The organism is Streptomyces sp. NBC_00341, assembly GCF_041435055.1.
GTDB lineage: Bacteria > Actinomycetota > Actinomycetes > Streptomycetales > Streptomycetaceae > Streptomyces.
Map to the genome: position 1 here is coordinate 2,344,968 of NZ_CP108002.1, position 55,313 is coordinate 2,400,280.

Genomic DNA, 55,313 nt, shown 5'->3' on the forward strand with positions numbered 1-55,313 from the left:
ACGGCGGGAGCGCCGGACGGTATGGACATGGCCGAAAGCCTAACCTCATTTCGATACGAGACCGTCTCGTATTGGAAAGTCTTTACCGGGCGATATGGCACCCGGTGCCAGGCCGATGCGCGGGCCCACTTCCCGTGACCGGCTCCGGGATGCCACCATGGAAGGGATCCGGGGACGCCGTCAGGGCGCCTCGAGATGACGAAGGAGCCGTTGGCAATGTCGCTTCAGGCTGCGCACAACCAGTCCGCCACACCCCCCGCGGGAGCCCCCGCCGACAGCAGCAAGGCGCTGTACGGAGGAAAGAGCAACCGCCGCGTCACCGTCCACGACATCGCCGCCGCCACCGAGCGCGGCGAGAAGTGGCCCATGCTCACCGCCTACGACGCGATGACCGCGTCCGTCTTCGACGAGGCCGGCATCCCGGTCATGCTCGTCGGTGACTCGATGGGCAACTGTCACCTCGGCTACGAGACCACCGTGCCCGTCACGATGGACGAGATCGCCATTCTGTCCGCCGCCGTCGTACGGGGCACCAAGCGCGCCCTGATCGTCGCCGACCTGCCCTTCGGGGCCTACCAGGAGAGCCCGGTCCAGGCCCTGCGCAACGCCACCCGGCTCATCAAGGAGTCCGGGGTCGGCGCGGTCAAGCTGGAGGGCGGCGAGCGCAGCCACGAGCAGATCAAGCTCCTGGTCGACGCCGGCATCCCGGTGATGGCCCACATCGGCCTGACCCCGCAGTCCGTCAACGCGATGGGCTACCGGGTGCAGGGCCGCGGCGAGGAGGCCGCCCAGCAGATGCTGCGCGACGCCAAGGCCGTGCAGGACGCGGGCGCGTTCGCCGTCGTCCTGGAGCTCGTACCGGCCGAACTGGCCGCCGAGGTCACCCGCACCCTGCACATCCCGACCGTCGGCATCGGCGCCGGTCCGGACACCGACGCCCAGGTGCTGGTCTACACCGACATGGTCGGGCTGACCGGCGGCAAGGTGCCGCGCTTCACCAAGCAGTACGCCGACCTGCGCCAGATCCTCGGTGACGCCGCCAAGGCGTACGCGGACGAGGTCGTCGGCGGCACCTTCCCGGCGCCGGAGCACACCTTCCACTGACCGGACCCCACCGGCCGGACGACCACTTCCGGTACCACCGACAGCCCGCCGACTTCCCCCCGTCGGCGGGCTGTCGGCCGCTTGTCGGTGGGCTGTCGGTGGCCGCTGTTCTGATAGTGGACATGACGCGAATCGACAAGAACCCCAGGAACGGCGGAAACGCCGTCGAGGTACGGGGACTGGTCAAGCACTACGGCTCGACCAAGGCTCTGGACGGCGTGGACCTCGACGTACGCGAGGGCACCGTCCTCGGCGTGCTCGGCCCCAACGGCGCCGGCAAGACCACTCTCGTACGCTGCCTGTCCACCCTGATCCTGCCCGACGCCGGACACGCTGTCGTGGCCGGCTACGACGTGGTGAAGCAGCCCCGCGCGCTGCGCCGCACCATCGGCCTGACCGGGCAGTACGCCTCGGTCGACGAGAAGCTCTCCGGCTGGGAGAACCTCTACATGATCGGGCGGCTGCTCGATCTGCCGCGCAAGAAGGCCCGCTCGCGCGCCGACGAGCTGCTGGAGCGCTTCTCGCTCACCGACGCGGCGAAGAAGGCCGCCATGGACTACTCCGGCGGCATGCGGCGCCGGCTGGACCTGGCCGCGTCCATGATCGGCAGCCCGGCCGTGCTGTACCTGGACGAGCCGACGACCGGGCTCGACCCCCGTACCCGTAACGAGGTCTGGGACGAGGTGCAGAGGATGGTCGCGGAGGGGGCGACCGTGCTGCTCACCACCCAGTACATGGAAGAGGCCGAGCAGCTCGCCAGCGAGCTGACCGTCATCGACCAGGGGAAGATCATCGCCCGCGGCGGTGTCGACGAGCTGAAGGCCAAGGTCGGCGGCCGCACCCTGCAGATCCGCCCCTCCGACCCCGCCGAACTGGCCGCGATGGCGCAGGCCCTGCGCGAGACCGGTCTCGACGGCGTCGCGGGCGCGCAGGCCGTCCCGGACGAGGGACTGCTGTATGTACCGATCCTCAGCGACGAGCAGCTCACCGCCGTCATAGGCCTGCTCGGCACCCGGGGCTTCTCGCTGGCGCACGTCGCCACCGCGCTGCCCAGCCTGGACGAGGTGTTCCTCGCCATCACCGGCGGCAAGGCCACCGTCACCGAGACCGAGACGATCCCCCAGGAGGTCGCGGCATGAGCACGACGACTCTGACGCCCACCCCCACCCACACCGGCACGACGTCCGCCGACCCGGCCGCGAAGGTGCACGACGAGGGCGGGATAGGACTGCGGAACAACCTGCGGCACATCGGTGCGCTGGTGCGGCGCAATCTGCTCCAGATCAAGAAGGATCCGGAGTCGATGTTCGACGCGCTCCTGATGCCGGTGATCTTCGTGCTGCTGTTCGTGTACGTCTTCGGCGGTTCCGTCGGCGGCAGCATGGGCGGCGGCCGGCAGGAGTACCTGAACTACCTGATCCCCGGCCTGATGGCGATGATGGGCATGAACATCGCCATGGCCGTCGGCAGCGGTGTCAACGACGACTTCCGCAAGGGGGTCATGGACCGGTTCCGCACCATGCCGATCGCCCGCTCCTCCGTGCTCATCGCCAAGATCGTGGTCGAGCTCGGCCGGATGATGGTCGCCACGCTGATCCTGCTGGGCATGGGCTTCGCGCTCGGCATGCAGCTGCACGGCTCGGTACTGGGGCTGATCGGCGCGATCGGCCTGGCGGCCGCGTTCGGCGCCGCCATCATGTGGATCTTCATCCTGCTCGGTCTGAGCCTGAAGACGACCCAGGCCGTCCAGGGAATGGGGATGCTCGTCATGATGCCGCTCCAGTTCGGCTCCTCCATCTTCGCCCCGCCGCAGACGATGCCCGGCTGGCTCCAGGCGTTCACCGACTACAACCCGCTGTCCAACCTGGCCGACTCGGCCCGCGGCCTGATGATGGGCGGCCCGCTCGGCCACTCGGTCTGGCTGACGCTCGGCTGGACCGTGGCCATCACCGCGGTGATGGCCCCGATCGCGGTGTCCAAGTTCCGCAAGAAGTCCTGACCCCGGAAGTCCTGACCCCGACGGCCGGGGTTCAGTTCCGGTACGCCTCGACGAGAGCGGCGGCCTCCTTCACGGAGAGGCCGCCGCTCTCGGCGTACGCGGCCTCGAAGGCGGTGTCCCCGAGGACGGCCCGCGCCAGCGCCTCTGCCGCCTCGTGGTTCTCCCGCTCCATCGCCGTCGGCACGTGCCCGCTCGGCAGCATGTCCCGGCAGGCGGCCAGCAGTTGTACCGCCAGGGCCGCTGCGCGCTCCCCGCCGAGGCCGCCCAGCGCCCGCGCGGCGGTGACCAGGTGGGTCGCGGCCATGTGCGGCGCCACCATCTGCGTCAGCGGGTCGTCGGACCGCTCCAGCGCCTCCCGGCTCCGGCCCAGGGCCTCCGCGTACAGCCCGTCGATGGTGTCCAGCCAGGCCACCGCGCCCACCACGAAACCGTGGAAGACCGCCTCGGTCTCCGCCGTGAACTCCTCGCACAGCGCGGCGAGATGCACGCGGGCCTCGCCGGTACGGCCGGAGCGCCCCAGCCACATGGCCAGGAAGAGCCGGGCGAAGGACCTCGCCCCGTGCCCCACGTGCCACGTCTCATCGAGCACCTCCCGCAGGATGGCCTCGCCCTCCGGACCGCGGCCCAGCTCGGTCAGGGCGGAGGCGTACCGGGTGCGGAGCACCGACACCTGGGCCCGTGCGCCGATCTTCTCCGCGTAGCCGATCGCGGCCAGGTAGTCCTCGGCCGCCCGGCCGTAGTCGCCCCGCTTCTCGTTGGCCTCGCCCCGCGAGGAGAGCGCCTCCGCGACACCCCAGTCGTCCCCGAGCCTGGCGAAGATCTCCAGGCTCTCGTCGGCGTCCCCACGGGCCTCGCCCGCCCAGTCGAGCCGGTTGGCCAGCACGTTGGCGCGCATCTGGAGCGCCGAGGCCAGCTCCCACTCGTAGCCGAAGCCCCGTGCGGCCCGGACCGTCTCCTCCAGCAGTTCACGCAGTGCGCTCATGTCACCGGTGACCAGCACCGCGAAGAACCAGAGCGAGGCCGGGAAGCGGCAGGTCTGCGGCTGGCCCGCCCGGTAGGTGTTCGCGATGGCGCGCAGCCGCGCCATGCTGTCGATGCTCGTCCACTCGTCCATGCCGTGGTCCGAGCTGACCATCCGGACCAGCGCCACCTGGCGCCGCGCCTCCTGGAGCAGCTCGGGGCTCATCGGCGGGGGCGCGTCGGTACAGGTCTCGCGCAGGGAGGGCGCGGGGCTGCCGGGCGGGGCGAACGGATCGGGGCCGAGGGCCGAGGCGGCCTCGGCCCAGTGCAGGGCGTCGGTGCTCAGATCGCGTATGTGCCAGTACCAGGAGAGCGAGAGCACCATGCAGAGCGCCTCCTGCTCGTCCCGTGCGGCGACGGCGTGCCGCAGGGCGGAGCGCAGGTTCTCGTACTCGCGTCGGAACTGCTCGATCGCGGCGAGCTGCCCGGCGCCCCGGAGCCCGGGGTCGGTGGTACGGGCCAGCTCCCGGAAGAACACCAGGTGCCGGCGCTCCACGGTGTCCCGCTCCGCCGCCTCGTCGAGCCGTTCGGCGGCGTACTCGCCGACGGTCTCCAGGAGGCGGTAGCGCATCCGGCCGTCCTCGGCGGGTGCGGCGACGACGAGCGACTTGTCGACGAGTGAGCCGAGCACCGCGGCGACATCGTGCGCGTCGTCCGGCCGGTCGGCGCAGACGGCCTCTGCGGCGGCCAGGGTCCAGCCGCCGGAGAAGACCGACAGCCGGCGCAGGGCGGTGCGCTCGTGTCCGTCCAGGAGGTCCCAGGACCAGTCGACGACGGCCCGCAGGGTCTGCTGGCGGGGCAGTACGGTGCGGCTGCCGCCGGTGAGCAGCCGGAAGCGGTCGTCCAGCCGGTCGGCGAGCTGGCGCGGGGTGAGCATCCGGAGCCGGGCGGCGGCCAACTCGATGGCGAGCGGCAGCCCGTCGAGGCGGTGGCAGATCTCGGCGCAGGCGGCCGCCGTCCGCTCGTCCGCGTCGACCCGGAAGCCGGACAGCGCGGCGGCGCCCCTGTCCGCGAACAGGCGCAGCGCCATCGGGTCGGGCAGCGGGTCGACGTGCCGGACGAACTCGCCCGGCACGCCGAGGGGTTCACGGCTGGTCGCGAGCACGGTGAGCCCGGGGCAGCGGGCCAGCAGGTGGTCGGTGAGGGCGGCGGCGGCCTCGATGACGTGCTCGCAGTTGTCCAGAAGGAGCAGCACACGGCGCCCGGTGAGGTGTTCGGTGAGCCGGGCGAGCGGTTCGGCTCCGCCGCGTTCGACGGCCCTGAGCTCCTCCGCGCCCGCACCGCGCAGCACGGTCTCCCGGCCGCCGAGCGCGGTGAGGACGGCCTCCGGCACCGCCTCCGGATCATCGACCGGTGCCAGCTCGGCCAGCCAGACCCCGTCCGGCCAGGTGGCGGGATCGACGGATTCGGCGGCCTCCTGGGAGAGCCGGGTCTTGCCCGCGCCGCCGGGGCCGAGCAGGGTGACGAGACGGGCGTCCGCGAGGTCGTCGCGCAGGGTCTCGATATCGCTCTCCCGGCCGACGAAGCTGGTGAGCCTGGCCCGGAGGTTGCCTGGCGGGGCGACGGCGACAACACCGGGGACGGGGCCGGGGCGGCCGGGGGCAGGGCTGGGGCGGCCGGGGGCAGGGCTGGGGCGGCCAGAGACAGGACGGCCTGCGGCCGTGTTGCGGGCAGCGGCTGCGGCGCACTCCGCCGCAGCCCCGGGTATGACCGGCAGCACCGGCTCCTGGTGGAGCAACTCCGCGTGCAGGGACCTCAGTTCGGCGCCCGGATCGGCGCCGAGCCGGTCGGCGAGCACGGTGCGCACCTCCTCGTAGGCGGCCAGCGCCTGGGCGGCCCGTCCGGCGTCGCGCAGGGCGCGCAGCCGCAGCGCCTGGAGCGGTTCGTCCAGGGGGTGCTCGCCGCAGAGCGCGGCCAGTTCCGGCAGCACCTGCTCGGCCCGGCCGAGGGCGAGCGAGGCGGTGATCCGGGTGCGTCGGGCGTCGAGCCGGCGGGCGGTCCAGCGGGCCGCTTCGGCGTGCCGGTCGGGCAGGTCGGCGAGGACCTGTCCGCGCCACAGGCCCAGCGCGTCGTCGAGGACGCTCACGGCCTTGGCGGGATCGCCCTCCTTCAGGGCCCGCGCCCCCTCCCCCGCGAGGCGCTCGAAGCGGTACAGGTCGACGGTGTCCGGCTCCGCGGCCAGCCGGTAGCCGTTCTCCGCGGAGGCGACCGCCGCGTGCCCGAGCGCCCGCCGGAGCCGGCCCACGAGTGCCTGGAGGGCGCCCGGCGCGTCGGCGGGCGGATCCCCGTCCCACACCTCGTCGACGAGCACGGCTGCGGGCACCGTCCGGCCGGCCCGCAGCGCGAGGACGGTGAGCAGGGCGCGCAGCCGCGCCCCGCCGACGGCGACGGCCGTGCCGTCGTCGCGGAGTGCCTGGGTGGTACCGAGGATGCTGTAGCGCACGCGCCCATTCTCCGTGACCGGGGCCGGAAGCGGGACCACGGCCCGGCCGGATGCGCGCGGGCCGTCCGCCGTAGTGCCTGTCATGCCCCCACCCTTTACGGAACCACCGGCAGGATGCCAGACGTTCTGGCCGTGTCGCCTGTACGGTCGGGGCTCGCCCGCCCGCTCCCGTTCCTCCCCGCAGCCACCAGGAGCCGCCGATGACCACCGCACCAGCGCGCAGCGACCGGCGGATCAGCCCGGTCTTCCTCGGGATCGCCGCCGTCGCGGCGGTGTCCGGGTGGGCGGTGTGGACGGACTTCGCGGATCAGCCGGGGTTCGCCACGTTCCTCTTCGTCACGGCCGCCTGGGTGGTGTCGCTCTGCCTCCATGAGTACGCCCACGCCAGAACCGCGCTGCACAGCGGCGACATCTCCATCGGCGCCAAGGGATACCTCACTCTTAATCCCCTTCGCTACACCCATGCGCTGCTGAGCATCGTGCTTCCGGTGCTGTTCGTGATCATGGGCGGGATCGGTCTGCCGGGCGGTGCGGTCTTCATCGAGCGCGGCCGGATCCGGGGCCGCTGGCGGCACAGCCTGATCTCGGCGGCGGGCCCGCTGACCAATGTGCTGTTCGCGGTCGTGTGCACGGCGCCGTTCTGGCTGGACGCGCTGAGCGGCGTACCGGACGCCTTCCGGTACGCGCTGGGTTTCCTGGCGCTGCTCCAGGTGACGGCGGCGATCCTGAACTCCGTACCGGTGCCGGGTCTGGACGGATACGGGGTGATCGAACCCTGGCTCTCCCACTCGGTGCGCCGCCAGGTGGAGCCGTTCGCCCCGTTCGGACTGATCGCCGTCTTCGCCCTGCTGTGGGTCCCGGGGGTGAACACGGCGTTCTTCGACGCGGTCGACGCGCTCCTGCGGTCGCTCGGCGTCAGTGACTTCGACACGTACTGCGGCCTCGACGCCTACCGGTTCTGGCAGACGCCGAACGAGATCTGCTCGCTGAACGGCTAGGAGACCGTGCGGGAGGTGCGCTGCCGGCGCAGGTAGTACCAGGCCATGTTGGACGAGAGGCCGACCAGGAGCACCCAGAGGACCCCGAGGAGCCAGCTGCCCTGCACGAAGGAGATCACGGCCGCGACGACGGCGAGGACGCAGACGGCTACGGCGTAGAGAGCGAGGCGGGGCATGGGGAGGGCTCCTGTCGGGGGGTGGTGCGCGGTCCCCTCCAGTGTCCCCCATGCCCCGGAACGCTCCGAGCGGGGTACGGCCCCGGCGGTGCGGCTCACACGTCGGTGGTGCGCAGCCCCGCGTGTGCCTTGTAGCGGCGGTTGACCGAGATCAGGTTGGCGACCAGCGACTCGACCTGGTGGGCGTTGCGCAGCCGTCCGGCGAAGATGCCGCGCATTCCGGGGATCCGGCCGGCCAGCGCCTGGACGAGGTCGGTGTCGGCGCGGGCCTCGCCCAGCACCAGCACATCGGTGTCGATCTCCTCGACCGTCTCGTCCTGGAGCAGCACGGCCGAGAGGTGGTGGAAGGCGGCGGTGACCCGGGACTCCGGCAGCAGGGCGGCGGCCTGCTCGGCGGCGCTGCCCTCCTCCGGCTTCAGGGCGAAGGCGCCCTTCTTGTCGAAGCCGAGCGGGTTGACGCAGTCGATGACGAGCTTCCCGGCGAGTTCCTCGCGCAGCGACTCCAGGGTCTTGGCGTGCCCGTCCCACGGCACGGCGACGATCACGACGTCGCTGTCGCGGGCGCATCCTGCGTTGTCCGCGCCCCGGACGCCGTGGCCGATCTCCTCCGCCGCCGTCTGCGCGCGGTCGGCCGCGCGGGAGCCGATGACGACCTGCTGTCCGGCGCGGGCGAACCGGTAGGCGAGCCCGCGCCCCTGCGGGCCGGTGCCGCCGAGTACGCCGATGGTCAGGCCGGACACGTCGGGGAGGTCCCAGGGGTCCTTGGCCGGGGGCTTGGGCGCGCTGCCGCTGTCATTCGTAGTCATGGCCCCGACAGTACTTCCAGGTGGCGAGGGCCCGCCCTGTCGCCGGACCGCGATCAGGATCACGTTCCCGGCCCCGTTCGGGTGGTCTGCGGCCGTTCCCCCGCACGGGTCCCGGAATGTGCTGCAGGATGCCGGGCCATGGATGCCGTACGTGTGGCGCTGCTGCGTGAGGTGCTCGCCGGGACACAGTGGCCGGCCGCCACCCGGCGGTTCGCCGGGACGCTGCGCTCGTCCGTCGTCCCGCACGGCGGCGGGCTGCTGCTGGTGGGGAGCGAGGAGTACGAGCCGTGGCATCTGGCGGCGCACCTGGTCGACGAGTCCACCTGGTCGGGGCTGCCCGAGCTGGCGCCCACGCTGGTACGGCACCGGGTGGCGCCAGGGGACCCGGCCCACCTGGCGGTGGGCCTGGGCAGGATCGAGGCGGCCGGGCGGGGCGAGACGCTGCTCGTGGTGGCGCCCCGGTCGCCGGGCGAGGGCCTGCTGGAGCGGGTGCACGACGCGCGCCGGGCAGGGGCGACGGTGCTCTCGCTGGACAACGGCGATCCGGAGGTCCGGGGCCTGGCCCACGAGGCGCTGTCCGTGGCGGGCGGCGACGAGGTGGACCTGGACACGGTCCAGCACCTGGTGAGCGCGGCGGCCGGGGAGAACAGCGCGCCCGTGCCGCGTGGCCGGCGACGGTTCCGCGACCGGCTGTCCCGGCTCGCCGACCAGCTGACGGCTCCCCCGCCGCCGCGCTGGTGAGGGGGCGCCGGGGTCCGGCCCCGGCGGTTTCAAAAACGCGTTTGCCCCGGCCACGTATCTCGACGGACCATGTGTCCTCGTGACCTCTCGCTCCTCCCTGGCCGCCAGGCTCTCCGCGCTCCTTCCCGATCTCTCGCCCTGGCGGTCCTCCGCCGACTTCCGGCTGCTGTGGGTGCAGGGGCTCGTCACCTTCTTCGGCAGTTCCATGGCGCTGATCGCGCTGCCGCTCCAGATCAAGCACCTCACCGGCTCGCCCCTCGCGGTCGGCGCGATGGGCGCGGTCGAGCTGGTGCCGCTGGTCGTGTTCGGCCTCTACGGCGGTGCGCTCGCCGACGCCGTGGACCGCCGCAAGGTCATCCTGGGCACCGAGGCGGGGCTCGGACTGCTCGCGCTCGTCCTGCTCGTCAACGCCGCCCTGCCGGACCCGCTGCTCTGGCCGCTCTACGTCGTCGCCGGCGGGGTCTCCGCGCTCTCCGGGCTCCAGCGGCCCGCGCTGGACTCGCTGATGGCCCGGATCGTGCCGCACGACCAGCTGGCCGCGGCCGCCGCCCTGAACTCGCTGCGCTGGCAGTTCGGGGCGATCCTGGGCCCGTCGCTGGCCGGTGTGGTGGTGGCGTACGCCGGTCACGCCACGGCCTACACGGTCACGGTCGTCACGTTCACCGTCTCGGTGTTCCTGTGCCGCCGGCTGGCGCCCGCACCGCCCGTGGAGAAGGGGCAGAAGCCGTCGCTGCGCGGCATCGCGGAGGGTGCGCGGTACGCCTGGAGCCGGCCGGTGCTGCTGGGGACGTACGCGATCGACATGGCGGCGATGTTCTTCGCGTTCCCCAACGCGATCTTCCCGTTCCTCAGCGACGAGCTGGACGCCGAGTGGTCGCTGGGTCTGATGTACGCGGCGGGCTCGGTGGGCTCGCTGGTGCTGGGGCTGACCAGCGGCTGGACCAGGGGGGTGCGCAGACACGGGCTGTTCGTGGTGTTCGGCGCCGCCGTCTGGGGGCTGGCCATCGCGGCGGCGGGCTGGTTCGGCAACGTGTGGCTGGTGCTGGTCTGCCTGGCGGTGGCGGGCGCGGGCGACATGCTCAGCGGCCTGGGCCGATCCACCATCTGGAACCAGACCATCCCGGAGGAGCTCCGGGGCCGCCTCGCGGGCATCGAGGTGCTCTCGTACAGCGTCGGCCCGCAGCTGGGCCAGGTCCGGGCCGGCGGGATGGCCGGCTGGACGGGGACCCGTACCGCCGTCTGGAGCGGCGGGGTGGCCTGCATCGCCTCGGTGGCGCTGCTGGCGGCGGCTCTGCCGAAGCTCCTCACCTACGACTCGGAGACCGACGCGGACGCGCTGCGCAGGCGCGCACAGCGCGAGGGGGGCCTGGAGGCGGCGCCCGCGGGCTGAGCCCGGGGCGCGGGCCCCTCAGCCCGTGGGTGCCGCGCTCAGCCGCCCGCGTTCTCGTCCGGCCCCTGGCGGTCGTGCCACCTGGGGTCGGTCTCCCACTCGAGGTTGCGCTCCCGCGCGGTGTCCATCGCGTGCTGGGCCTCCTGGCGGGAGGCGTACGGGCCGAAGCGGTCCTTGGCCGGGCACTCGGGGCCCTCCTCGACCTTCTTGTGCTCCAGGCAGTAGTACCACTCGCCCGGTTTGCCGACCGTGCGCTTCTTGAACAGGGCCATTACCGGCTCCTTTCCTCTGTGCCATGGTGCCCCGGGAACGCTCGTTAGACTCGCTGGCATGTCTGGCCAGTCGCTGCTTGTACCAGGGGAGATCACTCCCGTCCGTTCCGTGCCCGGAAACATCCGGCGCCCCGAGTATGTCGGCAAGCCCGCCCCGACGCCGTACACCGGCCCGGAGGTGCAGGACGCCGAGACCGTGGAGCGCATGCGCGTCGCGGGGCGGATCGCCGCTCAGGCGATGGGTGAGGCCGCGAAGCTCATCGCCCCGGGCGTCACGACGGACGAACTCGACCGGGTCGCCCACGAGTTCATGTGCGACCACGGCGCCTATCCGTCCACGCTCGGCTACCGGGGCTTCCCCAAGTCGCTCTGCACCTCGCTCAACGAGGTCATCTGCCACGGCATCCCGGACTCGACGGTGCTGCGCGACGGCGACATCGTGAACCTCGACGTGACGGCGTACATCAACGGGGTGCACGGCGACAACAACGCCACCTACCTCTGCGGTGACGTGGACGAGGAGTCACGGCTGCTCGTGGAGCGCACGGAGGAGTCGCTGAAGCGGGCGATCAAGGCCGTCCGGCCGGGCCGCCAGGTGAACGTGATCGGACGGGTCATCGAGTCGTACGCGAAGCGCTTCGGGTACGGGGTGGTGCGGGACTTCACCGGGCACGGGATCAACTCCTCGTTCCACTCCGGCCTGATCATTCCGCACTACGACAGCGAGCACGCCACCACGGTGATGACGCCCGGCATGACGTTCACCATCGAGCCGATGCTGACGCTCGGGACCCACACCTACGACATGTGGGACGACGGCTGGACCGTGGTGACCAAGGACCGCAAGCGCACCGCGCAGTTCGAGCACACGCTGGTGGTGACGGAGACGGGCGCCGAGATCCTCACGCTCCCGTAGGGCCTTTCGCTCTCCGGACCCCGACTGCCGACGGCCGCCCCTTCCGGGCGGCCGTTTCCGTCTCTCCGGCCGTTTTTACCGACAGGACGTCGGGAAACAGTTGACTTAGGTAAACCTAAGTAGGAAGATCGGGACATCGGCCGGCACCGCGGCACAGCGGCGGCGGGCCGATATTTCCGTCTCTTTCTGGACTTCCCGTCCCCCTTGGTCCCCGGAGGCCCGCCTTGGACGCAACCGTCACCGCCACCCCCTTCTCGACGCTGATCCGCACGGCGTCGCACGAGCAGCACGTCGAGGCGGAGACCTCGACGTTCATGAGCGACCTGCTCGGCGGGCGCCTCGGCGTGGACGCGTACACGCGCTACACGGAGCAGCTGTGGTTCGTGTACCGCGCCATGGAGGACGACGCCGGGGCGCTGCGCGAGGACGCGGTCGCCGGTCCGTTCATCCAGCCCGAGCTGATGCGCACCGCGGAGCTGGAGCGCGATCTGGCCCATCTGCGGGGTGCGGACTGGCGCGAGGGCCTGGAGCCGCTGCCGGCCACGGCCGCGTACGCAGAGCGGGTGGCCGAGTGCGCCCGGAGCTGGCCCGCGGGTTACATCGCGCACCACTACACCCGCTACCTGGGCGACCTGTCGGGCGGCCAGATCATCCGCGACAAGGCGGAGCGCACCTGGGGCTTCGAGCGCAAGGGCGACGGGGTGCGGTTCTACGTCTTCGAGGGGATCTCCAACCCCGCCTCGTTCAAGCGGGGTTACCGCGAGCTGCTGGACGCGGTGGACGCGGACGACCTGGAGAAGCAGCGGATCGTGGACGAGTGCAAGCGGGCGTTCGCGCTGAACACGGCGGTGTTCCGGGAGCTGGGAGAGGCGTTCCCGCTCAGTGCGTAGGCCTTGGCGGCCGGCGGTGGGGTTACTCGGGCTCGGGTGACCCCACCGCCTTGTTTTGTCCTCAATCGCCGGACGGGCTTGATTTTCCGCCCGACTGCTTGGTTTTCCGCCCGACGGCTTGGTTTTCCGGCGGGCGGGCTTGGTTTCAGCCCTGGGCTGCCAGGACGACTCGGCCGCCGATCTCCACCGTGCCGTCCGGTGCAGGGGCCGTGAGGATCTGGGAGCCGCGGCCCTGCCTGATGTTCAGCGCGCGGTTCAGCCGGTCGCTGAGCAGCAGCGCGGCAGCTCCCGTCGCCTCGTCCTCGACGATGCCATCGCCCCGCCGGGGGAACGCCCGCGCCCTGATCCGGCCGGCCGCCTCGTCCTCCCACGCCCATACGTAGAGCCGGCCCTCGCCGGGCGGCGGGCCGGTCAGCGCCTCGACCTCGGCCGCAGAGCCGTACTGCTCCAGCGTGCGTGGCGGGGCCCACTCGGGGCGGGCGGTGATCCAGCTGAACTCGCCGTCCTGACGGGCGAAGACCTCCCCCACCTCCAGCTCCAGGATCTCCAGGTCGAGCAGCCAGGCGGCGCCGACCAGCGGGTGCCCGGCGAACGGCAGCCGCAGGCCGGGGGTGTAGATCTCCAGGTGCCCGCGTTCCGGGTCGTCCACGAACACGGTCTCGCTGAAGCCGAGTCGCCGGGCCAGCTCCTGGCGCGAGGCCCGCTCCGGGTGGTCCCGACCGTCGCGTACGACGCCGAGCGCGTTGCCGTGCCGGCCGTCGGGGCCGCAGAACACGCGCAGTACGTCGATGCCGGCGGGTACGTCGTAGTCGCTCACGTGCGCATTCAAGCACCGCCCGGGTACCGGCCCCGCGAGAGGGCCCGCACCCGGGCGGTGGTGTCGCGCGGTGCTGCTAGGCGGTGCGGCGGCGACGGGCCACGACGACCGCGCCGGCACCGGCCGCCATGATCAGGCCGGAGGCGGCGAACAGCGCGCCGGCCGGGATGTCGGAGCCGGTGGAGGCCAGTGCACCGGAGCCGCCGACTGTACCGCCGCCGCCCACGGTGCCGCCGGTGGTGGACGAGCCGCCGGTGGTGGATGAACCACCCGTGGACGAACCACCCGTGGACGAGCCGCCGGTGGACGGGAGTTCGGCGTTCTTGTCCAGGGCGACGGCGACGGTCAGCGCGTCGAGCTGCTCACCCGCCCGGTACATGCCGCCGAAGGCCTTGGTGCCGTCGGAGGTGAGGGTGGCCGGAACGGCGGAGAGGGTCACCACACCGTCCTTGGCGGTGAGTCCGCCGGCGGGCAGCTCGATGTCCGCGACGGCGAGACCGGTGTAGGTGGCGACCTTCTTCGTCTCCCGGTCCTTGGTGGACACGTCGGCGATGAGCTTGCCCTTGGTCCCGTCGGCCTGGATCTCCAGGTTGCTCAGGGAGAGGTCGAGCGTGTAGGCGCCGTCCTCCTGGTGGCCCAGGAAGCGGACCTTGCCGTCGAACTCCGCGTTCAGCGTCTGCTCGGCGGCGTCGAAGTGGCCGGTGGCGTCGGGGAAGCGGTAGCCGCCGCCGGACGCGGTCGCGCCGCCCGTCGTCTCGACCTTGCCGTGGGCGATGGGGCCGGTGACGTACGTACGGAAGGAGGCCTTCACGCCCCAGTTCAGGGTGCCGTCGACGATGGCGCCCGGGTCCGCGGCCGGCTTGTCGGTGGCCGTGGTGCTCGGGGAGGGCTTCGACGTGGGGTGAGTGGTCGGCCTGTCCGTGGGCTTCACGGTCGGCTTGTCGGTCGGCTTGTCCGTGGGCTTCTCTGTCGGCTTCTCGGTCGGCTCCGCCGGGTCTGTGGGCTTCTCGGTCGGCTTCTCGGTCGGGGGCGCGACCGCCTTCACCGTGAGCGTGGCCGGGTCGAGGACCTCCCCCGCCTGGTACTGGCCGTTGAAGGCCTCGGAGCCCGCCTTCGTCAGCTTCGCGGGGATGTCCTTGAAGACCATCGCCCCGCCCGCGCCCTGACCGGGCTTCACGGCCGACAGGTCGAGGTCCGCGACCGCCACGTCGTTCCGGGTGCCCTGCGGGGTCGCGACGTCGGCGGTGATCGCACCGCCCTTGCCGGCGGTGGACAGCTTGACGTCCGAGAGCGTGATGTCGAGGACGCCGCCGTGGGCGGAGAAGTTGACGCCGCCCTCGAAGGCGGTGTCGGTGCCGTGGGTGGTCATGTCGTACGTGCCCTTGCCGTTGACAAAGGTGAACACACCGTTGCCGGCGGCCTGGGTGGCACCGTCCTTGACCGTGATCTTGCCCGCGGCGCCGATGTACTTGCGGAAGGACTCCTTGAAGCCCCAGTCCAGCGTGCCGTCCTTCAGCTCCATCGTCGGGGCGGCCGCGGTGGCGCCGTCCGAGCCGGACTGGCCGGCCGCGAACGCCGGGAGTGCGAAGGCGGTGCCGAGGGCGGCCGCGGTGGCGACGGCTGCGGCGAGGGCTATGGGGCGGCGGGTGGCTGCCATGGTCGGTGGTCTCCTCAGGGATCAGCGGGGGTGGGGATGGGGACAGGGGGGACAGGGGGGACAGGGGGTGGAGCGAGGCGTGGGGGGCGGGGAGGGGTCCGGGGTCAGGAAGGGGTGCCCGGCGTCGAGCGGCCGCGGCGTACCAGGAACAGCACGCCGCCCGCGACCGCGGCGAGCACGGCGGCGGCGCCGAGGGTCAGGTAGAGCCCGGTCGAGGAGCCCTTGTCCGCGGCCGATGCCACGGACGCCGTGGCGGCGGCGGTCTTCGGCCCGGGGGTGTCCGACGGCTGCGCGGCGGGGGCCGGGTCGCTGCCCAGGTCGGGGAGCGCGGGCAGCTTCGCCTTCGCGTCGAGGGCCACGGCGAGCGAGACCGGGTCCATCGCGGTGCCCGCCCTGTAGAGGGAGCCGAAGGCCTTGGCGCCGTCGGCGGTCAGCTTCGCGGGGGCCTCCGTGAGGACCGCGAGGCCGCCCTTCGGCGCGAAGTCCTCGGCGGTGAAGGTGATGAGCGGCGCGGCCTTCCGTGTGCCGTCCTTCGTCCGGACGTCGGCGCTGAGGGTGCCCCGGCCCGCCTTCAGCCCCACCGCGAACCGGGAGAGCGTCAGGTCGAGGCCGTCCGCCCCGGTGAAGCGGACGCTGCCCGCGAAGTCGGCGGCCAGGGTCTGCTCCTTCGCGTCGTACGTGCCCTGCCCCTTCGGGAAGCGGAAGAGTGCGCCGCCGTCCTGGGCGCCCTGGGCCAGGGTCCACTTGCCCTGGCCGATCGAGCCGGTGACGTACTCCCGGAACGTGCGGCGCACGCCCCAGTCCACGGCACCGTCCTCGATCCGGCCCGCCGTCCCCTTCGGCTTCGCGCCGCCCGAGGGCTTCCCGGGGGACTTGGACGCGGCGGGCTTCCCGGCCGGGGCCGAGGTGTCCACGGAGAGGCTGACCGGGTCCAACGGCGTACCGGCCGTGTAGTAGCCGGCGAAGGACCTGGCGCCCTCTGAAGTAAGCGTCGCCGGAACGTTGTTGAGGGCGACGGGGGTAGAACCGCCCCGCATGTCGATCCCGGACAGGCCGAGCGTGGCCAGCGGCACCTGGGCGGCGGAGGTGACCCGGCCGGTCCCCCGGTCCTTGCTGACCATGTCGGCGTACAGGGTGCCGCCGCCGCCCTGGATGCGGACGGTCGGGCGGCTGATCGTGAGGTCCAGCTCGTTGGAACCGTCGGACTTCTTGTGGCCGGTGAAGTGGACGCCGCCCGAGAAGCCGGCGGTGAAGGCGCCGCTCGCCGGGTCGTAGGAGCCGGTCGCGGAGTGGAAGCGGAACTGGCTTCCGCCGACCGTGGCCGCGCCGCCCGTCAGGTTCCAACTGCCGTGGGCGATGGGGCCCGTGACGTAACTCTGGAAGGAGGACTTGATCCCCCAGTCCAGCCGGCCGCCCTGCACCGTCCGGCTCGCCGCTTGCGCGGCGGTGGCCGGGAGCAGGGCTCCCAGCAGTACCGCGAGAAGCGCGACGGCGAGCGCGCGGGCAGGTCTGAACGGCGGCATGAACCCCTCCGAGGTCTAGAAGATGAGGTAAGGCTAACCTAAGCTATGTACATCGTGTGCCGGTACCCCCTTCCGTCACATTCCTCGCAATCCACTCCCAACTGCACGCCGCAGAACGACAGGACGGTGCCCCAGTGCGCTTCTCGCAGGACTTCGCCCCGCCGGGCCGCGACACCGGGCGACCGGGGCGCGGGCGCATCGGCCTCCGTACGGCCGCGATATCCCTGGCGGTCGCGCTGCTGCTGGCCGGCTGCGGGGGTACGGGGACCCCGGCGGCGAAGACGGCGGGCGTCAAGAACGCCTCGGCCGCCGACGCGGACCGGATCGAGCCGCTGGCCACCGTGCCCGCGCCCCACCTGCCCGTCACCGTGGAGTCGGCGGACGGCAAGCGGACCACGATCACTTCGGCCGACCGGATCGTGCCGCTGACCGGCAGCCTGAGTGAGATCGTCTTCACCCTCGGCCTCGGCAAGCAGGTGGTGGCCCGCGACATCACCGCCACCTTCGAGCAGGCCGAGAAGCTCCCGGTGGTGACCCGCGCCCACGACGTGTCGGCCGAGAGCGTGCTCTCCCTGCGGCCCACCGTCGTCCTCGCGGACACCACGACCGGCCCGGCGGAGGCCATCGGCCAGATCCGGGACGCCGGGATTCCGCTCGTCGTCGTCGAACCGGCCACCGAACTCGCGGACGTCGGCCGCCGGATCGAGACGGTGGCGGCCGCCCTGGGCGTACCAAAGTCCGGCCATGAGCTGAAGCAGCGCACCCAGGACCGGATCGACGCCGTCCGGAAGTCCGTGCCCGCACCGGCCGACGGGGCCAAGAAGCCCCGGGTCGCCTTCCTCTATCTGCGCGGCTCCGCCTCCGTCTATCTGCTGGGGGGCCGTGAGTCCGGCGCGAGTTCACTGCTCGAAGCGGCGGGCGCGGTCGACGCGGGCAAGGCCTCCGGGCTGAAGAAGGACTTCACCGCCATCACCAGCGAGGCCCTGGCCAAGGCGGCTCCCGACGCGATCCTCGTGATGACGAAGGGGCTCGACTCGGTCGGCGGTGTCGACGGCCTGGTGAAGATCCCGGGCGTCGCGGAGACCCCGGCCGGCCTCGACCGCCGGATCCTCTCCATCGACGACGGGGTGCTGCTGAACTACGGGCCGCGCACCGACCGGGTGCTGAGCGAGCTGGTCGCCCAGCTCCACCCCGGGAACGGCGCCGCCAAGTGACCACCACCTCCCACGACACAGCTGTCCAGGCGGTGGCGGGAGAGCCCGATCCGGCTCCCGCGCCGCCCCGCGCCCGGCGCACGACCGCCGTCACCCTGACCGCCGGGCTGCTCGCCGCCCTCGTCCTGTGCGCTCTGCTCTCCGCCGGACTCGGCGCGTACAGCATTCCGCTCGGTGACGTCCTCGCCTCCGTCCAGCACCGGATCGGACTCGGCGGACACGCCCTGGACCGGGTCGGGGAGAGCGTCCTGTGGAACGTCCGGCTGCCTCGGGTCGTCCTCGCGCTGCTGGTCGGCGCGTCCCTCGGCTGCGCGGGCGCCCTGATGCAGGGGGTGTTCGGCAATCCGCTCGCGGAGCCGGGCGTCATCGGGATCTCGGCGGGCGCTGCGGTCGGCGCGGTCGCCTCGATCGCGCTGGGGCTGAGCTTCTTCGGCAACTGGACCATCACCGTCTGCGCGTTCGTCGCCGGTCTGCTGACGGTACTGCTCGTCTACGCGCTGTCGCGCTCCGGCGGCCGGACGGAGGTCGTGACGCTGATCCTCACCGGCATCGCCGTCAACGCCTTCGCGGGTGCGCTGATCGGGCTGTTCATCTTCTTCGCGGACAACGCTCAGATCAGCCAGATCACCTTCTGGCAGCTCGGTTCGCTGGCCCAGGCCACCTGGCCGAAGGTGCTGGCCGTGCTGCCGTGCGCGGTGCTCGGACTCGTCGTCGCGCCGTTCTACGCCCGCAAGCTGGACCTGCTGGCGCTCGGTGAACGGCCCGCCAGGCACCTGGGCGTCGATGTGGAACGGCTCCGCGTCGTGCTGGTGCTCGTCGTGGCGCTGCTGACCGCCGCCGCGGTGGCGGTCGCCGGGATCATCTCGTTCGTGGGGCTGCTGGTGCCGCATCTGCTGCGGATGGCGAACGGCCCCGGACACCGCTTCCTCGTCCCCGGCAGCGCGCTCGGCGGTGCGCTGGTACTGGTCGCGGGCGATCTCGCGGCCCGTACCGTCGCGGACCCGGCCGAGCTGCCGCTCGGTGTACTGACCGCTCTGATCGGCAGCCCGTTCTTCTTCTGGCTGCTGCGCAGGACCCGTCGCAAGCAAGGTGGTTGGGCATGAGGACGCTGCGGAATCTCTTCGCGGTGCGCGAGCGCCTGCTCCCCGCGCCGGTCGCGCCCGGCGCCCCGGTCGCGGAGGTGAGCGGGCTGCGGGTCCGGCTGGGCGGGCGCCAGGTGCTCGACTCCGTCGGGCTGACGGTGCACGCGGGCGAGGTGCTGGCGCTCGTCGGCCCGAACGGGGCCGGGAAGTCGACGCTGCTGGCCGCGCTCGCCGCCGACCTGCCCGCCGCGAGCGGCACCGTACGGATCGGCGGGCGGCCGGTCGACGACTGGTCCGCGGCCGAACTCGCCCTGCGCCGGGCGGTGCTGCCGCAGTCCGCCGCGCTCTCCTTCCCCTTTCCGGTGGCCGACGTCGTCCGGATGGGGCGCGCTCCCTGGGCCGGTACGGAACGCGAGGACGAGGACGATCCGGCGGTCCGCGCGGCGATGGCGGCCACCGAGGTCACCGAGTTCGCCGCCCGCCCGTTCTCCGCGCTGTCCGGCGGCGAGCGGGCCAGGGTCGCGCTGGCCCGGGTGCTGGCGCAGCGCGCCCCGCTGCTGCTGCTCGACGAGCCGACCGCCGCGCTGGACCTGCGCCACCAGGAGCTGGTGCTGAGGATCTGCCGGGAGCGGGCCGCCGCCGGTGACGCGGTCGTCGTCGTCCTGCACGATCTGGGACTGGCCGCCGCGTACGCCGACCGGGCCGCCGTGCTGCACGACGGGCGGATCGCGGTGGCCGGGCCGCCCGCGGAGGTGTTCACGGGCGCGCTGCTCGGAGAGGTCTACCGGCAGCCGGTCGAGGTGTTCCCGCATCCGCGGACCGGGGTGCCGCTCGTGGTACCCGACCGGACCGCTTGACCATTGCTTTACCCCTGCCGGGCTCGCCCATGGGTCGGTCGTGATCGCCCCGTTCCCCCGCGTGCGCGGTGAGAGCTGAATCACTGCGTGCGTGGGTATCGACCAGGTAAGGGTCGGTTAAGTTAGGTCCGCCTCACCTGCCCTTGTCCGGTCCTTCCGTTTTCTTCCTTCATCCTCATGTGGAGCCCGTATGCGAGCCGTTCGTCTCTCCGTCGTCACCGCCGCCGCCACCGTGGCCGCTCTGACCGCTGTCACGGGCTGCGCCGAGAAGAGCGACGGCAAGGGTGACGGCGCCGTCCAGGTCGTCGCGAAGGACGACTCCTGCGAGGTGTCGAAGAAGAAGCTGCCGGCCGGTCACGTCGAACTGGCCGTGCAGAACAAGGGCTCCAAGGTCACCGAGGTCTACGTCCTGTTCCCGGACGACCGCATCGTCGCGGAGCGCGAGAACATCGGCCCCGGCACCAAGGCCACCATCACGGCCGAGATCAAGGCCGGTTCGTACGAGATCGCCTGCAAGCCCGGCATGAAGGGCCACGGCATCCGGCAGAAGCTGGAGATCAGCGGCGGCAGCGCCGCCAAGCGCAGCCCCGAGATGGACAAGGCCGTCGCCGCCTACCGCACCTACGTCCAGGACCAGGCCGACGCGACGCTGCCGAAGGCCAAGCTCTTCACGGACGCGGTCGCCGCCGGGGACATCGAGGCCGCCAAGAAGGTCTACGCCGAATCCCGGCTCGGCTGGGAGCGGACCGAGCCCGTCGCGGAGTCCTTCGGCGACATCGACCCGAAGGTCGACGTCCGCGCGGACGGACTGGAGGACGGCCAGAAGTGGACCGGCTGGCACCGCCTGGAGAAGGCGCTGTGGCAGGACAAGAAGCTGGGCGCAGAGGAGAAGGCCCTCGCGCCGACCCTCCAGAAGGACCTGCTCGACTGGCAGAAGCGGGTCGGCACGGCGGAGATCACCCCGACCTCGATGGCCAACGGTGCCAAGGAACTCCTCGACGAGGTCGCGACCGGCAAGGTCACCGGCGAGGAGGAGCGCTACAGCCACACCGACCTGATCGACTTCAAGGCCAACGTCGAGGGCGCGGAGAAGTCCTACGAGCTGCTGAAGCCGATCGCCTCGAAGAACGACGCGGCCCTGTCGGCCACCCTGGACAAGCGGTTCGCGGAGCTGAACAACCTGCTGGACACCTACCGCAAGGACAAGACCTCCTACGAGTTCACCTCGTACGAGAAGGTCGGCAAGGCGGACCGCAAGGACCTGTCGGACGCGGTCAACGCCCTGGCGGAGCCGCTCTCCAGGCTCGCCGCCGCAGTGACGAAGTAACGGGCCGCAGAGAGGTTTCGGGCATGTCCGAGGACACACAGGACGCGGGCGCGCAGGACGAGGGCGCACAGGACGCTGGCGCGGCGCACACGGATGCCACCGGCGCACCCTCGCGGCGGGCGCTGCTCGGCTGGGGCGGCGCCGGACTCGCCCTGGGCGCGGTGGCGGCGGGCGGCGCCGTCGCCGCGGTCCGCTCCGGCGACGATCAGGTCCCGGCCGCGGACAGTGGTGCGGCGGTGCCGTTCCACGGGGCGCACCAGGCCGGGATCGCCACCGCCGTCCAGGACCGGCTGCACTTCGCCGCGTTCGACGTGACCACGAAGGACCGGGCCGAACTCGTCGCGCTGCTCAAGGAGTGGACCCGGGCCGCCGAGCGGATGACGGCCGGCCACGCGGTCGGTGACGGGGCGTACGGGGGCCTGGCCGAGGCCCCGCCGGACGACACGGGCGAGGCGCTGGGCCTCCAGCCGTCCCGGCTGACGCTGACCATCGGTTTCGGTCCCTCGCTGTTCGCCAAGGGGCGGTTCGGCCTGGAGGACAGGCGGCCAGACGCGCTCGTCGATCTGCCGGGGTTCCCCGGCGACAACCTCGACGCGGCCCGCAGCGGCGGCGACCTGTGTGTCCAGGCCTGTGCGGACGACCCGCAGGTGGCGGTGCACGCCATCCGCAACCTGGCCAGGATCGGCATGGGCCGCACCGCGATCCGCTGGTCCCAGCTGGGCTTCGGCAAGACGTCCTCGACGACGCCGGGCGCCCAGACCCCGCGCAACATGATGGGCTTCAAGGACGGCACCCGGAACATCTCCGGCAGCGACACCGCGGCCCTGGACGAGCACGTCTGGGTCGGCGGGAAGGACCGGGCGGGCTGGATGACCGGGGGCTCCTACCTGGTGGCCCGGCGCATCCGGATGCACATCGAGACCTGGGACCGCGCCCCGCTCCAGGAGCAGGAGGACGTCTTCGGCCGCGACAAGGGCGAGGGCGCCCCGGTCGGCAAGGCCAAGGAGCGCGACGAGCCGTTCCTGAAGGCGATGCTGCCGACGGCCCACGTACGGCTCGCGCACCCGGACAGCAACGCCGGGGCGACGATCCTGCGGCGCGGCTACTCCTTCACCGACGGGACGGACGGCCTGGGCCGCCTGGACGCCGGGCTGTTCTTCCTCGCGTACCAGCGCGACACCCGCAAAGGGTTCGTACCGCTCCAGCGCCGTCTGGCGGCGCACGACGCGCTCAACGAGTACATCCAGCACGTGGGTTCGGCGCACTTCGCCGTCCCGCCGGGCGTCCGCGACAAGGACGACTGGTGGGGCCGGGCGCTGTTCTCGTAGCCGTTCTCAAGCACCCCGAAGCGGAAAGGGATCCGAATCGTGTTCAGTAACTTCCTGATCGGCCTTCGCGAGGGCCTTGAGGCCAGCCTGGTCGTCTGCATTCTCATCGCGTACCTGGTGAAGACGGGCAACCGGAACAGGCTGCTGCCCATCTGGGTCGGCGTCGGGATCGCGATCGTCGTCAGCCTGGCGTTCGGCGCCGGGCTCGAATTCGGCTCCCAGGAGATGACGTTCAAGGCGCAGGAGGCGCTCGGCGGCTCGCTGTCGATCCTCTCCGTCGGCCTGGTCACCTGGATGGTCTTCTGGATGCGGCGCACCGCCCGGCACCTGAAGGCGGAGCTGCACGGCAAGCTCGACGCGGCGCTCGCGATGGGGACCGGCGCGCTGGTCGCCACGGCGCTGCTCGCGGTGGGCCGGGAGGGGCTGGAGACCTCGCTGTTCGTCTGGCGTGCGGTGCACGCGGCGGACGACGGCTGGCATCCGATGATCGGCGCGGTGCTGGGCATCGCCGCCGCGGTGGTGCTGGGCTGGCTGTTCTACCGGGGTGCGCTGAAGATCAACCTGGCGAAGTTCTTCACCTGGACCGGCGGCATGCTGGTGGTCGTCGCGGCGGGCGTGCTCGCGTACGGGGTGCACGACCTCCAGGAGGCCGAGTTCCTCGGGGGCCTGCAGAACCGGGCGTTCGACATCAGCACCACGATTCCGCCGGACAGCTGGTACGGCACGCTGCTGAAGGGCACCTTCAACTTCCAGCCCGATCCGACGGTTCTCCAGATCACGGTGTGGGCGCTGTATCTGATCCCCACGCTCGCGCTCTTCCTCGCCCCGGTAGGGTTCGCACGGTCAGTGGGGGCGACGGATCAGAAGGCGCAGAAAGCAACGGATGAGAAGTCTGAGGCCGGTTCGGCTGGCGACGGGGCTCGCGGCGGCGACGGTGCTGAGCGTGACGGCGAGCGGATGCATGACGGTGCACGGCGAGCTGGAAGTCGTGCCGGCGGCGACGAGGTCTGAGGCCGCACAGGCCCTGAAGACGTTCACCGCCGCGTACAACGCGGCGGACAAGGCCTACGATCCGGCGCTGGACGCGGACGAGATCGGCGGCTCGCTCGGGGCGATCAACCAGGCGGGCCTGAAGGCCCGGCACAAGAACAACCCGGACGGCAACGCGAACCACCGGCCGCTGGAGCTGACCGACGCGAATTACGTCATCCCCAAGAAGGCGGGCTGGCCGAGGTGGTTCGTCGCGGACACCGACTCCAACCGGGACCAGGACGACGGCAAGCTGGACACCCGCTGGCTCGTCGTCTTCACCAAGTCCGGCCCCGACGCGGGCTGGAAGGCCGTCTACCTCTCGGTCGTCGCCCCGTCGCGGCTGCCCGCCTTCGCGAAGGACGACGACGGCCGGGCCAAGCCGGTCCCGGCGGACAGCACCGGACTGACGGTGCCCCCGGAAGAGTTGAGCAAGCAGTACACGGACTACCTGCAGAAGGGCACGCCCGACGTCTTCGCCCCGGGCGCCTCCACCTCGCTCTGGCGCACCACGCGTCAGAACACCCGGCGGGCGGGTTTCTCGTACCAGTACATCGACCAGCCGCTGGACAGCGGCGCGTTCGGACCGCTCGGCCTGGAAACGAAGGACGGCGGGGCGCTGGTCTTCTTCAGCAGCAAGCACTTCGAACGCCAGACCGCGGCGAAGGGGCTGCGCCCGACCGTCACCCAGGATGTGCGGGCGCTGCTGTCCGGCGAGGTGAAGAGCACCCTCACGAAGGAGCGGGTCTCCAGCCAGCTGGTGTACGTCCCGAAGAAGGGCGCCGGCACAGCCAAGGTGACCATACTGAACCGCCTCCCGGGCCTGACCTCGGCCAAGGGCTCCTGAGGACCGAGTCAACCCCGCCCGAGCACAAAATCAAGCCCGCCCGGCGATTGAGGGCATCTTTTCAAGCCCACCCGGGCGCAAAACCAAGCCTGCCCGGCGATTGAGGGCACCTTTTCAAGCCCGCCCGAGCGCAAAACCAAGCCTGCCCGGCGATTGAGGGCACCTTTTCAAGCCCGCCCGGGCGCAAGATCAAGCCTGCCCGGCGATTGAGGGCATCTCTTCAAGCCCGCCCGGCGATTGAGGGCAACACCGCCACCGGGCGGCCCCGGCACCCGCACCCACCCCGCCAGGCCACCGCCTACCGGCTCAGCGGCCAGGCCACCGACTCATGATCCACATCGCTCTGCTCCGCCGACCCCACGAACCGCGCACACGCGTCCGTCAGCGTCTCCAGCAGCGTCAGCGGATCCGGCAGCGGATTCTCCGGCCCCCGCACCCACCGCACGTCCAGCTCCCCCGGAAGCCGCGCGGGCGGCAGCAGTACGTAGCTGCCTCGGCAGTGCCACCGCAGTCCGGGGTGCTCGTCCATCGTCTCGGGGTGGCAGTCCAGCTCACACGGCCACCATTCGTCCTCGTCCTCCGGCGTACCCCGTGTCGCCGTGAAGAAGAGCATCCGGTCGTCGCCGGACCGGGCCACCGGGCCCACCTCGATCTCGGCGGCGAGCAACCGTTCCAGCGCCTGCTCACCCGCCGACCACGGGACGTCCAGAACGTCGTGGATCATGCCGGTCGCCGTGATGAAGTTGGCCTGCGGCTGGCTGCGGGCCCAGCGCTCGATCTGGGACCGGTCGGTGGTCGACTGCGTCTGCCAGGCGAACGAGATCGGATGCCTGGCGGGGGTCGGACAGCCCATGCGTTCGCAGGAACATCGGTAGCCCAACGGATGGGCAGCGGGCGCGATCGGCATTCCGGCCTCTGCGACAGCCAGGAGCAGTGCCTCCCGTGCGGTCTCGTCGACCTCGCTCTGCTGCGGTTTGGGTCGTCGGCGCAGCCAGTGGGAAAACCTGCTCTCTGAGCCGCGACTACGGCCGAAATCGGCGCCCATCTATCCCCTTACCTCAGCGTTGCCCCTGTCCATCGTCCCACCATCCTGCGCCTCGGGTGGCCAGACTCCGGAAGCGGGGTGGGCGGATCGGCGGCGCGGGGTGAGCACTATCACACCTTCTGTCATGAAATGCGCGGCAGGAGTGCTCACCGTGCGGGCCGGAGCGGAGGGGGGCGGCTCCGCACCGCGAGGGAACCACCCGATCGGTTCACTGCGCGGCGGGCCCCGGACGGCGCACCATGGGCTCACGCACATACCCGTGCGACGCACCGGCCGCAGCGGCCACCAATGCCGCCGCGACGATTCGTGAGGAGCCCTCGTTGCCTCGTGAAGCCACACCCCGCCGCTACCTGATGTGCGCCCCGGCCCACTTCAGGGTGACGTACTCCATCAACCCGTGGATGGACCCCACCAAGCCGGTGGACCTCCCGCTGGCGCAGACCCAGTGGGAGGATCTGCGCGACCGCTACCGCGCCCTCGGTCACACCGTGGAGCTGCTCACCCCCGACCCCGAGCTGCCCGACATGGTCTTCGCCGCCAACGGGGCCACCGTGGTCGACGGCCGGGTGCTGGGCGCCAGGTTCGCCTACCAGGAGCGGTTCGCAGAGGCGGCCGCCCACCGCGACTGGTTCCGCGAACACGGCTTCACCGAGATCCATGAGCCGGACCACGTCAACGAGGGCGAGGGCGACTTCGCGGTGACGTCCTCGTACCTGCTGGCGGGCCGTGGCTTCCGGTCGAGCCCGCTCTCGCACGACGAGGCCCAGGAGTTCTTCGGGCGGCCGGTGATCGGGCTGGATCTCGTCGATCCGCGCTACTACCACCTGGATACGGCGCTGAGCGTGCTCGACGAGGCGTCCGACGAGATCATGTACTACCCGGACGCCTTCTCACCGGGCAGCCGAGCGGTGCTGGCCCGGCTCTTCCCCGACGCGCTGATCGCCGATGAGGCGGACGCCGCCGCGCTCGGGCTGAACGCGGTGAGCGACGGCCGCAACGTGCTCCTGCCGCAGGCCGCCACCGGCCTGTTCGATCCGCTGCGGGAACGCGGCTTCGAGCCGTTGCCGATGGACCTGAGCGAGCTGCTCAAGGGCGGCGGCAGCGTGAAGTGCTGTACCCAGGAGCTGCGCGGACAGGACAGCTGCTAGCCGGCCTCGGGCGGCGGCCAGGCGTCGCCCCAGTCGATGTCCCGGGCGGCGCGGTACAGCTCGCCGTGCCGCTTGGTGACCGTGGCCCGCTGGAGCCCCTCGTCCCGGGTGCACAGCTCCAGCAGCACCTGGCCCTTGCGGATCTGCGGGCGGCGGGTGATCCGGGCCCCCACCGGGTCCACCGCGAACCGGGTCGCCGCGACGTAGCTGAACTTCTCGTCCTCGTACGGCAGCGAGCCGCCCTTCACCTTGCGGTGCAGCGAGGAGCGGCTCACCCGGGCCGAGAAGTGGCACCAGTCCGTGCCGGGCTCGATGGGGCAGACGTCGCTGTGCGGGCAGGGCGCGGCGACGGTGAACCCGGCGGCGGTCAGCCGGTCCCGCGCCTCGATGACGCGGGCGTAGCCGTCGGGGGTGCCGGGCTCGACGATCACCACGGCCTGCGCCGCACGGCCCGCGGCGTCGACGAGCGCGGTGCGGGCCTGCGGCGTCAGCTCGTTGAGCACGTAGGAGACGGTCACCAGGTCCGCGGGGTCGAGCGCGAGGTCCTCGCCGATCCGGGCCCGCCGCCACTCGACGGCGTCGAGCGCCGGGACGCCGGCGGCGGCGGCCAGTTCGCGGCCGAGCGCGAGTGCGGGCTCGGCCCAGTCCAGCACGGTGGTCCTGGGCCCTTCCCAGGCCCCGGCGACCGCCCAGCTCGCCGATCCGGTGCCGCCGCCGACGTCGGTGTGGGTGGCGGGCACCCAGTCAGGGGCGGCCTCGCGCAGGGCGTGCAGGGCGGACCGTACCGCTTCGAAGGTGGCGGGCATCCGGTAGGCGGCGTACGCGGCGACGTCCGAGCGGTCGCGGAGCAGCGGGGTGCCGGTGGGTGTGGTCCCCCGGTAGTTGGCGATGAGCCGGTCGACGGCCTGGGCGGCCTGGCGGGGCGGCAGCCCGTCGAGGAGTCCGGCCAGTGCCGCACGCAGGGTGTCCGCGGTGGGGAGGGTGTCGTTCACCGACGAAGTGTAGGCGGATCCCGGCCGCCCCTCCCCCGGGCCGTGGCCCGTCACGGCCGCGCGGCCACCTGCTGCCAGGGCCGGCACAGCGCCAGGAAGCAGGCCATCGCGCCCACCGCGCACACCAGCTGTACGACGGCCATCGGTACGGCCGTCGCCTCTCCGGCGATCCCGACGAGCGGCGAGGCGATGGCTCCGATCAGGAACGACGACGTGCCGAGCAGCGCGGAGGCGGATCCGGCCGCGTGCTTGGTGCGCATCAGGGCCTGGGCGTTGGTGTTCGGCATCGCCAGGCCCATCGCCGACATCAGCACGAACAGCCCCGTCGCCACCGGCACGAGTCCGACGTCGCCGAAGACGCCGGACGTCATCAGCAGCAGCGCGGTCGCGGCCAGCACGATGACGGAGAGCCCGAAGCCGAGCGCCTTGTCCAGGCTGATCCGTCCGACGAGGATCTTGCCGTTGATCTGGCCCACGGCGATCAGGCCGATCGAGTTGATGCCGAAGAGCATGCTGAAGGTCTGCGGCGAGGCGCCGTAGATCTCCTGCACGACGAACGGCGAGGCACTCACGTACGCGAAGAGGGCGGCGAAGGCGAGGCTGCCCGCGATCATGTAGCCGGTGAAGACGCGGTCGGCGAGCAGGGCGCGCATGGTGCGCAGCGCGTCACCGATGCCGCCGGTGTGGCGCTCCTCCGGTGGCAGGGTCTCCCGCAGCCACTTCCAGACGACCAGGGTGAGCAGGGTGCCGACGACGGTGAGGACGGCGAAGATGCCCCGCCAGTCGGTGAGCCGCAGGACCTGTCCGCCGATGACGGGGGCGATGACGGGGGCGACGCCGGAGATCAGCATCAGCGTGGAGAAGAACCGGGCCATCTCCATGCCGTCGTACATGTCACGCACCACGGCGCGCGCGATGACGATGCCGGCCGCGCCCGCGAGCCCCTGGAGCAGCCGGAAGCCGATGAGGAGTTCGACGGTCGGGGCGAAGACGCAGATCGCGGTGGCGAAGACGTAGATGATCATGCCGAGGAGCAGCGGGCGGCGCCTGCCCCAGCGGTCGCTCATCGGACCGACGACGACCTGTCCGAGCGCCATGCCGGTGAGGCAGGCGGTGAGGGTGAGCTGGACGGTCGAGGCGGGTGCGTGCAGCGAGTCGGTGACGGCGGGCAGCGCCGGGAGGTACATGTCCATGGACAGCGGCGGCAGCGCGGTCAGTCCGCCGAGGACCAGGGTGACGAGAAGTCCGGTGCGCCGGGCCGCCGCGGTGGCGGCCGGCCGGGGTGAGGTGACGGGTGCTGTGTCGGTTATGTGTACGTGCTGGGCTCGGCTGACGCCGCTCTCCGGCATTCTGATCTCCATTGTTGTTGAATCCGCCTCTATGCTCTCAGCTCAGCCGGAATGGTCGACACCTTTTTGGGAGCGTGCATGAGCAGGACTGTCCGTTGGGGCGTGCTGGCGACCGGTGGCATCGCGGCGACTTTCACCGCCGACCTGCTGGCGATGCCCGATGCGGAGGTGGTGGCCGTCGCCTCCCGTACGGACACCGCGGCGAAGGCGTTCGCCGAGCGGTTCGCGATACCCAGGGCCTACGGCAGCTGGGCCGAACTCGTCGCGGACGACGAGGTCGACGTGGTGTACGTGGCCACTCCGCACTCCGCGCACCGGGAGGCGGCCGGGCTCGCGCTGGAGGCCGGAAAGCACGTGCTGTGCGAGAAGGCGTTCACGCTCAACGAGCGCGAGGCGCGGGAGCTGGTGGAGCTCGCGCGCGGCCGGGGCCTCTTCCTGATGGAGGCCATGTGGACGTACTGCAACCCGGTCATCCGCCGGATGACCGAGTTGGTGCGGGACGGGGCGATCGGTGAGATCCGCACCGTGCAGGCCGACTTCGGCTTCGCCGGTGACTTCGGCGCGGAGCACCGGCTGCGCGATCCCGCGCTGGGCGGCGGTGCGCTGCTGGACCTCGGGGTCTATCCGGTGTCGTTCGCGCAGCTGCTGCTGGGTGAGCCGGACCGGGTGCGGGCGGACGCGCTGCTGTCACCGGAGGGCGTCGACCTGAACACCGGGATGCTGCTGGGCTGGGACTCGGGCGCCACCGCCCTGCTCGCCTGCTCGATCGTCGGGCACCACCCGACGGCCGCCACGGTCATCGGGACGGCCGGACGCATCGACTTCCCGGACAGCTTCTTCTATCCGCAGCGCTTCGTGCTGCACCGGGCGGGCCGCGAACCGGAGGAGGTCACCTCGGGGCCGGGTCCGCAGGGCCTGTCGGGGATGCAGTTCGAGGCGGCGGAGGTGATGCGGGCGGTCCGTGCGGGTGAGACGGAGTCCCCGTTGGTGCCGCTGGACGGTTCGCTCGCGGTGATGCGGACGCTCGACGCGGTACGTGACCGCGTCGGCGTCCGCTACCCGGTGGACCTACCCTAGAACTCGGGTCAGGCGGGGGTGAGGCCCTGGTTGCCCACCTCCGTGACGAGCGATCCTGCCGTGGTGAGGGGGGCGCCCGGCTTGGTGACGGCGGACACCGTACGGAAGTCGGCGCGCGCCTGCCGCTCCTGGAGGGTGACGACGGCGTAGCCGCGGCGCCCGTTGTAGAACTTCAGGTGCGGGTTGGCCTGCATCAGGTTGTTCCAGTTGGCCGGCTTCTCCGCGCCGTCCTTGCCGCTGGTGATCGACGTGGTGACGATCTCGGTGCCGACGGTGCGGGACTTCGGGTCCTCGAAGTCCCGCTTGATGTCGAAGCCGTAGCTCACGTGCACGTCGCCGGTCAGCACCATCAGGTTGTCCACCCCGGCGGACTGGGCGCCCTTCAGGATGCGGTCCCTGGAGGCCGTGTAGCCGTCCCAGGAGTCCATGGAGAGCTTGTAGGCGTCGGTCGGTACGTCGCGCCGCTGGGCGAAGGTGACCTGCTGCGGCACGACGTTCCAGGTGGCCCGGGAGTGGCGCCAGCCGTCGGTCAGCCAACGCTCCTGGGCCGCGCCGGTGATGGTGCGCGAGGGGTCCTCGGACTCGGGTCCGGGGGTCTGCCAGCCGTCGCCGTACGCCTGGTCGCTGCGGTACTGGCGGGTGTCGAGGATGTCGAACTGGGCGAGCCGGCCGAACTGGAGGCGCCGGTAGAGCTTCATGTCCGGGCCGGTCGGCCGCTGCGGGGCGCGCAGCGGCTGGTTCTCCCAGTACGCGCGGTAGGCGGCGGCCCGGCGGATCAGGAACTCCTCCGGCGGCAGGTTGTCCTCCGAGGTGTCCCCGGCGTAGTTGTTCTCGGTCTCGTGGTCGTCCCAGGTGACGACGAAGGGGTGCGCGGCGTGGGCGGCGCGCAGATCGGGGTCGGACTTGTAGAGGGCGTACCGCAGCCGGTAGTCCTCCAGCGTGGTCGTCTCCCGGTTGAAGAGGGCGGGCAGGGTGCGGTCGGTGTAGTTGCGGGCCCCGCCGGTCGCGGTCACCGCGTACTCGTAGAGGTAGTCGCCGAGGTGGAAGACGACGTCTACGTCCTCCTGGGCGAGGTGCTTGTAGGCGGTGAAGTAGCCGTCGTGGTAGGCCTGGCAGGTGACGGCGGCCAGGGTCAGTTCGCGCTTGTGGGCGCCGTTGGCGGGCGCGGTGCGGGTCCGGCCGACCGGGCTGGTCCACTTGCCGGTGCGGAAGCGGTAGTAGAGGACGCGGTCGGCGTCCAGTCCCCCGACCTCCACGTGGACGCTGTGGTGGAACTCGGGGTGGGCGGTGGCGGAGCCGCGCCGGACGACCCGGCTGAAGCGCTCGTCGCGGGCCAGCTCCCAGCTCACCTCGACGCGGGCGCGGGGCAGTCCGCTGTCGGGCTCGTACGGGCGGGGCGCGAGTCTCGTCCACAGCAGGACGGAGTCGGGCAGCGGGTCGCCGGAGGCGACGCCGAGGGTGAACGGGTCCTCGTCGATCCGCCGGGCGTCCAGCTCGGCGGCGGCCGCGGAGCCCGCTGTGGGCAGGCCGACCGAGAAGGCGAGCGCGGCGGCGGCACCGGTGACGGTGAGAAATCGGCGGCGGCCCGTGTGCCGGACGGCGTCGCGCAGCTCCTGCTCCTGCTGGTGCGATGAGTGCGTCATCTGTCCCTCCCCTGACTGGTGGTGTGAGGGGAAGTCCACCGGTCCAGCACATCCGGCGGTTGTCGTGCTCGCGTCGTGCGGGCGTCGTCGGGATGAGGATTGCGGCGGGAATGGGTCCCCAGGGGCAAAGTCCGCATATGCGGCCAGGGCCATGATCATTAACTCCGGCCCGGACCGCCGGGGAATCGCCGGAACCCGGTACCGGGTTCACCCCCCGGAGTCACGAACCCGCCCTCCGAGGAACCCCCTTGGCCCGGACGGACGCCGGCGGACGGCCGGGGCGCTCCACCGGCACGGAGCCCTGGGCGTACGCTGCCGCACCATGAGCAACAAACTGTTGAACTCCGCGAGGAAGACGGCCGTGGTCACGGGCGCGGGCTCCGGGATCGGTCGCGCGGTGGCTCTCGCCCTGACCGGCGCCGGCTGGTCGGTGGCGCTCGCGGGCCGCCGCCCGGAACCGCTCGCCGAGACCGCCGCGCTGGCCGGGGAGCACGCCCGCGTCATCACCGTCCCCACCGACGTCTCGCGCCCCGAGGAGGTGGACGCGCTCTTCTCCTCGGTACACGAGTCCTTCGGCCACCTCGGCCTGCTCTTCAACAACGCGGGCACCTTCGGTCCGGGCGGCGTACCGGTCGAGGACCTCGGGTACGAGGACTGGCGCACGGTGGTCGACGTCAACCTGACGGGGGCGTTCCTGTGCGCGCAGGCGGCATACCGCCGGATGAAGGAGCAGGACCCGCAGGGCGGCCGGATCATCAACAACGGCTCGGTCTCGGCCCACACCCCGCGCCCGCACTCGGTCGCGTACACGGCGACCAAGCACGCGCTGACCGGTCTGACGAAGTCGCTGTCGCTGGACGGACGCCCGTACCGGATCGCCTGCGGGCAGATCGACATCGGCAACGCGGCGACCGAGATGACCGAGCGGATGCGGACCGGAATCCTCCAGGCCAACGGCGAGCTGGCCGTGGAGCCGGTGATGGCGGCCGCGGACGTGGCGAGGACCGTGGTCCACATGGCGGAGCTCCCGCTGGAGGCGAACGTCCAGTTCGCCACGGTGCTGGCGACGGCCATGCCGTACGTGGGACGGGGCTGACCGACTGACCCGATCAGTCGGAACCGGTCCCCGAGCGAACAGAGTTGACCAACCCTCACACCGGAACGGTCGATGCCTGCCGAAATGACACCCCGGCCGGTCCGGTAAGCGCGTGCTGCCCTTATGCTCATCGTTCTTCACCGGAACTACACACTAGGAACACAGCATGCGCATACGCACCGCGGTGCCCCTCGCCCTGGCGGCCACCACCGCCCTCGCCGGTTCGCTGCTCGTCGCGGCACCGGCCTCGGCCGCCTCGCACCAGGGCGGAGTGCACCTCGGCAAGATCCAGTACGACAGCCCCGGCAAGGACACCCGGTCCACCGCCTCACTCAACGCCGAATGGGTGGAGATCCACAACAACACCAAGGCGAAGTTCCAGCTCAAGGGCTACAAGCTCAAGGACAACACCGGGTACACCTACACGTTCGGCAGCTACAACGTCAGCCCGGGAAAGACCGTCAAGGTCCACACGGGCAAGGGGAAGACCAGCCCCGGTCATGTGTACTGGAACCGTGGTTCGTACGTCTGGAACAACACCGGTGACAAGGCGCGGCTGATCAAGCCGAACGGCAAGCTGCTGGACTCCTGCTCCTGGACGAAGTCGAGCAAGGGCACCAAGAACTGCCACTGAACCGGCAGCCGCGCCCGGCCCGCACGGTCGGGCCCGCACGGTCAGGCACGCAGCGGTCCGTCGCGGTCCGGGGTCCGGGGAATGTCCCGGGCCCCGGCACGGTTGTGCGGCACATGAACGAGATCTCGCCGGCCGCGGTCCTCCGCTACACCGCCTTCTCCGCCGATCCGGACGGCGGCAATCCGGCCGGTGTGGTGCTGGACGCGTCCGGGATGGACGAGTCGGAGATGCTCGCCGTGGCGGCGGAGCTCGGATACAGCGAGTCGGCCTTCCTGACCGGGCGGACCGGGGCGGCGGCGCCGGGCGCACGCGGCTACGCGATCCGCTACTTCAGCCCGAAGGCGGAGGTCCCCTTCTGCGGGCACGCCACCGTCGCGACGGCCCTGGCGCTCGCCGAGCGGGACGGCCCCGGAGACCTGGAGTTCGCCACCGCCGCCGGGCCGGTGCCGGTCACCGTCGTCCGCGAGGGCGCCGAGCTGCGGGCCACCCTCACCAGCGTGGAGCCCCACATCACGGACGTCTCCCCGGACGACCTGGCGGAGGCGCTGGCCGGCCTGGGCTGGCCGGCCACCGATCTCGACCCGGCCCTGCCGCCCCGCATCGCCTACGCGGGCGCCCGGCACCTGGTGCTGGCCGCCGCGACCCGGGAGCGGCTGGCCGACCTCGACTACGACTTCGGCCGTGTCGAATCACTGATGCACCGGCTGGACCTGACCACGCTGCAACTGGTGTGGCGCGCCTCAGAGACCGTCTTCCACGTCCGCGACCCGTTCCCCGTCGGCGGCGTGGTCGAGGACCCGGCGACGGGCGCGGCGGCCGCCGCCTTCGGCGCGTATCTGCGGGCCCTCTCCCTGGTCCCGGACACCGCCGGGCTGACCCTCCACCAGGGTGAGGACATGGGCCGGCCCGGCACCCTCACCGTCACGCTGCGGGCGGGCGACACGCGGGTCAGGGTGAGCGGGACGGGCACCAGGATCCCGGCGGCGGTCCGGCGGCCGTTCAGCGGCTGAGGAACTTCCGGTACCAGGGTGCGTGTTCGGCGAAGGACGTACGGAAGTCCGGACCCGGCTCGCAGCCGAAGTCCTGCCAGACCCGCTCGTCGGCGAACCAGTGGTCCACGGTGAGCATCTCGAAATGGTGCTTCGCGTACGGGACACCGGCCAGCCGGGCGCGGGCCTCGTCCACCCCGATCTCCATGCTCGCCCACGGCAGCGAGAGCTCGGTGAGGACCGTCGACAGGACCTCGGAACAGCTCACCGGCTCCGGATGGTTCACGTGGTAGACACCGGCCGGGGCCTTCTCGGAGAGCGCCGCCCCGAGCAGCGCACGCCCCAGCGTCGCCACGTCGATCATCGAATGGCGGGCGTCGCAGCCGACCGGTCCGGCCGACAGGTACCGCAGCAGGGCCACCAGTCCGGGAATCGCCCACCGGTCCCCCGCCCCGTGGACGATGTGCGGGCGCAGGACGGCCCCGCCCGCCGCGAGGACGTGCTGTTCCGCGGCGGCCCTGGTCAGGCTGACGGCCGAGGCGGGGGCCGGTTCGGCCATTCCGGGGAGCAGCGCCGTGAAGGGGCCCCGGCCGTAGACGGACGCGGTGCTGAGCTGGACGATCCGGCCGACGTCGCTGCGTACGGCCTCGTCGACCAGGGCCCGGGTGCCCAGGTCGTTGACGGTCCGGGCCGTCTGTTCGCCGGAGCCGACGTGCGAGGCGCAGTGGATCACCGCGTCGATGCCCTCGCAGCTGCCGCGCAGCGTCCCGGGATCGGCGAGATCCCCGTACACCGTCTCGAAGTCCGGTCCGTCGGCCGTCGTGGCCGGGGCGTCGGGCTCGGTGCGGTGCGTCATCAGCCGGAGGCTGACGCCGGGGGTCGCGCGGGCGGCGGCGGCCACCCGGCTGCCGACGAAGCCGGTGGCCCCGGTGATGAGGATGCGCGTGGTCATGAGCGGCGGCTCCGGGCGTCGCTGAGGCCGGTCTGACGGAGATCCGGCGTACGGAGGGTGCAGGTGAAGGCGGGTTCGTCGTCCTGGACGGCCCGTATGCGTACCCCGGCGGGCGAGACGCCGTCGGCGGGGACGGGCAGGGCCTCGATCCAGCAGGGGCGGTCGAGCTCCACGTACTGGAGGAAGTCGGCCTGTATCGATGTCGGGAGGAAGGTGCGGCCGGGCGTGGCCGCCTGGGCCGCCTGTCGGGCGGCCTCCAGCAGCAGAATGCCCGGAACATGGTCGTTGGAATGGCTGAAGAGCGTCGGATGCCGGGTGTCCAGCCGAAGCGCCCAGGTGCTGGGCGCCGCCGCGGGAGCGAGGACGACGTCGTGCTCGGAGGTCCTGCCCACGGTCCGGGGTGCGACGGCGGGCAGGAGGGGTATCCGCGCGTCGAGCATGTCGGCGCGGTGTCCTCGTACCCGCTGGTAGGCCCTGGCGGAGGTGCAGCTGATCCGCCCGCCGCCGGTGGCCAGCACGGTGCCGCGGCGGTGCAGGAGGAGCTCCAGGTGCATGGAGCCGAGGCTCCTGCCGCGTCGCTGTATCCGGGAGCAGGACACGTCCACCGTGATGTCCCAGGGCTCCTCGCCCAGCACGAGGCGCCCGGCCTCCGAGGCGTACCGCAGCTCCCACATCACGAACGCGTCCCCGAGGGGCACCCCGAACTCGGAGTGCGCGATCAGCATGGTGGTCTGCCGCATCGTCTCCGCGATCAGCAGGGGGTCCTGGTGGCCCGCGACCGGGGCGAAGAAGCGGTGCGGCCTCGGCCAGTGGGCCGACACCGAGAACTGGGAGTCGGTCAGCCTGGTCAGTCCGGTCGGGAACACGTCCTGCGGATCGGGCCGGTGGACCAGCTGTCTCAGGTGTTCCGGGGAGCTCCTTCTTCGCACCGATTGCTCCATTCCGGCGGCGGAGGCGGAGTCCGGAACTCCGCCGGGGGCCCCGGCGCGGTCGGTGTTCCTCGCGGCCCCGGCACTGCCGGCCGGCACCGAGACACTGCGTGAGGTGATCTGAACCATGAAGTTCCCCCAGGAGGATCCGAGTCACGGAGCCGAGCCGCTCCGCAGTAAGATACTGACAGTTCGGTTTTACTTTCCAGCCAACCCCATATGACACCAACCCCGCCACCACTAGAGAGAAGCTGATGGCACAACAGGCGCGCGCGATCCAGACCCGCAGGTCGATCCTGGTGGCGGCCGCCGAGGTGTTCGACGAGCGTGGCTACAGCAGCGCGACCATCAGCGAGATCCTCGCGCGGGCAGGGGCGACCAAGGGCGCGCTCTACTTCCACTTCACCTCGAAGGAGGATCTCGCGCTCGGGGTGATGGACATACAGCTGCACAGCGATCCGCTGCCGCCGCAGCTGACCAAACTCCAGGAACTGGTGGACCAGGGCATGATCCTCGCCTACCGCCTGCGCCATGAGCCGCTGGTACGGGCCAGTGTCGGCCTGGCCATGGACCAGGCCGTGGAGGGCCTCGACCGGGGCACACCCTTCCGTGCCTGGATAGACCGGCTCGAACTCCTGCTGCGCGCGGCGAAGGGCCAGGGCGAGCTGCTGCCGCACGTCGACCCGGGCGAGACGGCCGAGATGCTGGCCGGATCCTTCTCGGGCATCCAGGTGATGTCGCAGGTCCTGTCCCACCGCGAGGACCTCGGGCGGCGCATCTCGGTCCTGCTGCACTACGTACTGCCGAGCATCTCGACGCCGGCCGTTCTGGCCACTCTGGATATGGCCGAAGATCGCGGTGAACGTCTCCTCCGCCTCCTCGAAACCGTACCGACCCAGACCGGCGCCCCCAACTGACCACCGGAACCAACGGCTTGGCAGGACCAAAGCATACCGGGCGGTCCGGTGTGAGGGGCCGTAATGTCGGTGACGTCGAGTCAGCCATGTGACAGGAGTCGTCGATGTCAGTCCGCCGTGTCGTCCCCAACATCCCCGTCGTCGCGGGCTCGGGTCCCGACGGCGAGGCCGCCACCATGCGGGCGAACGCCGCGTTCTACGGGCTGCTGGGGTTCGAGGAGGTCATGAACCAGGGCTGGATCATGACGCTCGCCCCGCCCTCGGAACCCACCGCCCAGATCAGCTTCATGAGCGCCGACCGGACCGCACCCGTCACGCCGGACGTCAGCGTGGAGGTGGCGGACGCGGACGAGGCACACACGGCGCTGGTGCGCGCGGGCGCGGAGATCGTGTACGGCCCGCAGGACGAGGAGTGGGGCGTGCGCCGCTTCTTCGTCCGCGATCCCAACGGCCGGGTCATCAACGTCCTGAGCCATCGCTGACCCCGTCGAGATTGGCCGGGCGCGGTCTCGCCCTCCACCCCATCTCCCGCCATAGTGGACAACGCAGCCAGGGCCATCGGGGGATGAGATGCTGCGTATCGAGTTCGGCACGGAGGATCTCAACCGGCTGCGGCTGGCGGAATCCGTCCATCCACTGTGGGAAACGGCGCTGAGTCTGCAGCTGTTGCAGAACCGGCACGCCGCACTGGTCTTTGATCCGTGGCGCCGCAAGGCGCGCGCGGACCTGGACGACGAGGGGCTGACCGGGACGACGGCCGCGCTGATGCGGATCTGCCCGCACGCGGAGTACTTCCCGGACTTCCTCACCCCGCGCACCGGCGACACCGGCCTGGAGGCCGGGCTGGACGCGGTGCTGTCGACGCCGCGCGAACGGCTGGGACGGGAGCTCGGGCAGCTCTACCCGGACCGGTGCATGCCCGCGTCCGTGCGCCGGCTCGCCGAGGGGGATCTCGCGGCGCTGCACTGGCTGGGCCAGGCGCTGCGGCGGTTCCACAGCGTGGCGGTGGCCCCGTACCAGGACGCGATCCGCGCCGAGGTCGCCGCCGATCTGCCGCACCGCTCGCAGGCGGCGCTCACCTCGGGCGCGGAGGGGCTGCTGGCCAGCTACCAGTCGGAGCTGATCCGGCGGGACGGTGCGCTGGAGTGCGCGTATCCGATCGAGTGGGAACTGACGCTGGACGGGCGCCCGTTGCACCTGATCCCGTCGTTCTTCTGCACCCGCTGGCCGGTGACGCTGGCGGACCCCGGGCTGCCGCCGGTCCTGGTGCTCCCGCTGGCGCCCGCGCCGGGCTGGCTGGACCGCGTCCGCCCGCCGTCCGGCACGCTCGACTCACTGGGCCGACTGCTCGGCCACACCCGCGCGCAGGTGCTCGACGTCCTGGACCGGCCCATGTCGACCGGCGGGATCGCGGCCGAGCTGTTCCTCGCCCCGGCGAGCGCGAGCCGGCACACGGCGGTGCTGCGTGAGGCCGGCCTGATCAGTTCGCACCGCCGGCGCCACGAAGTGCTTCACCGACGCACCTCGCTGGGCGAGGCGCTGCTGAACGGCGAGCCGCGCACGGCGTGAGCACGCGCGAACCCCGGACCCGGCAGGGCGCTCTGCGAATCCCGGCCATGACAGCGACCGAAACGGATCAGGTGCTCAAGCGGTTCGTCGCCGGTGTACGGCCGTTGGTGCCGACGGTGGCCGTCCGGGCACACGGTTCACTGGCGCTCTGCGACTTCCAGCCCCACGGGGCCGGGGCAGCCCGTCAGGACGCGCTGCGCTTCTGCTGGGACTGGGTCGCGGCGGTCTTCTTGGCCGTAGCCTTCTTGGCTGCTGTCTTCTTCGCTGCCGTCTTCTTCGCCGCCGTCTTCTTCGCCGGGGCCTTCCTGCGCGACCGCATCGGGTGCACCGTGGCATCCGTGGCATCCGTGGCATCGCCCTCGTCGGTGCCTCGGCTCTCCTTCGCGGCCTCCACGGAGGCGTTCAGGGCCGCCATCAGGTCCATGACCTGCCCGGATTCCCGCTCCGTGTCCTCGGCCGGCTTCGGAGTCTCCTTGCCCTCCGACTTCGCCTCGATGAGCTGCTCCAGGGCCTCGCGGTAGTGGTCCCGGAAGCCGGAGATGTCGTCGGCGGCCATGGTCTCGGTGAGCTGGACGGCCTGCTCGATCTCGTTCTCGTCCAGTTCCACGTCCTTCGGCGCGAGGGACTCCGGGCTGCGGATCTCGTCGGGCCAGTGCAGGACGTGGAGCACGATCGCCTCATCGCGGACCTGGAGCATGCCGAGGCGTTCGCGGCCGTGCCAGGCGAACTTGGCGACGGCGACCTTCTCCGAGCGCTCAAGCGCCTGCCGGAGCAGGGTGTACGGCTTCGCGGCGACCTGGCCGCCGCTCGCCAGGTAGTACGAGTCGGCGATCCGGACCGGGTCGATGCCGGCCGCGTCGACGAACGAGACGATCTCGATCGCCTTCGCGGTCGGCAGCGGCATCTGGTCGAGCTCCTCGTCCGTGACCGGGACGGTCTCGTCCTTCGTGATCTCGTAACCCTTGCCGATCTCGTCCTGCGACAGCTCCTCGCCGTCGAGGTCGCACACCTTGCGGGTCCGCACCCGGCCCATGTCCGACAGGTGGAACTGATGGAAGTGGATCGCGCGGTCCTCGCTCGCACTGATCACCTTGATCGGGATCGTGACCAGCCCGAAACTGATCGCTCCGGTCCACAGGGGTCGCGGCATCCCTACCTCCAGGCCCGTGGCGGGTGCGGCCGGGTCGACCGCTATACGCACGGTGAACGGCCGAACGGCGCCGGCCGGGCCACCGCCGCCCGCACCTCGATCCTGACCCCGACCGGTCGTGATCGCACGCCGGACAGGCGCGACGGCCCGGGGAGGCGGGCGTCCGGACACGTCCCCGGCCGCATTCGGCGGGCCTCGATCACCTGAGCAGCCAAATGCTTGCGCCGCCCAGGACAAGGAGCAGGCAGACGGCCAGATTGGTGCGCCAGTACGTCCGGAGAATGGCGACGAACTCGCGGATCATCGCGCTGGGCCAGAAGTACGCGGCAGTGGGTGACCCGACGACGTGGCCTCTGACCCCCTCCCGGCGGGCGGTCACCGCGGCGCGGAAGACGTGGTAATTGTTCGTGACCACGACACACCGGTAGTCGGGATGGGCCTTCTCCATGATCGATTTGCTGTAGCGCAGATTCTGCTCGGTCGTCGTCGAGCGGTCCTCGCGCTCGATCAGGGCGGCCGGGAATCCGCGCTCGATCAGGTACTCGGCCATCGCGTGTGACTCCGGCAGGCTCTCGTCGGGCCCCTGACCGCCGGAGGCGAGAAGGACGGGCTGCCTGCCGCGAGCTGTCAGCCTCGTGTGCACGGCTCGGGCCCGCTCAAGCCGGCCGGCCAGCAGCGGCGACACCCTGGTGCCGTTGATGAGACCGGCACCGAGCACCACCACGTAGTCGGCCTTGCGGTGGATGTGGAGGCGGCCGTAGAGAAACGCGTAGACGACGAAGCAGACGAACAGGAAGGCGATGTAGCCGGCCAGGGCGAGCACTGTGCCTGTCACCACCACCAGGGTGACGTTCTCCAGGATCAGGGCGGTGATCATCAGTGCGAGAAGGACCACCAGGGCAAGCCCTGTCAGCAGGGACAGGAGGTTGGCGGGGCTTCTGCCCTCCTTGCGCACCATCGTCACGCCGTTGGAGATCAGGAACCAGGCCAGGATGGCGATGCCCACCGCCACGAGGAGGACGAGCACGATGCCGATCTCCCTCCCCGCGGCCGGTTGCGACCGGGCCAGCCCGGCGAGCCAGGCGGCCGCGGCGAAGGTGAGCGACAGTCCCAGGAGGACGGCGTTGCTGAAACGCCGGCGCTCGTGGAGCGTGCCGACACAGAAGGCGACGAAGAGCAGGACTGCTGGAACATAGGCCACCATGCGCACATGCTAGGCGGAGGGCCGCGGGCGCCCCCGAGGAGGCCGGAGGCGTCCTCGACGGCCGCTGCGGCACCGGAGCCCGCCCGACAGGTACCTCGCGCGTATGAGCAGTCCCCCTACAGCCGCGCCAACGTCCCCGGCCCGACCACCGGCACGGGCTGGAGCCGGCAGGGGACTGTGGAAGCCGAACGGGCCGGAGGGCGCGAGAGGTTCGCTTGCCCGTCGACACGTCGGTCGGGGAACGATCGTGTCCTGCTCCGGCTGCCGCAGATGCCGGGCGTAGGCATGTTCAGCAAGGGCACATGAGCTCCAATGGAAGGAGGCGTCATGAAGCCACTGGACTCCGCGCCCCTGGACACGGAGAGCGGCAGACCCGTCGAGCGCGGTGCGCCCGGGGCGGAAGGCCCGAGCCGGGAGAGTACGCACCGGCCGGCCGGTGAGAACGAGGTGGACCCGAGGGAGTTCGCGGAAGAGGACCCCAGGGAGCGGGTCAACCGCCGCTGGAACGAGATCCTTCAGGAAACGAGGGTCGCCCAGACCGGTATACAGATCCTCTTCGGCTTCCTGCTCAGCGTCGCGTTCACTCAGAGATTCGAGAAGCTGGGCGACTTCGACCACCGTGTCTACGTCATCACCGTCCTCCTCGGCGCCGCCGCCATCGGAGCACTCATAGCGCCCGTCGCGCTGCACCGGTTCCTTTCCGGCTCCCGGATGAAGGACGAAGTGGTAGCCGTCGCCGGACGGTTCATGGTGTGCGGCATGGTCCTGCTCGCACTGACCATCGGCTGCACGCTCCTTCTTCTGCTGCACACCGTACTCACCGACCTTCTGGCGGAGATCCTTGTCGGCACCGTCATGGCGTGGTTCGCCGCGGCCTGGTTCGTACTCCCGTTGGTCCTCAAGACGCGCTCGGGCCGCCGAGGCGACTGAGTGATCGAGAAGCGGCTGCCGGGCTGCGGTCCGAGCCGGGCGGGGAAAGGTCGGAAAGCGCCTCTGACACAGGTCAAAGGCCCATTCCGGGCAAGTCCGCTGGTAGCGGCAGACGAGTCGGGCTGTACGCCGGGTTCTGTCTCCCGGTCGCCTCGCGGCGGCCGGGGAGACGGCCATCCATCTAGGACCGGCATTGCTGCCGGTCTCGTGCGGTCTACCCGCGAACTCGGGCGGGCAGCCCTCGAACGTTCGCGCAGGGCCGTCTTGCGACGGCCCCTCTTGACCTTGCTCCGGGTGGGGTTTACCTAGCCGCCTGAGTCACCTCAGGCGCTGGTGGTCTCTTACACCACCGTTTCACCCTTACCGAGGACCGAAGTCCAAGGCGGTCTGTTTTCTGTGGCACTGTCCCGCGGGTCACCCCGGGTGGCCGTTAGCCATCACCCTGCCCTGTGGAGCCCGGACGTTCCTCGGGAGGGTCCGAAGATCCTCACGCGGCCGTCCGCCCGGCTCGTCTGCCGTGGCGCCCATGCTACCTGCCCGGGGCGGGCGGACCGTTCAGAGGAACGTCTCGGTCTCCAGATCCAGCCCGAAGGGCTCCGGAAGGCGGATGGCCTTGCCGAACGGGACGGTGCAGTGCTGGCGGTAGTCGTCCCCCTGCGGGTCGCTGAACAGGGTCACCGATGACTGTTCGCGATCGACCAGCAGGTAGAGGGGTACGGGCCCCCGGGCATAGCAGTGGCGCTTGCCGGTGCGGTCGGCCGCCGGTCTGGACGAGGTGACCTCGACGACCAGGGCCACGCCCTCGCAGGGCATCCAGGGATCCGCTCCCCGGTACAGGCGCAGTTCGGTGGGGGCGAAGGTGCCGTCGGGGATGGCGTGGTTCTCGGGGCACCCCCCGCCACCGCGCAGCTTCAGGCCCTTGTTCCCGGAGAAGTCCATATCGGTCCGGGCATGCCTGATCACCTGCTCAAGAATCAGGCTGATGCAGTCCTCATGATCCCCGTCCGGCGGCGGCGTCACGACGATCTCGCCCTCGATCAGCTCGGCCCGGAAGCCCTCCGGCGTATCCAGCGCCAGGAAGCCCTCAAGCAGGACGTCCGCCTGCGAGAGCGGTTCGTGCGGCATGGCAGACATGTCACGCCCCTTCCTCGGTCGCCCGCCAGAATGAGACATCGGGGAATCCGCCGTCCGTGAGAGGGGGATGTTTCCCTCGATCGTGGCGCGGGACGGCGCGCCCGTGTCAGAGGCGGACCGAAGCAGCGAACGCCGCGATCCCCACTGTCCACGCCGCCGCGACGTCGGAGCCCGCGGGGAAGCGGCCGTTGAGTTCCATCGTCACCATGCCGTGGGCGAAGGCCCAGGCGGCGCGGGCGCGGTCCGCGTCGTCCGCGAGGGCGCGGAACAGCGGGGCGGCGGCGCGTTCCTCCAGGTCCGGGGGGAGGGGGCGGCCCGTGGTGAGGCGGTAGAGGTGGGGGTGGGCGAGGGCGTGGGTGCGGTAGGCGGTGGCCAGGGCCGGGAAGGAGCCAGGGGCGGTGGACTCGGCCGATTCGAGGGCCTCGGCCGTCTCCCGCAGCATCACGCCGGCCAGGGCGTTCACCACCGAGGACTTGTCCGGGAAGTGCTTGTAGAGGGACGGCGCGGTGATGCCCACCCGGGCGGCGAGCCGGCGCATGGTGAGCGCCTCCGGGCCCTCCTGCTCCAGGAGCGTGCGCGCGGCGGTGACTATCTGGCCGGGGCGGTCGGTGGCGGGCGGGTCCGCGAGGTCGGTCACGCCGGTCCTTCGTTCGTGAGGAGGAATCAGGGGGCGGAATCAGGGGGCAGATTCGTGGGGCGGAATCCGGGGACGGATTCGTGGGGCGGAGAGGCCGAAGGCGCGATCGTACGAGAACGGGTACGGGGCTCGCTCAGGCGGGTGCGAACAGCACCTTCGACGTGCCCGGGTCCGCCTGTGTGAGCCGTACCCGCAGCCGTTCCCCGAGCGGGAGCGGCGTGCTGCCGCCCTCGATCCGGCCGACGATCGCCGGGTCATCGATGTGGATGGTGCCGGTGGCCGGATCCTGTTCCTTCACGTCGACCACGTACCCGTCGAAGACCGTTCCGATCCGGTCCTTGAGCAGCGCGGCCTCGACCAGGTCCACGCACTCGCGCTCCACCGTGTTGGCCCGCCGGGTCCCGTCGGCCATCTCCTTCGGCAGGGCGGGCAGCGCGGCCAGGACCCACTCGGGCGGCTCGCGGTCCCCGGCGGTGGCGACGCACAGTTCGGCGGCGTACCGGTCGACGAGGCGGCGCAGCGGCGCGGTGCAGTGCGTGTAGAGGTCGGCGACGGCGGCGTGGACGGCGGGGGCGGGCAGGTCGCCGTGCTCGAAGACGGTGTATCCGGCGCCGCGCAGCAGCGTGGTGCAGTCCTGGAGGAAGGCGGCGTGGTCGGTCCGCTTCGGGTCGAGGGAGCGGACGACCTGTGCGTACGGGACGTGGTGCGGCCAGTCGACGTGCAGGGCCTCGGCCGAGCGGCGGAGGCGGGCGACGGCGCCGTCCGGGGCGACCGGCAGGGTACGCAGGATGCCGGTTCCGCTCTCGGCCATCAGGTGGGCCGCGGCCATGCCGGTGAGCAGGGAGATCTGGGCGTTCCAGCCGTCGGCGGGCAGCGGGGCCCGGTATTCGAGCCCGTAGCCGCCGTCCCGCTCGACGATCTCCTGCTCCGGCACGTTGAGGGAGATGCCGCCTCTGGCGACCTCCTGCTCCTCGCGGAGGGTGCCGATGTCCCTGAGCAGCGCGAGGAGCTCCTCCGCGGTGCCCGCGTCGATCCGCTGCTGCACGCCCGCGTAGTCGAGCTTGGCGCGGCTGCGTACGAGCGCCCGGCGCACCCGGGTGGCGACGGCGCGGCCCTCGGCGTCGAGGTCGATCTCCCAGAGCACGGCGGGGCGGGTCCGGCCCGGGAGGAGGCTGGCGGCGCCCTCGGAGAGCGAGGTGGGGTGCAGCGGCACCTTGCCGTCGGGGAGGTAGAACGTCGTCACCCGGCGGTGGGCCTCGGCGTCGAGCGCGCCGCCGGGGCGGACGAAGGCGGCGACGTCCGCGATGGCGTAGTGCACGCGGTAGCCGTGGGCACGGCGTTCGAGGTGCATCGCCTGGTCGAGGTCCGTGGAGGTGGGCGGGTCGATGGTGAGGAACGGCAGCTCCGTGGCGTCCTCGTGCCCGGCGACCACCGGGTTCCTCGCCGCCTCGGCCGCTTCGGCGTGGACGTCGGGCGGGAAGTCCTCGGGGAGCCGGAGTTCGGTGCGCAGCTCGCGCAGGGCCGTCCGCAGCGGGGTGCCGGCTGCGCCGGTCAGGTGGAGGTGGCGGCGGGGCATGGACCGAGCGTATGACGGGGCGGGGCGGGCGGCATCCCGGGTGCGGGGAGGGCGGGGGCGGGACTGCCCGTACGCTGGCGCGAGGGGATTTCACGGACCCGGGCGACGCCGCCGCGAGCCGTGGACCGGTCCGCACCGCCGGTCGTCCCCTTCCCGTTCGTACGAAGGAGAACCGCCGTGCTCGTGCTGTTGCCGCCCTCCGAAGGAAAGGCCGCCTCGGGGCGGGGAGCACCTCTGAAGCCGGAGTCGCTGTCGCTGCCGGGACTGGCCGGGGCGCGGGCCGCCGTGCTGGAGGCCCTCGTGGAGCTGTCCGTGGCGGACGAGGAGAAGGCCCGCGTGGTGCTGGGGCTGAGCGAGGGCCTGCGCGGCGAGATCGCGAAGAACGTCGAGCTGCGGACGGCCGGCACCCGTCCGGCCGGGGAGATCTACACCGGGGTGCTGTACGACGCGCTGGACCTGGCGTCCCTGGACACCGCCGCCCGCCGCCGGGCCGGGAAGTCGCTGCTGGTGTTCTCCGGGCTGTGGGGCGCGGTCCGGGTGGGCGACCGGATTCCCCCGTACCGCTGCTCGATGGGGGTGAAGCTGCCGGGCCTCGGCGCCCTCGGGGCGTTCTGGCGCACGCCGATGGCGGAGGTCATGCCGGAGGCGGCCGGGGACGGACTGGTGCTGGATCTGCGCTCGTCCGCCTACGCGGCGGCGTGGAAGCCGAAGGGCGAGGTCGCCGAGCGCACGGCGAGTGTCCGGGTGCTGCACTCCCAGCTGGTCGGCGGGGTGGAGAAGCGGTCGGTGGTCAGCCACTTCAACAAGGCCACGAAGGGCCGGATGGTCCGCGATCTCCTCCGCTCGGGCGCCGCGCCGAAGGGGCCCGCGGAGCTGGTGGGCGTCCTGCGTGATCTCGGGTACGTGGTGGAGGCCGAGGCGCCCGCGCGGGCCGGGCGGGCGTGGGAGCTCGATGTCGTGGTGACGGAGATCCACTGAACCGGCGAGCTCGGTGACAAGGATTCACTGAACCCGCGAGCGGAGCCCCTTGGCCCGGCTCCGGACTCGCTCGTTGCAGCATGCGCAACGCTCGTTGCGTGGAGTGCGGTCTTCGCGGCAGGATGAGGGCATGACCTCCTCCGTGCTGGACCTTGCCCCCGTCGTGCCCGTCGTCGTCCTGGAGGACGCCGCCGACGCGGTGCCGCTCGCCCGTGCCCTGGTCGCGGGCGGGCTCCCGGCGATCGAGGTGACGCTGCGGACCGCCGCCGCCCTGGACGCGATCAGGGCCATCGCGGCGGAGGTGCCGGACGCGGTGGTCGGTGCCGGCACGGTGATCTCGGCGCGGAACGTCTCCGACACGGTGGCCGCGGGCGCCCGGTTCCTGGTCAGCCCCGGCTGGACGGACGCCCTCCTGAACGCGATGAAGGCGTCGGGGGTGCCGTTCCTGCCGGGCGTCTCCACGACGTCCGAGGTGGTCGCGCTGCTGGAGCGCGGGGTCACCGAGATGAAGTTCTTCCCGGCGGAGGCGGCGGGCGGCACGGCCTATCTGAAGGCCCTCTCCGCCCCGCTCCCGCAGGCCCGGTTCTGCCCGACCGGCGGCATCTCGCTCGCCTCCGCACCGTCCTATCTGGCCCTGCCCAACGTCGGCTGCGTGGGCGGCAGCTGGATGGTGCCCGCCGACGCGGTGGCGGCCGGGGACTGGGCCCGGGTGGAGCGGCTGGCCGCGGAGGCGGCGGCGCTGCGCGGCTGAGGCGCGAAGATCCGGGGGCGAAAAAGGGCGGAACATTTGGCGCGATTCGCGTGCATGCTCCCCGGCAGCCGGGGCACGAGACCTTCAGGGACACGTGACCCGGACTCCGGGTGACCCGGGTTCCGGCAGGCAATCCCCCAGCCCGCCGGAACCGCCTCGGCCCCATCGGCTTCCCCCCGCCGATGGGGCCGAGTGCCGTCCGGGCGCTGTCCGGAAGGCCTCAGAGGAGGCCCTTAGAGATCCTCAGGGGTCCTTACCGCAGGTGGGACGTGTCGTTCAGCAGCCGTACGGAAGCGTTGCCGTCCGCGTAGTAGGCCACGGTCGACACGGACGCCGCCGAGAGCTCCATCCGGAACAGCGACTCGGGCGGGGCGCCGAGCGCCAGCCTCACCAGGGTCTTGATGGGCGTGACGTGCGTGACCACGAGGACCGTGCGGCCCGCGTAACGGGTGACGAGGCGGTCGCGGGCAGCGGCTACCCGGCGGGCGACCTCGGCGAAGCTCTCGCCGCCGCCGGTGGGGGCCGCCTTCGCGGAGGCCAGCCAGGCGTCCAGATCGGCGCCGTACCGCTCCTTGACCTCACCGAACGTCAGGCCCTCCCAGGCGCCGAAGTCCGTCTCGCGCAGCCCGTCCTCGATCCGGACCTCAAGGCCCAGCCGGGCCGCCACCGCACCGGCCGTCTCGCGGCAGCGGCGCAGCGGGGAGCTGACGATCTCCTGCACGGTGCCGCGGGCGGCGAACGCCTCGGCCGCGTGCGCGGCCTGCTCGCGGCCGGTGGCGGAGAGCTCGGGGTCGGTGCCGCCGCTGCCGGAGAACCGCTTCTCGGGGGTGAGCGCGGTCTCGCCGTGCCGCAGCAGCACGAAGGTTGCGGGCGCGCCCAGGTCGGGGGCGCCCCAGCCGGTCTGCGGGGTGGCCGTGGCGGCGGGAGCGGGCCGGTTCAGCGCGGCCCTCGCCCTCGCCGCACCGGCCGCCGCGTCGCCCGGCGGACCGGAGACCGGCGGCAGCGTGGCGGCCACCGAGGAGCGCGGGGTGTCGAGCGCGGCCGTCGAAGCGGACGGCTCCCACTGCCTGCCGCGCTTGCCGGCGTCCATCGCCTCGTTCGCGAGCCGGTCCGCGTGCTTGTTCCGTTCGCGCGGGATCCACTCGTAGGTGACGGCGGACGCCGGGAGGATCCGGGCGGCCTCGGCGGCGAGGGGCTTCATGTCCGGATGCTTGATCTTCCAGCGGCCCGACATCTGCTCCACGACCAGCTTGGAGTCCATCCGGACGTGCACCCGTACCCCGCCGCCGTCCGGGGAGTCCGGGCCCTCCGGGGCGTCCGGCACCAGGGCTTTCGCGGCCCGCAGACCGGCGATGAGGCCCTTGTACTCGGCGACGTTGTTCGTCGCGACGCCGATGTACTCGGCCGCCTCCGCGAGCGTCTCCCCCGTCACCGGGTCGATGACGACCGCGCCGTACCCGGCGGGCCCCGGGTTGCCCCGGGAGCCGCCGTCGGCCTCGATGACGAACTGGCGCTCAGGGGTCACTACAGACCCGAGTCCGCGGTGCGGACCAGGATGCGGTGGCAGTTCTCGCAGCGCAGCACCGTGTCGCGGGACGCGGCCTTCACGTCGTTGACCTCGGTGATGTTGAGCTCAAGACGGCAGCCCTCGCAGCGGCGCTGGTAGAGGCGGGCGGCGCCGACCCCGCCCTGCTGGGCGCGGAGCTTGTCGTACAGCTTGAGCAGGTCCGCGGGGACGGAGGCGGCGACGAGCTCGCGCTCCTTGGTGATCGTCGCGGTCTCCGTGTCGATCTCGTTCGTCGAGGCGTCCCGGCGGGCGGTCGCGTCGTCGACCTTCGCCTGGACTGCGGCGACCCGGTCGGTCAGCTCAGTGACCCGCTCCTGCGCGGACTCCCTGCGCTCCATGACCTCGAGGACGACGTCCTCCAGGTCGCCCTGGCGCTTGGCCAGCGAGACGATCTCCCGCTGGAGGCTCTCCAGGTCCTTGGACGAGGTGACGCTGCCGGAGTCCATCCGCTGCTGGTCGCGGACGGCGCGCTGGCGCACCTGGTCCACGTCCTGCTCGGCCTTGATCTGCTCGCGGGCGGTGTCGCTCTCCTCGGTCGTGGAGGCGACGAGCAGGTCGCGGAGCTGGGCGAGGTCGGTCGTGAGCGACTCGATCTCGGCGTGCTCGGGAAGGGTGTCGCGCTTGTGCGCGAGCTGGGAGAGGCGCTGGTCGAGGGCCTGGACGTCGAGGAGTCGGATCTGGTCGGCGGGCGCGGCGTTCAGTTGGGGGCTCCAGAAGAGTGGTGGGTGGTCCAGGGGTCGGTGACCTGCTTCGAGACATGGACCCGCAGGTCCCATCCGTGGCGGTCGGAAATCGCGTCGAGCTGTGCCGCGGCCTGTTCGCACCACGGCCATTCGGTGGCCCAGTGTGCGGCATCGACCAGGCCGAGCGACGAGTGCTGGACGGCCTCTGAGGCCGGGTGGTGGCGCAGGTCGGCGGTGAGGAAGGCGTCCACACCCGCCGCGCGCACCGCGTCGAAGAGGCTGTCGCCGGATCCGCCGCTCACCGCGACGGTGCGCACGAGGGCGTCCGGGTCGCCGGCCAGCCGGATGCCCTGCGCGGTGGCGGGCAGCCGGGCGGCGGCGCGGGCGGCGAACTCACCGAGGGTCTCGGCTTGGCCGAGCGTGCAGATCCGGCCGAGACCGCGACGGCCCGCGGGGTCGGTCGGGTCCGGTACGAGGGGCCGCTCGACGCGCAGGTCGAGGGCGCCGGCGAGGGCGTCGGAAACACCGGGATCCGCGGAGTCGGCGTTGGTGTGGGCCACGTGCAGCGCGATGTCGTGCTTGATCAGCGTGTGCACGACCCGGCCCTTGAAGGTGTCGGCCGCGACCGTCGTCGTACCGCGCAGGTAGAGCGGGTGGTGGGTGACGATCAGCTGGGCGCCGAGCTTCAGCGCCTCGTCCGCGATGTCCTGGACTGGGTCGACCGCGAAGAGCACCCGGTCGACCTCGGCGTCCGGATCGCCGCAGACCGTGCCGACCGCGTCCCATCCTTCGGCCCGCTCGGGCGGCCAGAGGGCGTCGAGCTCGGAGATGACTTCAGACAGACGGGGCACGGAGGAAAGGCTACCTGCCCTCCGTGCCCCGCAGTCCATGGCCGCCGCACCCCGTACGGGCGGAACGGCGGCCGGTCATGAATCGTTACTTCACCAGGTCCGCACGGAGGTCGTCACTTCACGAGGTCCGCGTCCGCGCGGAGGTCGCTACATCACCAGGCCCGCGCGGAGGTCGCTACTTCACCAGGTCCGCGCGGAGGTCGTCGAGGACCAGGTTGGCGGCCGTGACGCCGAGGCCCAGGTACCAGGTCTCGTCGGAGACGTTCTTGGCCCGGCCCTCCTTGACCGCGGTGAGGTTCTTCCACAGCGGGTTGGACTGGGTGGTGTCGCGCTTGGTGGCCTTCGGTGCGCCGTACACACCGGTGAAGATCCAGTCGGCGTCGGCCTCGTCGATCTTCTCCGGGCTGATCTCCGCGGCCAGCTCGTTGATCTGCTGGTTCTTGGGCCGCGGCAGACCGGCGTCGTCGAGGATCGTGCCGATGAAGGAGGCCTTGGCGTAGAGGCGGATCTTGTCCGGCAGGTAGCGGACCATCGAGATGGTCGGCTTCTTCGGGCCGACGTCCTCGCCCAGCTTCTTCGCGTTGGCCTCGTAGGCGCCCAGCTCGGACTTGGCCTTGGCGGTCTTGTCCAGCGCGGCGGCGTTGAGGAGGTAGTTCTCCTTCCAGGTGAAGCCCGGACGGATGGAGAACACGGTCGGCGCGATCTTGGACAGCTCGTCGTACTTGTCGGCGGCGCGCAGCTGGCTGCCGAGGATCAGGTCGGGATGGAGGCCCGCGATCGCCTCAAGGTTGAGGTTGTTGATCGTGCCGACGTTCTTGGGGTTGCCGGCGTTCTTCTTCAGGTACGAGGGAATGGCCGCGTCGCCCTCGGAGGGGGCGTAACCGACCGGCTTCACACCCAGCGAGACCACGTTGTCGAACTCGCCGACGTCGAGCACGACGACGCGCTTCGGGGCGGCCTTCAGCTCGGTCTTGCCCATGGCGTGGGTGAGGGTGCGGGGGAACGTGCCCGCCGGGGCGTCGGTCCCGTACTCCGCCGTCTTCTTCGCCGCGTCCCCGAAGTCCTTGCCGCCCGTCGCGACCGCGGCCTTCTTCTCGCCACCGGCCTCGGACTTGCCCGAGCCGCCCGACGCGCCGTCGTCGCTTCCGCAGGCCGAGAGGGACAGGGCGGCGGCTACGGCCAGACCGACTGCGGCGGTGCCGCGGCGTCGAAGGGACATGACTTGCTCCAGTTGCGGGTGACACAGACAAGACTTAGGACTGCCTAACCTTAGCCACGCCCTGATCGTGCAGCACACCCACCCCCTCCTCCTCAGGTGAATACGGGCATCACCACCCATATGTGTGAAGTGGCGGGTCTCATGTTGTTCGGCAGGAAGTGCGAAAACTAGCTTCGGTGGCCGGAGGTGACGAGTCGATGACTGCCTGTGCCATCGAGGACGGGACCGCGGCGGAGGTCGAAGCCGGCGAGACGGTCGAGCCGGTGGAGCTGGTGGAGCCGGGGTCCGACGAACCGAACGGGGCCGCGGAGCCCCCGGATCCGCCGACGGACGCGGCGCCGAACGGTGCGGAGGGCGCTGCGGCGGACGCGGCGACGGAAGCGGCCTGCCCGCCGGTGGTACCGCAACGGCCGACTGCTGAAACGGTCCTGCCGACGCCCGCGTTCACCATCACGGCGAACGGCGCGTACGCGGCACGGCTGACGGCCGCTCGCCCCGAGGCCCCGGAATGCGCTGACGTGGGCGACACAGCCTGGTTCCCGGAGCGCTGGACGCTGGACGGCCCCGAGCCGTACGCCGTACCGCTCCCCCTCAACCAGCCGGAGGACGCCGGCTCCCAGGTGCTGCCGCTGGCCGACGGGCGGGTGCTCATCCGGCGCCGGGTCGCGGACGGGCACACCCTCTCGCTGCTCTACCCGACCGGCCCCGGCACCGGTGAACTGCTGCTGGGCGCGGTCGAGTGCGACGAGCTGACCCTGCTGCCGCCCTCACCGGACGGCGCCAGCGCGTACGCCCTGTCCACCGGCGCGTACTCCACCGGGCTCTGGCTGGTGGCGGGCGGTTCGAACGGGCCGGAGCAGATCGCTGAGCTGCCGGGGCGCTGCTCCGGCGGGGTCTGGCTGGACCGGGCCGGCCGGCTGCTGGCCCTGGACCGGGAACCGGCGGGGGGCGGTCCGGTCAAGGCGGTCGCGGTGGACCTGGGGCGGGGCGCCGAGATGACACCGCTGCTCCAGATCGCGCCGGACAGCGATGACCGGCTGCTGCTCGCGGACCCGGACAGCGGTCTCCTGCTGATCCGCTCCGACGCGCCGGGGCACGACCGGCTCGGCTGGGGGGTGCTGGGCAGCTGTCTGCCGGTGCGCTTCCCGGAGTGCCTGCGGCCGGCCGACGCCGCGGTGACGCCGTTCGCGGTGCAGCCGGGGCAGATGCTGATGCCGGAGAGCTGCGCGGTCGCCCTGCGGATCGACGGGGCGGCGGGCAGCTGGCTGGGGGTGTGGCGGCCGGCCGGCCGCCGGCTGCACCAGCTCCCGGTGCCGGAGGGCTGGCTGGCGGGCAGCGGTGTCTGGTCCCGCGAGGGCGTACTCGCCCTGCCGTACGCCAACGGGGAGACGGACTGCGCGGTGGCGCTCCTGACGGCACCGGCCGACGAGGAACCGGCTGCGGTACGGGGCCCGGCCGGATATCCGGAAAACGGTATGCAACCGTCCGGGGCCGTGGCGCCTCCTTCTGTGTGTAGGCCGGTTCCTCTGGGGCAGGCGCCATTGGTGGGGCGTACCAGTACCCGCTAGACGCACCGGTCTAAAGTTGGGCCGGGGGATCACGTATTCGCGCACCGCGGTTGCCGACGGTGACCGCTTCCCGGGTGGCGGTGGCGTGATGACCCCGGAGACAAAACGTAAGCGATCACAACGGGGTGACTTCCCACATGTCTGAAGCCCGAACCGACACGACCCAGACGCGTCCGCCGGGGGCGGCCGCGGGGCGGGCCGAAGCCGGCGGCGCCGGAAAGCACCGGGGGGACGTGGCGCCGGACGACTCGGCAGCACAGCCGCTCGGCCGCCACCGCCGCACCGCCGAAGAGGAGAGCAGGGCGGCCTGACCGCCGGAGACATCAACGAGTGATACGGGGCAGAGAGAGGGCCCCCGCGGCCGGCCGGCTGCGGGGGCCCTCCCCTGTGCGCGTCCCCGCGGCCGGCCGGTCAGCCGCGCTTCAGGCCGAGCACCTCCGCCGCCGCGAACGTCTCGTTCGGCGGGCGGTCCGCGTAGTACGGCGAGATCAGCTCGTCCAGCTCGTCGAAGGAGAACGTCTCCTTCGACGCGTCGAACTTCGCCGCCACCTTCGGCCGCTCCACGATCGCGACCATCCCGCCGTGCACCACCAGCAGCTGCCCGTTGACCTTGGCGGCCGCCGGGGAGGCCAGATAGCCGACGAGCGGCGAGACGTGCTCGGGTGCGAGCGCGTCCAGCCCGCCGTCCTGCGGTTCCTGGAAGCCCGCGAAGACGTCCTCGGTCATCCGGGTCCGGGCGCGCGGGCAGATGACGTTGGCGGTGACGCCGTACTTGGCCAGGGCCAGCGCGGTGGAGGTGGTCAGCCCGACGATGCCGCCCTTGGCCGCCGCGTAGTTGGGCTGGCCCGCGGAACCGGCCAGGAACGCCTCGGAGGAGGTGTTGACGATCCGGCCGTAGACCGGTCCGCCGGCCGCCTTGGACCGGGACCGCCAGTGCGCGGCGGCGAAATGCGTGGTGTTGAAGTGGCCCTTGAGGTGGACCCGGATCACCGAGTCCCACTCGTCCTCGGTCATCGAGAAGATCATCCGGTCGCGCAGGATGCCCGCGTTGTTGACCAGGATGTCGAGCTGTCCGTACGTCTCGACGGCCAGTTCGACCAGGGCGCGGGCCTGCTCGTGGCCGGACACGTCGCCGAGGTGCGCGACCGCCCGCCCGCCGGCCGCCCGGATCTCCTGCGCCACCTGTTCGGCGGGGGCGGCGGACGCCTCGCCCGAGCCGTCGCGGCCCGGCTGCCCGTAGTCGTTGACGACGACGGCCGCGCCGAGCCGCGCCAGTTCCAGCGCTTCGGCGCGGCCGAGGCCGCGGCCGGCTCCGGTGACGATCGCGGACAGTCCGTCCAGGGGAAGTGACATCGGATCTCGGGGTCCTCTCGGGAGGGGGCGGGGCGGTATGCCGGTGGCTCAGAGCTCGATGCAGGTACGCAGCGACTCGCCGGTCCGCATCTGGTCGAGGGCGTCGTTGATGCCGTCGAGCCGCACCCGGTGGGTGATCATCGATTCGAGGTCGATGCGGCCGGCCCGCCAGAGGGCGATGGCCCGCTCGTACGACCGGAGCACGTCCCCTCCCCCGTACATGGAGGGCAGGATGCGCTTCTCGTCGAAGAACAGCTCGAACATGTTGACCTGGAAGTTGTCGTCCATGGCGCCCGCGCCGACGACGCAGAGGGTGCCGCCGCGCCGGGTGTTCTCGTACGCGGTGCGGGCGGTGACCGACTTGCCGACCACCTCGAAGACGTAGTCGAAGCCCTCGCCCGCGGTGATCCGCTGCTTGGCGTCGCCGAACTCGTCGGGCGAGACCGCCTCCGTCGCGCCGAACCGCAGCGCCGCCTCGCGCCGGGAGGCCACCGGGTCCACGGCGATGATCTGGGCGGCTCCCTGCACCCTGGCGCCCTGGATCGCGGAGATGCCGACCCCGCCGCAGCCGATCACGGCCACCGACGAACCGGCCTCCACCTGGGCGGTGTTGATGGCGGCGCCGAGTCCGGTGGTGACGCCGCAGCCGATCAGGGCGGCGATCTCGAACGGCACGTCGTCGGGGATCGGGACCGCGCAGTTCGCGCCGACGACGACCTCCTCCGTGAAGGTGCCGGTGCCCGCGAAGCCGAAGACGTCACCGCCGGGGCGCTTGAAGTTGGGGGTGCCCGCGTTCATGAATCCGGCCAGGCACAGGTGCGTCTGGCCGCGCTTGCAGGACGCGCAGGCGCCGCAGGCGGGCAGCCAGCAGACGAGCACCCGGTCCCCGGCGCTGAGCCCGGTCACCCCGTCACCGACGTCGAGCACCTCGCCGGC

General features: G+C 71.8%; 53 protein-coding genes and 1 other RNA gene (2 of these 54 cut by a window edge). 28 read left to right on the top strand and 26 right to left on the bottom strand.

The window, feature by feature from the left end:
- Positions 1-29 carry the 5' end (the start) of a DHA2 family efflux MFS transporter permease subunit gene (locus OG892_RS10360; protein ID WP_073735725.1) on the bottom strand. The gene continues 1,588 nt to the left of window position 1, outside the view, so 29 of the gene's 1,617 nt are visible here — the first part of the coding sequence; it begins with the start codon at positions 27-29; its stop codon lies beyond the left edge, outside the window.
- A 187-nt stretch (positions 30-216) separates the two neighbouring features.
- On the opposite strand from OG892_RS10360, the gene panB reads away from it, so the two are divergent.
- From panB to OG892_RS10375, 3 genes are all read left to right on the top strand, one after another.
- Positions 217-1,104: a 3-methyl-2-oxobutanoate hydroxymethyltransferase gene (panB, locus tag OG892_RS10365; RefSeq protein ID WP_073735726.1), complete on the top strand. Its 888-nt coding sequence runs from the start codon at positions 217-219 to the stop codon at positions 1,102-1,104.
- Between the two features lie 122 nt (positions 1,105-1,226).
- Positions 1,227-2,243: an ATP-binding cassette domain-containing protein gene (locus OG892_RS10370; protein WP_073735727.1), complete on the top strand. Its 1,017-nt coding sequence runs from the start codon at positions 1,227-1,229 to the stop codon at positions 2,241-2,243.
- Positions 2,240-3,103, top strand: a complete 864-nt coding sequence (locus OG892_RS10375) for an ABC transporter permease (protein ID WP_073735728.1) — start codon at positions 2,240-2,242, stop codon at positions 3,101-3,103. The genes OG892_RS10370 and OG892_RS10375 overlap by 4 nt, the downstream gene beginning before the upstream one ends.
- A gap of 31 nt (positions 3,104-3,134) precedes the next feature.
- On the opposite strand, the gene OG892_RS10380 is transcribed toward OG892_RS10375, so the two are convergent.
- On the bottom strand, positions 3,135-6,566 hold the full coding sequence (locus OG892_RS10380; RefSeq protein WP_371628967.1) for a BTAD domain-containing putative transcriptional regulator: 3,432 nt from the start codon (positions 6,564-6,566) through the stop codon (positions 3,135-3,137).
- A 200-nt stretch (positions 6,567-6,766) separates the two neighbouring features.
- Between OG892_RS10380 and OG892_RS10385 the strand changes: the two genes are divergently transcribed.
- Positions 6,767-7,564: a site-2 protease family protein gene (locus OG892_RS10385; protein ID WP_328867288.1), complete on the top strand. Its 798-nt coding sequence runs from the start codon at positions 6,767-6,769 to the stop codon at positions 7,562-7,564.
- Here OG892_RS10385 and OG892_RS10390 read toward each other — a convergent pair.
- On the bottom strand, positions 7,561-7,740 hold the full coding sequence (locus OG892_RS10390; protein WP_024489896.1) for a hypothetical protein: 180 nt from the start codon (positions 7,738-7,740) through the stop codon (positions 7,561-7,563). The genes OG892_RS10385 and OG892_RS10390 overlap by 4 nt on opposite strands.
- Before the next feature lie 95 nt (positions 7,741-7,835).
- A complete protein-coding gene (gene npdG, locus OG892_RS10395; protein WP_327336587.1) occupies positions 7,836-8,546 on the bottom strand; it encodes an NADPH-dependent F420 reductase in 711 nt (236 codons plus the stop codon).
- Positions 8,547-8,684: 138 nt separating this feature from the next.
- Here npdG and OG892_RS10400 point away from each other — a divergent pair, with 138 nt between their 5' ends.
- Entirely contained in the window at positions 8,685-9,287 is a 603-nt protein-coding gene (locus OG892_RS10400; RefSeq protein WP_073735732.1) for a hypothetical protein, read from the top strand.
- Positions 9,288-9,366: 79 nt separating this feature from the next.
- The gene (locus OG892_RS10405; protein ID WP_328867286.1) at positions 9,367-10,677 is read left to right on the top strand and encodes an MFS transporter; all 1,311 of its coding nucleotides are present in this window, start codon (positions 9,367-9,369) and stop codon (positions 10,675-10,677) included.
- Positions 10,678-10,715: 38 nt separating this feature from the next.
- Here the strand turns inward: OG892_RS10405 and OG892_RS10410 are convergent, their stop codons facing one another.
- Positions 10,716-10,949: a hypothetical protein gene (locus OG892_RS10410; protein ID WP_024494784.1), complete on the bottom strand. Its 234-nt coding sequence runs from the start codon at positions 10,947-10,949 to the stop codon at positions 10,716-10,718.
- Positions 10,950-11,007: 58 nt separating this feature from the next.
- Between OG892_RS10410 and map the strand changes: the two genes are divergently transcribed.
- A complete protein-coding gene (gene map, locus OG892_RS10415; protein ID WP_073735734.1) occupies positions 11,008-11,865 on the top strand; it encodes a type I methionyl aminopeptidase in 858 nt (285 codons plus the stop codon).
- Positions 11,866-12,089: 224 nt separating this feature from the next.
- Positions 12,090-12,755, top strand: coding sequence for a heme oxygenase (biliverdin-producing) (locus OG892_RS10420; RefSeq protein WP_371628968.1), 666 nt, complete (start codon positions 12,090-12,092; stop codon positions 12,753-12,755).
- A 145-nt stretch (positions 12,756-12,900) separates the two neighbouring features.
- On the opposite strand, the gene OG892_RS10425 is transcribed toward OG892_RS10420, so the two are convergent.
- The 3 genes from OG892_RS10425 to OG892_RS10435 form a co-directional block, all read right to left on the bottom strand.
- Positions 12,901-13,572 carry a PhzF family phenazine biosynthesis protein gene (locus tag OG892_RS10425; RefSeq protein ID WP_073735736.1) on the bottom strand — a complete coding sequence of 224 codons (672 nt, stop codon included), beginning with the start codon at positions 13,570-13,572 and terminating at the stop codon, positions 12,901-12,903.
- Between the two features lie 76 nt (positions 13,573-13,648).
- Positions 13,649-15,229 carry an HtaA domain-containing protein gene (locus OG892_RS10430; RefSeq protein ID WP_371628969.1) on the bottom strand — a complete coding sequence of 527 codons (1,581 nt, stop codon included), beginning with the start codon at positions 15,227-15,229 and terminating at the stop codon, positions 13,649-13,651.
- 104 nt (positions 15,230-15,333) lie between these two features.
- Entirely contained in the window at positions 15,334-16,752 is a 1,419-nt protein-coding gene (locus OG892_RS10435) for an HtaA domain-containing protein (protein ID WP_371628970.1), read from the bottom strand.
- 134 nt (positions 16,753-16,886) lie between these two features.
- Between OG892_RS10435 and OG892_RS10440 the strand changes: the two genes are divergently transcribed.
- The 7 genes from OG892_RS10440 to OG892_RS10470 all read left to right on the top strand — a co-directional run bounded on the left by OG892_RS10440 (position 16,887) and on the right by OG892_RS10470 (position 24,436).
- Positions 16,887-17,966 carry a hemin ABC transporter substrate-binding protein gene (locus OG892_RS10440; protein WP_073735739.1) on the top strand — a complete coding sequence of 360 codons (1,080 nt, stop codon included), beginning with the start codon at positions 16,887-16,889 and terminating at the stop codon, positions 17,964-17,966.
- A gap of 32 nt (positions 17,967-17,998) precedes the next feature.
- The gene (locus OG892_RS10445) at positions 17,999-19,069 is read left to right on the top strand and encodes an iron ABC transporter permease (protein WP_107421785.1); all 1,071 of its coding nucleotides are present in this window, start codon (positions 17,999-18,001) and stop codon (positions 19,067-19,069) included.
- The gene (locus OG892_RS10450) at positions 19,066-19,905 is read left to right on the top strand and encodes a heme ABC transporter ATP-binding protein (protein ID WP_371628971.1); all 840 of its coding nucleotides are present in this window, start codon (positions 19,066-19,068) and stop codon (positions 19,903-19,905) included. The genes OG892_RS10445 and OG892_RS10450 overlap by 4 nt, the downstream gene beginning before the upstream one ends.
- A 190-nt stretch (positions 19,906-20,095) precedes the next feature.
- Positions 20,096-21,232, top strand: a complete 1,137-nt coding sequence (efeO, locus tag OG892_RS10455) for an iron uptake system protein EfeO (RefSeq protein ID WP_073735742.1) — start codon at positions 20,096-20,098, stop codon at positions 21,230-21,232.
- Between the two features lie 23 nt (positions 21,233-21,255).
- A complete protein-coding gene (gene efeB, locus OG892_RS10460; protein WP_371628972.1) occupies positions 21,256-22,560 on the top strand; it encodes an iron uptake transporter deferrochelatase/peroxidase subunit in 1,305 nt (434 codons plus the stop codon).
- A 39-nt stretch (positions 22,561-22,599) separates the two neighbouring features.
- Complete coding sequence (gene efeU / locus OG892_RS10465) at positions 22,600-23,571, top strand: iron uptake transporter permease EfeU (protein ID WP_073735744.1); 972 nt, start codon at positions 22,600-22,602, stop codon at positions 23,569-23,571.
- Positions 23,522-24,436: a hypothetical protein gene (locus OG892_RS10470; RefSeq protein ID WP_371631611.1), complete on the top strand. Its 915-nt coding sequence runs from the start codon at positions 23,522-23,524 to the stop codon at positions 24,434-24,436. The genes efeU and OG892_RS10470 overlap by 50 nt, the downstream gene beginning before the upstream one ends.
- A 298-nt stretch (positions 24,437-24,734) precedes the next feature.
- On the opposite strand, the gene OG892_RS10475 is transcribed toward OG892_RS10470, so the two are convergent.
- A complete protein-coding gene (locus tag OG892_RS10475; RefSeq protein WP_073735746.1) occupies positions 24,735-25,481 on the bottom strand; it encodes a bifunctional DNA primase/polymerase in 747 nt (248 codons plus the stop codon).
- Positions 25,482-25,720: 239 nt separating this feature from the next.
- On the opposite strand from OG892_RS10475, the gene ddaH reads away from it, so the two are divergent.
- Positions 25,721-26,629, top strand: coding sequence for a dimethylargininase (gene ddaH, locus OG892_RS10480; protein WP_371628973.1), 909 nt, complete (start codon positions 25,721-25,723; stop codon positions 26,627-26,629).
- On the opposite strand, the gene OG892_RS10485 is transcribed toward ddaH, so the two are convergent.
- Both OG892_RS10485 and OG892_RS10490 read right to left on the bottom strand, forming a co-directional pair.
- Positions 26,626-27,621, bottom strand: coding sequence for a small ribosomal subunit Rsm22 family protein (locus OG892_RS10485; protein WP_371628974.1), 996 nt, complete (start codon positions 27,619-27,621; stop codon positions 26,626-26,628). The two genes, ddaH and OG892_RS10485, sit on opposite strands and share 4 nt — an antisense overlap.
- Before the next feature lie 50 nt (positions 27,622-27,671).
- Complete coding sequence (locus OG892_RS10490; RefSeq protein WP_328867281.1) at positions 27,672-28,970, bottom strand: multidrug effflux MFS transporter; 1,299 nt, start codon at positions 28,968-28,970, stop codon at positions 27,672-27,674.
- Between the two features lie 78 nt (positions 28,971-29,048).
- On the opposite strand from OG892_RS10490, the gene OG892_RS10495 reads away from it, so the two are divergent.
- Entirely contained in the window at positions 29,049-30,047 is a 999-nt protein-coding gene (locus tag OG892_RS10495; RefSeq protein ID WP_328867280.1) for a Gfo/Idh/MocA family oxidoreductase, read from the top strand.
- A gap of 8 nt (positions 30,048-30,055) precedes the next feature.
- Here the strand turns inward: OG892_RS10495 and OG892_RS10500 are convergent, their stop codons facing one another.
- Positions 30,056-31,690: an alkaline phosphatase gene (locus OG892_RS10500; protein WP_371628975.1), complete on the bottom strand. Its 1,635-nt coding sequence runs from the start codon at positions 31,688-31,690 to the stop codon at positions 30,056-30,058.
- 322 nt (positions 31,691-32,012) lie between these two features.
- Between OG892_RS10500 and OG892_RS10505 the strand changes: the two genes are divergently transcribed.
- The 3 genes from OG892_RS10505 (at position 32,013) to OG892_RS10515 (ending at position 34,430) form a co-directional block, all read left to right on the top strand.
- Positions 32,013-32,786 (top strand): SDR family oxidoreductase, encoded by a 774-nt coding sequence (locus tag OG892_RS10505; protein WP_327336602.1) that lies wholly within the window; start codon positions 32,013-32,015, stop codon positions 32,784-32,786.
- Between the two features lie 166 nt (positions 32,787-32,952).
- Positions 32,953-33,420 (top strand): lamin tail domain-containing protein, encoded by a 468-nt coding sequence (locus OG892_RS10510; RefSeq protein ID WP_327336603.1) that lies wholly within the window; start codon positions 32,953-32,955, stop codon positions 33,418-33,420.
- 113 nt (positions 33,421-33,533) lie between these two features.
- Positions 33,534-34,430, top strand: coding sequence for a PhzF family phenazine biosynthesis protein (locus OG892_RS10515; RefSeq protein WP_371628976.1), 897 nt, complete (start codon positions 33,534-33,536; stop codon positions 34,428-34,430).
- Here the strand turns inward: OG892_RS10515 and OG892_RS10520 are convergent.
- Both OG892_RS10520 and OG892_RS10525 read right to left on the bottom strand, forming a co-directional pair.
- Positions 34,420-35,361 carry an NAD(P)-dependent oxidoreductase gene (locus OG892_RS10520; RefSeq protein ID WP_073735754.1) on the bottom strand — a complete coding sequence of 314 codons (942 nt, stop codon included), beginning with the start codon at positions 35,359-35,361 and terminating at the stop codon, positions 34,420-34,422. The genes OG892_RS10515 and OG892_RS10520 overlap by 11 nt on opposite strands.
- On the bottom strand, positions 35,358-36,290 hold the full coding sequence (locus OG892_RS10525) for a ScbA/BarX family gamma-butyrolactone biosynthesis protein (RefSeq protein ID WP_242436682.1): 933 nt from the start codon (positions 36,288-36,290) through the stop codon (positions 35,358-35,360). Before OG892_RS10525 ends, OG892_RS10520 begins: the two co-directional genes overlap by 4 nt.
- Positions 36,291-36,544: 254 nt before the next feature.
- Between OG892_RS10525 and OG892_RS10530 the strand changes: the two genes are divergently transcribed.
- From OG892_RS10530 to OG892_RS10540, 3 genes are all read left to right on the top strand, one after another.
- Positions 36,545-37,207: a ScbR family autoregulator-binding transcription factor gene (locus OG892_RS10530; protein ID WP_073735755.1), complete on the top strand. Its 663-nt coding sequence runs from the start codon at positions 36,545-36,547 to the stop codon at positions 37,205-37,207.
- A gap of 104 nt (positions 37,208-37,311) precedes the next feature.
- The gene (locus OG892_RS10535) at positions 37,312-37,689 is read left to right on the top strand and encodes a VOC family protein (RefSeq protein WP_328867276.1); all 378 of its coding nucleotides are present in this window, start codon (positions 37,312-37,314) and stop codon (positions 37,687-37,689) included.
- Between the two features lie 88 nt (positions 37,690-37,777).
- A complete protein-coding gene (locus OG892_RS10540; RefSeq protein ID WP_328867275.1) occupies positions 37,778-38,776 on the top strand; it encodes an ArsR family transcriptional regulator in 999 nt (332 codons plus the stop codon).
- A 184-nt stretch (positions 38,777-38,960) separates the two neighbouring features.
- On the opposite strand, the gene OG892_RS10545 is transcribed toward OG892_RS10540, so the two are convergent.
- Positions 38,961-39,926 (bottom strand): Ku protein, encoded by a 966-nt coding sequence (locus OG892_RS10545; RefSeq protein WP_371628977.1) that lies wholly within the window; start codon positions 39,924-39,926, stop codon positions 38,961-38,963.
- Between the two features lie 199 nt (positions 39,927-40,125).
- The gene (locus OG892_RS10550; RefSeq protein WP_073735759.1) at positions 40,126-41,130 is read right to left on the bottom strand and encodes a YdcF family protein; all 1,005 of its coding nucleotides are present in this window, start codon (positions 41,128-41,130) and stop codon (positions 40,126-40,128) included.
- 327 nt (positions 41,131-41,457) lie between these two features.
- On the opposite strand from OG892_RS10550, the gene OG892_RS10555 reads away from it, so the two are divergent.
- Positions 41,458-42,060, top strand: a complete 603-nt coding sequence (locus OG892_RS10555) for a DUF6328 family protein (protein ID WP_242436683.1) — start codon at positions 41,458-41,460, stop codon at positions 42,058-42,060.
- 109 nt (positions 42,061-42,169) lie between these two features.
- Here the strand turns inward: OG892_RS10555 and rnpB are convergent.
- The 4 genes from rnpB to OG892_RS10575 form a co-directional block, all read right to left on the bottom strand.
- Positions 42,170-42,571, bottom strand: an RNA gene (rnpB, locus tag OG892_RS10560) — RNase P RNA component class A.
- 44 nt (positions 42,572-42,615) lie between these two features.
- Complete coding sequence (locus OG892_RS10565) at positions 42,616-43,185, bottom strand: Uma2 family endonuclease (RefSeq protein WP_371631612.1); 570 nt, start codon at positions 43,183-43,185, stop codon at positions 42,616-42,618.
- Between the two features lie 115 nt (positions 43,186-43,300).
- A complete protein-coding gene (locus tag OG892_RS10570) occupies positions 43,301-43,831 on the bottom strand; it encodes a TetR/AcrR family transcriptional regulator (RefSeq protein ID WP_073735761.1) in 531 nt (176 codons plus the stop codon).
- 133 nt (positions 43,832-43,964) lie between these two features.
- A complete protein-coding gene (locus tag OG892_RS10575) occupies positions 43,965-45,407 on the bottom strand; it encodes an RNB domain-containing ribonuclease (RefSeq protein ID WP_371628978.1) in 1,443 nt (480 codons plus the stop codon).
- Positions 45,408-45,584: 177 nt separating this feature from the next.
- Between OG892_RS10575 and yaaA the strand changes: the two genes are divergently transcribed.
- Both yaaA and eda read left to right on the top strand, forming a co-directional pair.
- A complete protein-coding gene (gene yaaA, locus OG892_RS10580; RefSeq protein WP_327336616.1) occupies positions 45,585-46,385 on the top strand; it encodes a peroxide stress protein YaaA in 801 nt (266 codons plus the stop codon).
- A 130-nt stretch (positions 46,386-46,515) separates the two neighbouring features.
- The gene (gene eda, locus OG892_RS10585; protein ID WP_073735764.1) at positions 46,516-47,136 is read left to right on the top strand and encodes a bifunctional 4-hydroxy-2-oxoglutarate aldolase/2-dehydro-3-deoxy-phosphogluconate aldolase; all 621 of its coding nucleotides are present in this window, start codon (positions 46,516-46,518) and stop codon (positions 47,134-47,136) included.
- A 253-nt stretch (positions 47,137-47,389) separates the two neighbouring features.
- On the opposite strand, the gene OG892_RS10590 is transcribed toward eda, so the two are convergent.
- From OG892_RS10590 to OG892_RS10605, 4 genes are all read right to left on the bottom strand, one after another.
- Positions 47,390-48,661 (bottom strand): bifunctional RNase H/acid phosphatase, encoded by a 1,272-nt coding sequence (locus OG892_RS10590; RefSeq protein ID WP_371628979.1) that lies wholly within the window; start codon positions 48,659-48,661, stop codon positions 47,390-47,392.
- Positions 48,661-49,404 carry a zinc ribbon domain-containing protein gene (locus OG892_RS10595; RefSeq protein ID WP_242436691.1) on the bottom strand — a complete coding sequence of 248 codons (744 nt, stop codon included), beginning with the start codon at positions 49,402-49,404 and terminating at the stop codon, positions 48,661-48,663. The genes OG892_RS10590 and OG892_RS10595 overlap by 1 nt, the downstream gene beginning before the upstream one ends.
- A complete protein-coding gene (locus tag OG892_RS10600; protein ID WP_073735767.1) occupies positions 49,401-50,237 on the bottom strand; it encodes a Nif3-like dinuclear metal center hexameric protein in 837 nt (278 codons plus the stop codon). Before OG892_RS10600 ends, OG892_RS10595 begins: the two co-directional genes overlap by 4 nt.
- Before the next feature lie 175 nt (positions 50,238-50,412).
- Positions 50,413-51,456 (bottom strand): iron-siderophore ABC transporter substrate-binding protein, encoded by a 1,044-nt coding sequence (locus OG892_RS10605; RefSeq protein WP_328867268.1) that lies wholly within the window; start codon positions 51,454-51,456, stop codon positions 50,413-50,415.
- A gap of 197 nt (positions 51,457-51,653) precedes the next feature.
- On the opposite strand from OG892_RS10605, the gene OG892_RS10610 reads away from it, so the two are divergent.
- Positions 51,654-53,024: a hypothetical protein gene (locus OG892_RS10610; protein ID WP_371628980.1), complete on the top strand. Its 1,371-nt coding sequence runs from the start codon at positions 51,654-51,656 to the stop codon at positions 53,022-53,024.
- A gap of 137 nt (positions 53,025-53,161) precedes the next feature.
- Complete coding sequence (locus tag OG892_RS10615; protein WP_371628981.1) at positions 53,162-53,335, top strand: hypothetical protein; 174 nt, start codon at positions 53,162-53,164, stop codon at positions 53,333-53,335.
- Between the two features lie 100 nt (positions 53,336-53,435).
- On the opposite strand, the gene OG892_RS10620 is transcribed toward OG892_RS10615, so the two are convergent.
- On the bottom strand, positions 53,436-54,377 hold the full coding sequence (locus OG892_RS10620) for a 3-oxoacyl-ACP reductase (RefSeq protein WP_073735770.1): 942 nt from the start codon (positions 54,375-54,377) through the stop codon (positions 53,436-53,438).
- A gap of 48 nt (positions 54,378-54,425) precedes the next feature.
- A protein-coding gene (locus tag OG892_RS10625; protein ID WP_328867266.1) for a Zn-dependent alcohol dehydrogenase crosses the window boundary here: on the bottom strand, positions 54,426-55,313 show its 3' portion. The gene runs 189 nt beyond the window's last position; the window shows 888 of its 1,077 coding nt (coding positions 190-1,077); its start codon lies off the right edge, out of view; the stop codon is at positions 54,426-54,428.

What these genes read in the sequence shown, in the direction of transcription:
- panB (WP_073735726.1), top strand. Translation starts at nt 217, where the DNA reads ATGTCGCTTCAGGCTGCGCACAACCAGTCCGCCACACCCCCCGCGGGA.
- OG892_RS10370 (WP_073735727.1), top strand. Translation starts at nt 1,227, where the DNA reads ATGACGCGAATCGACAAGAACCCCAGGAACGGCGGAAACGCCGTCGAG.
- OG892_RS10375 (WP_073735728.1), top strand. Translation starts at nt 2,240, where the DNA reads ATGAGCACGACGACTCTGACGCCCACCCCCACCCACACCGGCACGACG.
- OG892_RS10385 (WP_328867288.1), top strand. Translation starts at nt 6,767, where the DNA reads ATGACCACCGCACCAGCGCGCAGCGACCGGCGGATCAGCCCGGTCTTC.
- OG892_RS10390 (WP_024489896.1), bottom strand. Translation starts at nt 7,740, where the DNA reads ATGCCCCGCCTCGCTCTCTACGCCGTAGCCGTCTGCGTCCTCGCCGTC.
- npdG (WP_327336587.1), bottom strand. Translation starts at nt 8,546, where the DNA reads ATGACTACGAATGACAGCGGCAGCGCGCCCAAGCCCCCGGCCAAGGAC.
- OG892_RS10400 (WP_073735732.1), top strand. Translation starts at nt 8,685, where the DNA reads ATGGATGCCGTACGTGTGGCGCTGCTGCGTGAGGTGCTCGCCGGGACA.
- OG892_RS10410 (WP_024494784.1), bottom strand. Translation starts at nt 10,949, where the DNA reads ATGGCCCTGTTCAAGAAGCGCACGGTCGGCAAACCGGGCGAGTGGTAC.
- map (WP_073735734.1), top strand. Translation starts at nt 11,008, where the DNA reads ATGTCTGGCCAGTCGCTGCTTGTACCAGGGGAGATCACTCCCGTCCGT.
- OG892_RS10430 (WP_371628969.1), bottom strand. Translation starts at nt 15,229, where the DNA reads ATGGCAGCCACCCGCCGCCCCATAGCCCTCGCCGCAGCCGTCGCCACC.
- OG892_RS10435 (WP_371628970.1), bottom strand. Translation starts at nt 16,752, where the DNA reads ATGCCGCCGTTCAGACCTGCCCGCGCGCTCGCCGTCGCGCTTCTCGCG.
- OG892_RS10450 (WP_371628971.1), top strand. Translation starts at nt 19,066, where the DNA reads ATGAGGACGCTGCGGAATCTCTTCGCGGTGCGCGAGCGCCTGCTCCCC.
- efeO (WP_073735742.1), top strand. Translation starts at nt 20,096, where the DNA reads ATGCGAGCCGTTCGTCTCTCCGTCGTCACCGCCGCCGCCACCGTGGCC.
- efeB (WP_371628972.1), top strand. Translation starts at nt 21,256, where the DNA reads ATGTCCGAGGACACACAGGACGCGGGCGCGCAGGACGAGGGCGCACAG.
- OG892_RS10470 (WP_371631611.1), top strand. Translation starts at nt 23,522, where the DNA reads ATGACGGTGCACGGCGAGCTGGAAGTCGTGCCGGCGGCGACGAGGTCT.
- OG892_RS10475 (WP_073735746.1), bottom strand. Translation starts at nt 25,481, where the DNA reads ATGGGCGCCGATTTCGGCCGTAGTCGCGGCTCAGAGAGCAGGTTTTCC.
- ddaH (WP_371628973.1), top strand. Translation starts at nt 25,721, where the DNA reads ATGGGCTCACGCACATACCCGTGCGACGCACCGGCCGCAGCGGCCACC.
- OG892_RS10490 (WP_328867281.1), bottom strand. Translation starts at nt 28,970, where the DNA reads ATGCCGGAGAGCGGCGTCAGCCGAGCCCAGCACGTACACATAACCGAC.
- OG892_RS10495 (WP_328867280.1), top strand. Translation starts at nt 29,049, where the DNA reads ATGAGCAGGACTGTCCGTTGGGGCGTGCTGGCGACCGGTGGCATCGCG.
- OG892_RS10500 (WP_371628975.1), bottom strand. Translation starts at nt 31,690, where the DNA reads ATGACGCACTCATCGCACCAGCAGGAGCAGGAGCTGCGCGACGCCGTC.
- OG892_RS10505 (WP_327336602.1), top strand. Translation starts at nt 32,013, where the DNA reads ATGAGCAACAAACTGTTGAACTCCGCGAGGAAGACGGCCGTGGTCACG.
- OG892_RS10510 (WP_327336603.1), top strand. Translation starts at nt 32,953, where the DNA reads ATGCGCATACGCACCGCGGTGCCCCTCGCCCTGGCGGCCACCACCGCC.
- OG892_RS10515 (WP_371628976.1), top strand. Translation starts at nt 33,534, where the DNA reads ATGAACGAGATCTCGCCGGCCGCGGTCCTCCGCTACACCGCCTTCTCC.
- OG892_RS10520 (WP_073735754.1), bottom strand. Translation starts at nt 35,361, where the DNA reads ATGACCACGCGCATCCTCATCACCGGGGCCACCGGCTTCGTCGGCAGC.
- OG892_RS10530 (WP_073735755.1), top strand. Translation starts at nt 36,545, where the DNA reads ATGGCACAACAGGCGCGCGCGATCCAGACCCGCAGGTCGATCCTGGTG.
- OG892_RS10535 (WP_328867276.1), top strand. Translation starts at nt 37,312, where the DNA reads ATGTCAGTCCGCCGTGTCGTCCCCAACATCCCCGTCGTCGCGGGCTCG.
- OG892_RS10540 (WP_328867275.1), top strand. Translation starts at nt 37,778, where the DNA reads ATGCTGCGTATCGAGTTCGGCACGGAGGATCTCAACCGGCTGCGGCTG.
- OG892_RS10545 (WP_371628977.1), bottom strand. Translation starts at nt 39,926, where the DNA reads ATGCCGCGACCCCTGTGGACCGGAGCGATCAGTTTCGGGCTGGTCACG.
- OG892_RS10550 (WP_073735759.1), bottom strand. Translation starts at nt 41,130, where the DNA reads ATGGTGGCCTATGTTCCAGCAGTCCTGCTCTTCGTCGCCTTCTGTGTC.
- OG892_RS10555 (WP_242436683.1), top strand. Translation starts at nt 41,458, where the DNA reads ATGAAGCCACTGGACTCCGCGCCCCTGGACACGGAGAGCGGCAGACCC.
- OG892_RS10565 (WP_371631612.1), bottom strand. Translation starts at nt 43,185, where the DNA reads ATGCCGCACGAACCGCTCTCGCAGGCGGACGTCCTGCTTGAGGGCTTC.
- OG892_RS10575 (WP_371628978.1), bottom strand. Translation starts at nt 45,407, where the DNA reads ATGCCCCGCCGCCACCTCCACCTGACCGGCGCAGCCGGCACCCCGCTG.
- eda (WP_073735764.1), top strand. Translation starts at nt 46,516, where the DNA reads ATGACCTCCTCCGTGCTGGACCTTGCCCCCGTCGTGCCCGTCGTCGTC.
- OG892_RS10605 (WP_328867268.1), bottom strand. Translation starts at nt 51,456, where the DNA reads ATGTCCCTTCGACGCCGCGGCACCGCCGCAGTCGGTCTGGCCGTAGCC.
- OG892_RS10610 (WP_371628980.1), top strand. Translation starts at nt 51,654, where the DNA reads ATGACTGCCTGTGCCATCGAGGACGGGACCGCGGCGGAGGTCGAAGCC.
- OG892_RS10615 (WP_371628981.1), top strand. Translation starts at nt 53,162, where the DNA reads ATGTCTGAAGCCCGAACCGACACGACCCAGACGCGTCCGCCGGGGGCG.
- OG892_RS10620 (WP_073735770.1), bottom strand. Translation starts at nt 54,377, where the DNA reads ATGTCACTTCCCCTGGACGGACTGTCCGCGATCGTCACCGGAGCCGGC.